Genomic DNA, 57,310 nt, shown 5'->3' on the forward strand with positions numbered 1-57,310 from the left:
GCCGGTGCGGTCGTCGCGGGGCACGTCATCGAGTGCGGCACCCAGGCGACGGGCGGCAACTTCAGCGGCTTCCTCGACCTGCCCCACCGCGACCGGCCGCTGGGCTTCCCCGTCGCGGAGGTCGCCGCCGACGGCTCCAGCGTGATCACCAAGCACGCCGGCACCGGCGGCGCGGTCACCGTCGACACCGTCACCGCGCAGCTGGTCTACGAGATCCAGTCCACGCGCTACCTCGGGCCCGACGTCACCGTGCACCTCGACTCGGTCCGGCTGGAGCAGGAGGCCGAGGACCGCGTCGCGATCAGCGGGGTCGTCGGCGAGGCGCCGCCCGAGCGGCTCAAGGTCTGCGTCAACGAGCTCGGCGGATGGCGCAACAGCCTCGAGCTCGTGCTGACCGGGCTCGACGTCGAGGCCAAGGCCGCTTGGGTGCGCGAGCAGCTCGGACCGCGGCTGACCGCGGCCGAGGTGACCTGGTCCGACGTGCGGGTCCCGCCCGCCGACGCCGACACCGAGGAGGCCGCCTCCGCGCTGCTGCGCTGCACGGTCAAGGACCCCTCGCCCGACCCCGTCGGCCGCGCGTTCACCTCGGCTGCCGTGGAGCTCGCGCTCGGCTCCTACCCCGGGTTCACGATGACGGCGCCGCCCGCGCCCGCGACCCCCTACGGCGTCTACCGCGCGGCGTACGTCGACCGCGCCGACGTCACACACGCCGTCGTCCACGCCGACGGCCGGCGTGAGGTCGTCTCCGACCCCGGCACGTACGGCTCCGACCGCGAGGCGCCGGGCGCGCGCCCGTCGCCCTACCCGGGGCGCCACGACACGCTCACCCGCCGCCTGCCGCTGGGCACCTTCGTCCACGCCCGCTCCGGCGACAAGGGCGGCGACGCCAACATCGGCCTCTGGGTCGCCCACGACGGCAGCGACCGGGAGACGTACGACGCCCGGGTGCAGTGGCTGTTCAAGCTGATGTCGCCGCGCGGGATCCCCACGCTGCTGCCCGAGGCCGCCGACCTCGACGTCGAGGTCTGGCTGCTGCCGCACCTCGGTGCGGTCAACCTCGTCGTCCACGGCCTGCTCGGCGAGGGCGTCGCAGCGTCGACGCGCTTCGACCCGCAGGCCAAGGGGCTCGCCGAGTTCGTGCGGTCGCGGCTGGTGTCGATCGAGGTGAGCCTCACATGAGCGACATGCGCGACGCGCTGCGGGCCACCGGGGCGGAGTTCGTCCGCCGCGAGGTCGCGCCGCACCTGCAGGGGTGGGAGGACGCAGGGGAGATCCCGCGCGAGCTGCACCGCACCGCCGGCGACCTCGGGCTGATCGGCGTCGCCTTCCCCGAGGAGGTCGGCGGCGGGGGCGGTGACCTCCTCGACTCGCTCGCCCTCCAGGAGGCGATGTTCGACGCGGGTGCGTCGAGCGGGCTGATGGCCGGCCTGTTCACCGCGGGCATCGCGCTGCCGCACATCGCGGCGAGCGGCGACACCGACCTGGTCGACCGCTTCGTACGCCCCACGCTCGCCGGTGAGCTCATCGGCTCGCTCGCGATCACCGAGCCGGGCGGCGGGTCCGACGTCGCGCGCCTGCGCACGACCGCGGTCCGCGACGGCGACCACTACGTCGTCAACGGTTCCAAGACGTTCATCACCTCCGGCGTCCGCGCCGACTTCGTCACCACGGCGGTCCGCACCGGAGGCCCCGGCCACGGCGGGATCTCGCTGCTCGTCGTCGAGAAGGGCACGCCCGGCTTCACCGTCGACCGCGGACTGCGCAAGATGGGCTGGCACTGCTCCGACACCGCGGAGCTGTCCTACGTCGACTGCCGCGTCCCGGCGGCCAACCTCGTCGGCGAGGAGGGTTCGGGCTTCGGGCAGATCGCCGACCAGTTCGTCGTCGAGCGCATCGCGCTCGCGGCCCACGGCTACGGCATCGCGGCGCGGTCGCTCGACCTCGCCGCGGCGTACGCCCGCGAGCGGGAGACCTTCGGCCGGCCGCTCGTCGCCAACCAGACGGTCCAGCACACGCTGGTCGAGATGCGTCGCCAGGTCGAGGTGGCGCGGACCTACACGCGCACCGTCGCCGCCCGGCACGTCGCGGGTGAGTTCGTCGTGGCCGAGGCGTGCCTGGCCAAGCAGACGGCGGTGGACTGCGCGGCGTACGTCTGCGACCGGGCCGTCCAGATCTTCGGCGGCTCCGGATACATGCACGGGACCGAGGTGGAGCGGCACTACCGCGACGCCCGGATCCTGCCGATCGGGGGCGGCGCCGACGAGGTGCTGCGCGACCTGACGGCGAAGTTGATGGGTTATGCGTGATGAGAGGAAAGCGATGATCAAGCTGCCGTCCCTGGGCGATGAGGTGTCGGTCTGGATGGACGCCCCGCCCGCCGAGGTCTGGGACCTCGTGAGCGACGTCACCCGGATCGGGGAGTTCAGCCCCGAGACGTTCGAGGCGAAGTGGACCCGCGGCTCGACCGGACCGGAGGTCGGCGCCTACTTCGCCGGCCACGTGAAGCGCAACGGCGTCGGCCCGACGTACTGGTCGCCGTGCCGGGTGACCGCCTGCGAGCCCGAGAAGGTCTTCGAGTTCTCCGTCGGCACCGACGCGGTGACCGTCAACAACTGGGGCTACCGGCTCGAGCCGAAGGACGGCGGGACCCTCGTCACCGAGTACTTCCGCATGGAGCCGTCGTTGTTCACGCGCGTCTACTGGACCCTCCTCGGCGCGCTGCGCGGACGCACCAACCGCAAGGGGATGCGCACCACGCTGGAGCGGATGAAGGCGGTGGTCGAGAAGTGATCGATCTCGGTACGCCACCTCCTTCGTCGGCGGCTACTCGATCACCGAATGCTGTCGCGATGCTCGAGAAGCTCGCGGACCTCGACGCGCAGCACGCGGTCGCGGTGGCCGGCGGTGGGGAGAAGTACGTCGACCGCCACCACGCGCGCGGCAAGCTGACCGCGCGCGAGCGGATCGAGCTGCTCGTCGACCCGGGGTCGGCCTTCCTCGAGCTCTCGCCGCTGGCGGGCTGGGGCTCCGACTTCACCGTCGGCGCCTCCGTCGTCACGGGCATCGGCGTGGTCGAGGGCGTCGAGTGCATGATCAGCGCCAACGACCCGACGGTGAAGGGCGGCGCCTCGAACCCATGGACGGTGCGGAAGATCTTCCGCGCCTCGCAGATCGCCGAGGAGAACAACCTCCCCACGATCTCGCTGGTCGAGTCGGGCGGCGCGGACCTGCCGACCCAGAAGGAGATCTTCATCCCCGGCGGCAAGCTGTTCCGTGACCTCACGCGGGCCTCGGCGCGACGCCAGCCGACCATCGCGCTCGTCTTCGGCAACTCGACCGCCGGTGGGGCGTACGTCCCCGGCATGAGCGACTACACCGTCTTCGTGCGCGGCGGGGCCAAGGTGTTCCTCGGCGGGCCGCCCCTGGTGAAGATGGCCACCGGCGAGGAGTCCGACGACGAGTCGCTGGGCGGCGCCGAGATGCATGCTCGCGTGTCGGGGCTCGCCGACTACCTCGCCGAGGACGAGCACGACGCGATCCGGATCGGGCGGCGGATCGTGGCCCGGCTGAACGGGCGGAAGCCGGTGCTTCGCACCCGAGTTCCGGGGTTTGCGCCCGGGATCTCTACCTCGAAGCAAGGCGGTCACCGGATATCCGGGGACTCCAGCCCGGTCACCTTCGCCGAGCCCGACGCCGACCCCGAGGGCCTCCTCGACCTGATCCCCACCGACCTCAAGGAGCCGTTCGACCCGCGCGAGGTGATCGTGCGGATCGTCGACGGGGTGAGCGAGCGCAACGGCCGGGCCGTCGACGAGTTCAAGCCGCTCTACGGCACGTCGCTCGTCACCGGCTGGGCCGAGATCCACGGCCGTCCGATCGGCATCCTGGCCAACGCGCAGGGCGTGCTGTTCTCCGAGGAGGCACAGAAGGCGACGCAGTTCATCCAGCTCGCCAACGCCGCAGACACCCCGCTCCTCTTCCTGCACAACACGACCGGCTACATGGTCGGCAAGGACTACGAGCAGGGCGGGATCATCAAGCACGGCGCGATGATGATCAACGCCGTCTCCAACTCCACCGTGCCGCACCTCAGCGTGATCATGGGCGCGTCCTACGGCGCCGGCAACTACGGCATGAACGGCCGTGCCTTCGACCCGCGCTTCCTCTTCACCTGGCCGAGCGCCAAGTCCGCGGTGATGGGCCCGGCGCAGCTCGCCGGCGTGCTGTCGATCGTCGCCCGCGCCGCCGCCGAGGCGAAGGGTCAGGCGTACGACGAGGAGGGCGACGCCGGCATGCGCGCGATGGTCGAGCAGATGGTCGAGGAGCAGTCGCTGCCCTACGCGCTGTCCGGGATGCTCTACGACGACGGCGTCATCGACCCCCGCGACACCCGCACCGTGCTCGCCATCTGCCTCAGCGTGATCGAGAACGCGCCGATCAAGGGCGCCGAGGGATTCGGGGTGTTCCGACCGTGATCAACAGACTCCTGGTCGCCAACCGCGGCGAGATCGCCCGCCGGGTCTTCGCCACCTGTCGACGCCTCGGCATCGAGACCGTGGCCGTGCACTCCGACGTGGACGCCGGCCTGCCGTTCGTGTCCGAGGCCGACCACGCCGTACGCCTGCCGGGCAACGCGCCCGCCGACACCTACCTCCGCATCGACCTGATCGTCGAGGCCGCGCGGAGGTCCGGCGCGGATGCGATCCACCCCGGCTACGGCTTCCTGTCCGAGAACGCCGACTTCGCGCGCGCCGTCGAGGCGGCCGGCCTGACCTGGGTCGGGCCACCGCCGGAGGCCATCGAGGCGATGGGCGACAAGGTCCGCGCCAAGGAGATCGCCGAGAAGGCCGGCGTCCCCGTGCTCTCCGCGCCGTCCGATCCGACCGAGGCCGACCTGCCCCTTCTGGTGAAGGCGTCCGCAGGCGGTGGTGGCCGCGGCATGCGGGTCGTACGCTCCCTCGACCGGCTCGAGACCGAGATCGAGGCCGCGCGCGCCGAGGCCGAGTCGGCCTTCGGTGACGGCACCGTCTTCGTGGAGCCGTACGTCGAGGCCGGGCGGCACGTCGAGGTGCAGGTCATCGCGACCGCGGACCGCGCCGTCGCCCTCGGCACCCGTGACTGCTCGGTCCAGCGGCGCCACCAGAAGGTGGTCGAGGAGGCCCCGGCCCCGGGGCTTCCCGCTGCCACCGAGGCAGCCATGTGCGAGGCGGCCGAGCGGCTCGCCGGCGACATCGGCTACCGCGGGGCGGGCACGGTCGAGTTCCTCTACGACCCCGCCGCCGACCGCTGGTTCTTCCTCGAGATGAACACCCGTCTCCAGGTCGAGCACCCGGTCACCGAGCTCGTCCGGGGCGCGGACCTGGTCGAGCTCCAGATCGCGGTCGCCGAGGGCCGGGGTCTCGATACGCCTGCCCTCGTTCCTCGGGCGGGCTACTCGACCACCGAAGGTGCTGGTCATGCCGTCGAGGTACGCCTCTACGCCGAGGACGCGACGTACACACCGCAGAGCGGTGGGCTGGTCACATTCGACCTGCCCTCGGACGTCGAGTTCGGCCCGCTCTCCGGGGCCGGCGTACGGGCCGACAGCGGCTTCGCGTCCGGGGACGAGGTCTCGACCTTCTACGACGCGATGCTCGCCAAAGTGATGGCATGGGCACCGACCCGCGAGCAGGCGATCCGGATGCTCATCGCGGCACTGCGACGGGCACGCATCCACGGCATCACGACCAACCGCGACCAGCTCGTCGAGATCCTCACCGACCCGGTCTTCGTGTCCGGCGAGATGACGACGACCTGGCTCGAGTCGCGCTCCGTCCCCGAGCCGCAGGAGGTCGACCGGACGACGCTCGTGGCCGGCGCCCTGATGCTCGCCGCCGACGACGCAGCCCGGCGTACGGTCCAGCAGGGCGTGCCCGCCGCGTGGCGCAACGTCGTCAGCCAGCCGCAGCGCACGACGTTCGAGGGCCACGAGCCGGTCGAGTGGTGGGGGACGCGCGACGGGTTCGACGCCGACGGGGTGACCGTCCTCGACGTGTCGCCGACCCAAGCGCGGCTCGAGGTCGACGGCGTCACCACGGAGACACGCGGACACATCTCGGCCGGTCGGCCGGGCGCCCCACGTGAGGTCTGGGTCGACGGACCACTTCTGTCCGCGCGTCTACGCGAGGTGCCGCGCTTCACCGACCCCGCCGACGCGGTGGCGAGCGGCTCGCTGCTCGCACCGATGCCCGGGACCGTCGTGGCCGTCAAGGTCGAGCGGGGCGCCGAGGTGGCGGCGGGCGAGGCCGTCCTGGTCCTCGAGGCCATGAAGATGCAGCACACCGTGGCCGCGCCGCACGACGGCACGGTCACCGAGATCAACGTCGAGCCCGGTGCGCAGGTCGCGTCCGGGGAAGTCCTGGCAGTCGTGGCCACCGAACAACCCGAGGAGCACGCATGACCAACTTCACCGAGACCGACGAGCGCCTGGAGCTCAGGCGCCAGGTCGCCAAGCTCGCGAAGGGCTACGGCCGCGACTGGTTCGTCGAGCGCGCCCGTTCGGGCGAGAAGACCACCGAGCTGTGGATGGAGATCGCCAAGGCGGGCTACCTCGGGGTCAACATCCCGGAGGAGTACGGCGGCGGTGGCGGCGGCATCGGAGACGTCGCAGCGGTCTGCGAGGAGCTCGCCGCGCAGGGCTGCCCGCTGCTGATGATGGTGGTCAGCCCGGCCATCTGCGGCACGGTGATCGCCCGCTACGGCACCGAGGAGCAGAAGCAGAAGTGGCTGCCCGGCATCTGCGACGGCACCGCCACGATGGCCTTCGCGATCACCGAGCCCGACGCGGGCACCAACTCCCACAACATCACCACCACGGCGCGCCGCGACGGTGACGAGTGGGTGCTGAAGGGCCAGAAGATCTACATCTCCGGCGTCGACGAGGCCGAGAACGTCCTGGTCGTCGCCCGCACCGAGGACGCGAGGACCGGCAAGCTCAAGCCCTGCCTCTTCGTGGTGCCGACGGACTCCGCAGGCTTCGAGTTCACGGCGATCCCGATGGAGATCGTCAGCCCGGAGAAGCAGTTCCAGGTCTTCATCGACGACGTACGCCTCCCCGCCGACGCGCTCGTCGGTGACGAGGACGGTGGGCTCGTCCAGCTGTTCGCCGGGCTCAACCCCGAGCGGATCATGGCGGCCTCGTTCTCGACCGGGCTGGCGCGCCACGCCCTCGAGAAGGCGTCGGCGTACGCCAGGGAGCGCACCGTCTTCAAGGCCCCGATCGGCTCCCACCAGGCGATCGCCCACCCGCTCGCGACGGCGCACATCGAGAACGAGCTCGCCCGGCTGATGACGCAGAAGGCCTCCGCGCTGGTGGACGCCGGCGACGACATGGCGGCCGGCGAGGCGGCCAACATGGCGAAGTACGCCGCCGCCGAGGCGGCCGTCCACGCCGTCGACGCCGCGGTGCAGACGCACGGCGGCAACGGCATCACGCAGGAGTACGGCATGGCCGGGCTGCTCGTCGCGGCGCGGGCAGGCCGGATCGCGCCGGTGAGCCGGGAGATGATCCTGAACTTCGTCGCGATGCACTCGTTGGGGTTGCCGAAGTCCTACTGACCCACCCGCGTCATACCGATCCGAACCCATCGGTGCGGTTCGGCATGACGCCCGGTGGCAGGGTGAGCAGCTGGGTCAGTCGCAGGTGGTGGTCCGGCCGGCGAACCAGCCCTTCGGCACCCGGTGCTCGGCCTCGACGACCACAAGGGGTCGGTCGTCGGCGTCGTAGGTCGTGAAGGTGACGACGTCGACGTAGGTGCGCGACGCATCCGACGTCCAGTGGTCGGCCCTCTCGAGGAAGCCGGCCACGGCGGCGTCCGCGGTCGCAGCGCCGGGGTCTCTCTCGTCGACGAGACCGCCAGGGGTGAAGGCGCCCGAGCAGTCGTCGAAGCGGCGGTCCGGGGAGAACGCCCGGTCGGCAGCGAAGCCGAGGCCCGCGACCACCACGAGGAGCAGCGCCACCCACTTCATGGCGTGACCCTAGCCCCGCTCTGCGTCGTACGGATCGGAACTCCTGCGTGCGGGTTCGGATGACGCAGCACCGGGTCACCCGGCGACCTGCGTGCACCATGCAGGCAGTTCGGGACGCCGCGGCCTCGGTTGAGCGTGGGCGTGCGCCCGCGAGCCGCGAACTGCCTTCATGGTGTCGGCGCGTGCCCGACAGCCCTCACCCCAGCGGCGGGATGTTGGCGTTCCCACGGAAGACGTTGTCCGGGTCCCACGCGGTCTTCAGCGTCCGCAGCCGTGACCACTGCAAGGGGCTGTACGCCTCCTGCACCCGGGTCTGCGCGTCGTCGCTGGTGAAGTTCACGTAGACGCCGCGGCTGTGCGGCGCCAGCGCGTCGAAGAAGCCGCGGACCCACGCGCGGTGCCGGTCGGCGTCGCCGGCCTGCTCCGGCAGCCACGAGGCGACGATGTTGATGTCGTGGCTGGCGTCGCGGTGGGGGAACGCGGTGGCGTCGTCGGGCACGCGGCTCATCGCGCCGCCGAAGCTGAAGATCGGCACCGTCGAGAGCGGGCTGCTGATGGTCGCGAGGTGCTCGCAGATCGTGTCGATCACCGCGTCCGTGAGCGGCCCGAGGCGGTGGGACTTCCAGTAGTAGTGCCGCCCGTGCGGCACCGCCGGGTCGAGGAACTTCTGGTGCGCCACGTAGGGCTTGGGCGCGATCGTGTCGAGCACCGGGGTGCCCAGGGCGCGGACCGGTGCGAGCACCCGCTCGCCGTCGTCGACCGGTCCGGCGTACGTCGCCACGAGGCCGATGATCGGCCTGCCGTGGAGGTGCTCGGGGAAGAGCGGCAGCGCCGGGGCGAGCCGGAGGTTGGCCATCAGGCCGACCTCGTCGGGTGCGTCGGCGATGAAGTCGCGGAGGAAGGCGAGGACCGCCGGCGCCTGCTCGGCCGGCCACGCGACGAGCCCGGCGAGGATCGTCGGCCCGAGGGGCTGGAGCTCGAAGGTGAAGTCGGTGACGACGCCGAAGTTGCCCCCGCCACCGCGCAGGCCCCAGAACAGGTCGGGGTTCTCGACCGCGGAGGCGCGCACGATGTCCCCGTCGGCCGTGACGACCTGGCAGGAGCGCAGGGCGTCGATCGCGAGGCCCGTCTTGCGCATCAGGTGGCCGATGCCGCCGCCGAGCGTCAGCCCGCCGATGCCGGTGTGGCTGATGTAGCCGCTCGTCATCGCCAGCCCGAAGGCCTGGCTCTCCCGGTCGACGTGGGCGTTGAGCGCGCCGCCCTGGGCCGACACGGTGCGGGCCACCGGGTCCACCACGGTGCCGCGCATCCCGGACAGGTCGACGACGACACCGTCGTCGACCAGCGAGTGCCCCGCGATCCCGTGGCCGCCCCCACGTACGGCCACGGGCAGGTCGTGGGCGCGCGCCCAGCTCAGGGCCGCGGCCACGTCGCTGGCCCCCTCGCAGCGGGCGAGCAGGGCCGGACGGCGGTCGATCTCGCCGTTCCAGATGCGGCGCCGGTCGTCGTACGCGGGGTGGTCGGGGGTGATGAGGTCGCCGGCGAAGTCGCCGGCGAGGACCTCGGTGGTGGGCATCTCGAGCGTGGTCATGGGTCTCTCCTCCGTCAGTGGGTGCTGCCCGACCAGCGTCGGGCGGCCGAGGAGGGGCGCGCGAGTATCGATCCTGTACTGGTACAGAACCCATAGCGGTCCTACCGTCAGGAGATGGCAACCACCTACGGTCAGTTCTGCCCAGTGGCGATGGCCTCGGAGGTGCTCACCGAGAGGTGGACACCGCTCGTGGTCCGCGAGCTCCTGTGCGGCAGCACGCGTTTCAACGACCTCCGTCGCGGGGTCCCGCTCATGTCACCGGCGCTGCTGTCCAAGCGGCTCAAGACCCTCGAGCGCGTCGGTGTCGTCGACCACGTCGGCGGCGAGTACCACCTCACGGCCGCGGGCGAGGAGCTCCGGCCGGTGATCGAGTCGTTGGGCATGTGGGGGCAGCGGTGGGCGCGGGGGGACGTGATCGCGAAGCACTACGACGCCTCGCTGCTGATGTGGGACATCCACCGCAACGTCGACACCGACGCCCTGCCCGAGCATCGGGTCGTCGTGCACTTCCACCTGAAGGGCTCGAGCGACAGGAAGAGCCACTTCTGGCTGGTGCTGGAGTCGCCGACCGTCGACCTGTGCCTCACCGACCCGGGCCACGACGTCGACGTGGAGGTCGCGGGGCACATCGAGACGATGGTCGACTACTGGATGGGCCGGCGCGACCTGCTGGGCGCGGTGAGGGCCGGTGACCTCGCCGTCGCCGGACCGCGTCCCCTGGTCCGGGCGCTGCCGACGTGGTTCAGCCGCAGCACGTTCGCGTCGGTGCCACTGCCCGAGGGGGCGTGACTGTCGGACGACTTTGGCAGGATCTCGCCGTGGCCCTCGCTGACCGTCCGCTCGTGCCCGAGGAGTGGGTGCTGCGCATCGACGCGGTGCTGGGCCGGTTGCCGCGCTGCACGCAGGAAGCGGCGTGGACCGGTACGCGGTGGCGCGTGGGCGGCGCGACGGTCGCGCACGTCTTCGGTGGGGAGGACCAGGTCTTCCGCATCACGTTCCGCGGGGAGCCCGACGAGGTGGCCGCCTTCGAGCACATGGGCGACCCCTACTTCCGCTCCGGCTGGGGCGGCAACGTCATCGGGATGCTGCTCGACGAGGCCGCCGGCATCGACTGGGACGAGCTGGCCGAGCTGCTCACCGACTCCTACTGCCTCCAGGCGCCCGCCCACCTCGCCGAGCAGGTCGAGCGCCCCAGCGACTGAGGGCGGCTGGCCGCGGCTGGCGGGGCGGTTCCCCACGCCCCCGGCAGGATGGACCGCATGACTGCGACGCGCCAGGGCCGCCTCGTCGGGCTGGACGTCGCCCGATGCCTCGCGCTGCTCGGCATGGTCGCCACCCACGTGCTCGACGCCCGCACCCCGGAGGGCGAGGTCGCCACCGCCCAGTGGCTGGCCGGCGGCCGGGCCTCGGCCCTCTTCGCCGTGCTCGCCGGGGTGAGCCTGGCGCTGATGACCCGCGAGCCGCTGCGCGGGCGCCCGCTCGCCCTGCGCTCCCTGGGCATCGTCGGCCGGGCGGTGCTCATCGCGCTGCTGGGGCTGCTGCTCGGAGGCCTCGACAGCGGCGTCGCCGTGATCCTCACCTACTACGGCGTGCTGTTCGTCCTCGGCCTGCCGTTCACGTTCCTCCGCGTGCGGACGCTGCTGCCGCTCGCCGTCGGGTGGGTGGTCGTCGCGCCCGTGGTCTCCCACCTGGTCCGGCCGCACCTGCCCGAGCGCGGCTTCGAGAGCCCGTCCTTCGCGCAGCTCGCCGACCCGGGGCAGCTGGCGGGTGAGCTGCTCCTCACCGGCTACTACCCGGTCGTGCCCTGGCTGGCCTACCTCCTCGCCGGCATCGCGCTGGGCCGGCTCGACCTGCGCGACACCTCCCTGCTCGGTGCGCTCGCCCTGGGCGGCCTCGGCACCGCCGTGCTCGCCACCCGCGTCTCGGGCACGCTCGTCGACCCGGCCGTGGCGTCGGAGAACGCGACCGGCATGTTCGGCACGACGCCCGCGGACGGCGACTGGGACTGGCTCCTGGTCGTCGCACCTCACTCGGCGACACCGTTCGACCTGGCCCAGACCATCGGCAGCGCGGTGCTGGTGATCTGCGCCTGCCTGCTCCTCGAACGGCTCCTGCCCCGCGCCGCGACGGCTGCGCTCGGCGTCGTGCTCGGCGCCGGGGCCGCGACGCTCACCCTCTACTCCCTGCACGTCGTGATGCTGACGCCGCAGGTGTGGCCGGCGGAGGAGCCGTCGGCGTACGGCTCCCACGTCGTCGTGCTGCTCACCCTCGGCGCGGTGCTCCGGCTGCTGCGGCGGCGCGGGCCGTTGGAGGCAGTCGCCGGGCTGCCGGTCCACCTGGCCCGCTCCGCGGCCGGCGCCGACACGTCACGTACGCCTCAGCGCAGCGGCACGAACCGGTAGCGCCCGTGCTCCGTCACCACCGCACCCGGGTTGGTGACCCGCAGCATCGTGCCGGCCACCGGCACCACCAGGACGCCGTCGTCGGCGAGCTGGTCGACGAGCTCGGTGGGCAGCGACTGCGCCATCGCCGAGACCAGGATCCGGTCCCAGGGTGCGCCGTCGGGGTCGCCGAGGACCCCCGGGGCGGCTGCGCGGATCGTCGCCCAGCCACGACCGGTGCGGGCGAGGTTCGCGCCGCCGAACGACACCAGCTCCGGCTCGAGCTCGAGCCCCAGCACGACGCCGGCCGGACCGACGAGGTGCGCGAGCAGGGCCGTCGTCCACCCCGACCCGGCGCCGACGTCGAGCACCCGCTGCCCGGGGCGTACGTCGAGCAGCCGCAGCATGTCGTCGACGGTGCGCGGCTGGGAGTTGGTCTGTCCGGCCGCGATCGTCAGCGGCCCGTCGTACGACGCGCGCCGACGCACCCCGCGGGGGAGGAAGTCCCGCCGCGGGGTGGCGTCGAAGGCTGCATCGACGGAGTCCATCACAGGGAGTGCACCACGCCCGCCCCGTCAGAGCCAGTGGTTGTCGTGCTCGCGCATGAAGCGGTCGTAGGCGTCCTCGTCGAAGTCGCCGATGCCGGTGGCCAGCCCCTCGAAGTAGGCCTCCCGTGGGGCGCCCGGCGCGAAGTGGAGCAGCATCTCGGCCGCGCCGTCCTCGTTGCGGAAGCCGTGGATGCCGCCGGCCGGGACGTGGGCGAAGTCGCCCGCGTGGCACTTCACCCAGGCCGTGCCGTCGTAGATCGTGACGCTCCCCGCGAGGACGTAGAACGACTCGGTGATGGTCCGGTGGAAGTGCGCCCCCGGCCCGCTCGGGGGTCCGGCGAACTCCCACCGGTAGAGACCGAACGTGCCGGCCGTCTCGGTGCCCTGGGCGAGGTAGAAGACCTTGTTGCCGTTGGGGTAGACGACCGCCGGCTCGACCCCCGCCCGGACGACGTGGGCCGAGACGTCGCCGGAGTCGCCGTGGTAGAGCGGCGGCGGGTAGCTCACCTCGCCGTCGCGGCGTCGTAGGCGTCCTGCACCTGCTCGGTCGTGGCGGCGTTGGGCTGGCTGACCCGGATGTGGTTGCCGAACGGGTCGCGGATCCCGAAGTCGGTGCCGTAGGGCTGCTCGACCGGCTCCTGGGTGACCTCGACGCCGGCGTCGCGGAGGGCGGCGTACGTCGCGTGCACGTCGTCGCTGGTGAGGAAGACCCCGCCGAGGGCGCCCTTGGCGACCAGCTCGCGCACCTGGGCGGCGGTGGCCTCGTCGTGCTGCGGCCCGCCGACGAGCTCGAGCAGCAGGGAGGTGTTCTGGCCGGGGACCCCGACGGTGAGCCAGCGCATGAAGCCGAGGTCGACGTCGTCACGCACCTCGAAGCCGAGGTGGGTCGTGTAGAAGTCGAGCGCCTCGTCCTGGTCGAGGACGGGGACGCTGCGGATGTGGAGGGCGGTGATGTGGTTGGTGGTCATGTCGACGACGCTAGCCAGCGTCGACCTCTCCCCGCTTCTCCGAAACGACTGTCTGCCGCTCCCGCGGCCGGGTCCACGCCGCGATGAAGCACGACGGCACCGCGACCGGCGCGTGCTCGGTCCGGAACTCGCTCGGCGAGCGCCCGACGACGTCGCTGAAGGTGCGGCTGAAGGTGCCGAGGCTCGCGAAGCCGACGTCCCACGCGATGTCGGTGACCGGGCGGTCGGTCTGCCGCAGCAGCGTCATCGCCCGCTCGACCCGGCGGCGATGGAGGTAGCGGTGCGGGGTCTCGCCGAAGACGTCCTTGAAGACGCGACCGAACTGCGAGGGCGACAGGTGCGCGACCGCGGCGAGGGTGGGGATGTCGAGCGGCTCGGCGAAGCGCCGGTCCATCTCGTCGCGGGCGCGCAGCATCCGGCGGTTGGTGTCCTCCTGCGGGGAGCGTGGCCGCTGCTCGGGCATGGCCCCGAACCTAGTCGCCCCCACCGACACGCGACAGCGGCACGACCCCGGGGGTGGGCCGTGCCGCTGCCTGTGCGTTTGTGGGACGTGGATCTCGCGTTCTGGGGGGATCCTCGTACGCCGGCGGGAGGTCGGAGCACGAGGGTGCGAGAGCCGGTCCTGCGGAACGCGGCCGCCGCCGGTGTGAACCGGACGTCTAGGTGGTGCCTCCCTTGTCTCCGTTGCCGTTGCCGTTGCCGGAGCCCGAACCGCCGGAGCCCGAACCGCCGGAGCCCGAACCGCCGTTGCCGGAGCTGCCCGGGTCCTCGGTCGGGGCGTCGGTCGGGGTCGGCTTGTCGGTGGGGGTCGGCTTGACCGTCGGCGTCGCCTTGGTGGTCGGCGTCGGCTTGTCGGTGGGCTTGCCCGGGGTCGGCTTGTCGGTCGGCGTCGGCTTGTCCGTGGGCCGCCCGGTCTCCTTCGGCGGACCGATGAGGTCGACGCAGTAGGTCGCGATCCGGTCGGCGCCGCCCGCCTGGGCGGCGAGCGCCTGGAAGGCAGCGCTGCCGAGCGAGGACCCCGCCTCGCCGCGGTCGGCTGCCTGGAAGGCCCGGCAGAGGCCCTTGAAGTCGGGCGTCGGGGTGGCCGTCTGGCCCGGGGTCTCGCTCGAGCCGGCGGACCCGGTGGGGGAGCCGGAACCGGTGGCCGAGGAGCTCGGACCGTCGGCGGACGTCGACGTCGCTCCGGGGGTCGTCGAGACGCCGTCGCCCGGCGTCTTGGAGACCGACTCGGTCGCCCGGTCGGACGCCCGGTCCGGGAGGAGCGGCAGGTGCGCGGAGTTGGCGAGCGCGAAGCCGCCTGACGTCAGGGCCACGACCGCACCCGTGGCGACGACCGCGCGGGCCGCGGCACGACTGCCGAGCCGGGTGGGGGAGACGAAGCCGCTGCGGGACGCGGGAGGCGGCGCGAGCCGGGCCGCGTGGAACGCCGCGACGGCCGCGTCCTCGCGCCGGAGCTCGTCGGGGAAGGCGGGCGCGCTGGCGGCGGTGAGGGCCCACCCGAGGGCGCTGTCGTGCTCCGTCGGCGTGTCGAGCAGTCGCTCGGCGTCTCGGCGGGACAGGTGCGGGTCGGGGGCGGTCATCTCACTCCTTTCAGCGTCTCGGCAGGTGCGGGTGTTACGGCTCGTCGACGATTTTCTTCGCCAGCTGCTTGAGCCCTCGATGGGCGGCGGCACGTACGGCTCCGGGTCTCTTGCCCAGGATCCGGGCCGCGGTGGGGGCGTCGAACCCGAGCACCGTCCGCAGCATGATCGCCTCGGCCTGGTCGCGGGGGAGCGCGCTGATCAGCCGGACGACGGCCTCGGAGTTGACCCGGCCCAGCGTGTCGGCCTCGACGTCGGCGTCGTCGGGGAGGTCGACCAGCTCGTCGATCGGCTCCTCCGACACCGGGCGCCGTCGGTGGTGGCGCAGGTGGTCGAGCGCCCGGTTGCGTCCGATCGTGGTGATCCAGCCGCGGAACCCGTCGGCGTCGCCGCTGAAGCGGTCGAGGTCGCGGAAGGCCTGGGTCCACGCCTCGCTGGCGACGTCCTCGGCGTCGGTCGGGCCGACGAGGACGGTCAGGTAGCGCAGCAGGGGCGGCTGGACGTGGCGGTAGACGAGACGGAACGCCGCCTCGTCGCCTGCCTGCATGGCTTCGACCGCATGGTCGAGCCCCTCCTCCGCCGCCACCGGCGCATTGTCACCCGAAGGCACCCGCGGCCGGGACAGAACCCCCCGTCGAAGGCCCTGGAACCACCGGCCGGGTCAGGATCGGGGCGGGCGGGGGAAGAACAGCGGCACCCGGGCGGCGTACTCGGCCCATCCCTCACGCTGGGACATGGTCTTCTCCAGGAGCTTGGCGCCGGTGACGTTGCGGATGAAGAAGGTCATCGCGACCGGGGCGAACACGGTGGCCAGGCCCGGCACCCAGCCGAGCGAGAGCGCTCCGGCCACCCACAGCCCCCACCACACGCAGGCGTCGCCGAAGTAGTTGGGGTGGCGGGTCCAGCCCCACAGACCGGTGTCGAGGATCGTGGGGCGCGAGTCGCGCGGGCGGGCCTTGTAGGCCTCGAGCTGGGCGTCGCCGACGACCTCGAAGTAGACACCGATGGCCCAGATCGCCACGCCGACCCAGACGACCGGCCACCACCGGACGTCGTACGCCGCCGCGACCTGCAGCGGGAAGGAGATGATCCACGCCACGAGGGCCTGGGTCGCGAAGACCCGCAGCAGGACCGTGGCGGCGCCGGCGTGCCAGCCGGGACCGCCGAGCATCTTCTCGTAGCGCGGGTCCTCGCCGTGCCCGCGGGAGCGGCGGGCGATGTGGACGGCGAGACGTCCGCCCCACAGCGCGACGAGCAGCGCGAGGAGCCACGAGTGGGTGTCGGGCCAGACGACGGCCAGCGCGAGCGCGACGGCCACGAACGACAGCCCCCACGCGACGTCGACGTCGGCCACCCGGTCCCGGCGCCGGCTCACCGCCGCCGTCGCCCCCATGACGACGACGGCGGCGAGGATCGCGACGGCAGCCTGCGTCAGCACGTCACCATGCCCTGACAGCCGGGAGGGTGTGGGCCGCGCCGGGGCGCACCGCCAGGATCTGGTCGACGCCCATGCGGCCGTCGCGGAAAGCGAGCGCGCCACCGACGAGGTAGAGCCGCCACACGCGCACGACCTCCTCGCCGACCAGCTCGCGCAGCCGCGGCAGGTGGGCCTCGAAGTTCTCGATCCAGCCGTTGACCGTGAGGACGTAGTGCTCGCGCATGGCGTGCACGTCGCGGACCTCGAGGCCGCCCGACTCGATGAGGTCGACGGTCTCGCCGACCGGCCGCATGGTCATGTCGGGCGCGATGAAGGACTCGATGAACGGCCCGCCGCCGGGGTGCTTGCCACCACCCGCGCCCTGGCGCGACATCTGCTGGACGAGCACACGACCGCCGGGCTTGACCGCGCGGCGGAGCACCTCGACGTAGGTCGCGTAGTTGGCGGCGCCGACGTGCTCGCCCATCTCGAGCGAGCCGACGGCGTCGAAGTGGTCGCGCTCCGGGACCTCGCGGTAGTCCTGGAGCCGGATCTCGACCCGGTCGCCGAGCCCGCGCTCGGCGATGCGGGCGTCGATGAACTTCTTCTGCTCGGCCGCGATCGTCACGCCGGTGACCTGCGCGCCGAAGTGCTCGGCGGCGTGCAACGACAGCGAGCCCCAGCCGCACCCGACGTCGAGCATCCGCATGCCCGGCTCGAGGCCGAGCTTGGTGCAGACGAGGTCGAGCTTGGCGCGCTGCGCCTCCTCGAGCGGCACGTCGGGAGCGGCGTGGTAGCCGCAGCTGTAGGCCATCTGCGGCTCGAGGATGAGGGAGTAGAACTCGTTGGAGAGGTCGTAGTGGTGGCTGATCGACGACCGGTCGCGGGCCAGGCTGTGCAGCCTGCCCTTGATCCGCGCCTGCGACGCCGGCGGTGCCGGCGGCCGGCCGAGCGCGCCGAGGCCGGCGGCCGTACGGATCGCGTCGACCATCGCGCGCGGCGAGAGGCGTACGCCGGACAGGCCGCGCTCGGCCCCCACCGCGAAGGCGTGGGTGAGCGCGGAGTCGAGGTCCCAGCCGTCCTGCTCGGGGACGTCGAGCTCGCCGGTGACGTACGCCTGGGCGGCGCCGAGCTCCCCGGGGTGCCACAGCAGCCGCCGCAGCGCGTCGGGGGAACGGAGCACGACCAGTGGGGCCCCCTCCGGACCGGCGACCGAGCCGTCATAGGCCTCCAGGCGCACCGGGAGGTCGCCGCCGATGAAGGGCCGCACGGCCTCGGCGAGGCGCGCGGCGACGCCGCCGGTGGGAGCGTCCGCCCGATGGCCGGCGGTGGACGGAGCGGTCTGGGTCACGGGGTCCGTCACCGGTCCTCTCGGGTGAAGGTGAGCTGCGAGACGTTGATGTAGCCGCTGGCGAACCCGGCCTGGGAGTAGGCCAGATAGAAGTGCCACACCCGCATGAACATGTCGTCGAACCCGAGGGCCAGGACGGCCTCGCGCTGGCCGATGAACCGTCGGTCCCAGCGGCGCAGCGTCTCGGCGTAGTGGCTGCCCATCTCGAGCTGGTCGACGAGGCGGAGCGTGGTCTCGTCGCGCGTGATCTCGTCGATCACCTCGACGCTCGGCAGGAAGCCGCCGGGGAAGATGTACTTGTTGATCCACGTGTGGCTGTCGCGGGTGGCGAGCATCCGGTCGTGGGGCATCGTGATGGCCTGGATCGAGACCTTGCCGCCGGGGGCGAGCACCTGGTCGATCGTCTGGAAGTAGGTGCCCCAGAACTCGTGGCCGACGGCCTCGATCATCTCGACCGACAGCACCGCGTCGTAGGTCCGTCCGGTGGTGCCGAGCGCGCGGTAGTCCATCAGCTCGACCTCGACCCGGTCGGCGAAGCCGGCGGCCGCGATCCGCTCCTCGGCCAGCTCGAGCTGCTCGACGGAGAGGGTGATGGTGTGCACGTGGGCACCGCGGCGGGCCGCCCGGATGGCCAGCTCGCCCCACCCGGTGCCGATCTCCAGCACGCGCGTGCCCTCGGTGACGCCGGCCCGGTCGAGCATCCGCTCGATCTTGCGGCCCTGCGCCGCGGCCAGGTCGGGACCGTGGCGACGCGGGTCGTCGTGGTCGACCGGCTCCGGCGTCGTCGCGACCAGGTGCTCGGCCACCGAGCCCGGTCCGACGGGGACCGTCTGCTGCGAAGTCTCGAAGAGCGCGGAGGAGTAGCTCAGCGTCTCGTCGAGGAACAGCCCGAAGAGGTCGTTGGAGAGGTCGTAGTGGTGGGAGATGTTGGCCTGGCTGTTGTCCTCGGTGCTGCGGTGGTGGCTGGGCAGTCGCGGCGTCACCAGGGCGCGCAGCCGCTGGAGCGGTTGCGGGACCAGCGTGGCCATCCGGGCTGCAGGCACGGTGAGGAAGCCCGCGAGGTCCTCGGCGTCCCATGCCCCGGTGAGGTAGGCCTCGCCGAAGCCGATCAGTCCGGCGCGCCCGAGGCGGGCGTAGAACTCGTCGGGGCGGTGCAGGCGCATGACCGGTCCGCCCTGGCCCAGGCGCCGACCGGTGGGCTCCTCGACCACGGTGATGGCCAGTCGCGACACCGCGGCGTGGAACAGGCGCTTCGCGACGGCCGCCGAGACCACGGTGCGCGGGCCGCCCGTGATCGGCTCCAGCGGAGGCATGCCCTGGGTGCGGGCGGTGGCGGGTCTGTTCTTCTCGATGGTCATCGCACGCCCTCCTGGCGGTGGCGGGGTCGCGGTCGGATCGGCAGCCGACGGGCCCACAGCCAGATGCCGTGCGCCCGGATCAGCGCGCTGCCGCGCAGCGCGGCGCCGAGGGTCCTGCGGACGGGGACGTCGGTGCGGGTGCCGGTGAGGCTCGCGCTGAACGGCGCGGACCCGCCCACGGCGCCGTCGTGCCCACGCAGCGTGACCGCCACGTGCAGGCGGTCGGTCGGGAGCGGCACCGCCACGTCGTACGTGCCGTCGACGCCGTGGAACGGCGAGACATACATCGCCTTGGCGGTCTGCGCACGACCCTGCTCGTCGGGGTGGACGAGGTAGGCGTGGCGGTCGCCGTAGGTGTTGTGCACCTCGACGACCACGCCGGCCTGGCGGCCCGCGTCGTCGAAGCACCAGAAGATGCTGATCGGGTTGAAGCAGTGGCCGAGCGAGCGCGGGTGCGCGGCCATCATGATCGTGCCGGGTCGCTCGCCGGCGCCCAGCGAGACGCCGTTGTCGGCGAGGAAGGACTCGACGTTGCCGCGCAGGCTGCGCTCGGGCGAGCCGAGGTGGTCGCGGGCCTCGAAGCGCGCGAGCAGGCCGTGGTCGGGCAGGTCGTCGAGGTCGACGAGCCAGAAGGTCGAGCGGTGCTCGAAGCTGCGCCTGAACGGCGTGCGGCGGGTGTGGCGGATCGTCGTCTCGAAGCGGCCGGGCCGCGGCAGCGCCGGGGTGGTGCGGGCCCACGGCAGCCCGAGGTGGGTGGCGGCGGCGAGGCCGGAGCGCGCGCCGTCCTCGTGGAAGCCCCAGCCGTGGTAGGCCCCGGCGAAGGCGATCCGCTCGCTGTTGATCTCGGGCAGGCGCCGCTGGGCGGCTACCGACTCCGGGGTGTAGAGCGGGTGCTCGTACTCCATCCGGTCGATGACCGTCGCCGGGTCGACGAGGTCCTCGCCGCCGAGGGTGACCAGGTAGTGGGTGGCGGTGGGCAGGCGCTGGAGCCGGGTGAGGTCGTAGGTGACCGTGACCCCGCCGCTCTCGTCCTCGGGGCGGAAGAAGTTCCACGAGGCCCTCGCGCCCTCGGCGGAGGGCAGCAGCGAGACGTCGGTGTGCAGCAGCGCCGGGTTGCTGCTGTAGGGCAGCGCGGAGAGGACCTCGCGCTGGAGGTCGGTCGGTGCCTCGAGCATGGCGAGCGCGTGGGACGGGTGCGTGGCCACGACGAGTGCGTCGAAGCGGGTGGTCGCGCCGCTGCCGTCGGTGACCTCGACGCCGTCGGCGAGCTCGCGCACCGACGTCACCTTGGTCTCGAGGCGTACGTCCTGGAGGCCGGCGGCCACCCGGGCGACGTACGTGCCGGACCCGCCGGTCACCGTGCGCCACTGCGGGGAGCCGAAGACGCCGAGCATGCCGTGGTGCTCGAGGAAGGTGAAGAGGTAGCGCGCGGGGTAGTCGAGCGAGGTCGCGGGTTCGCACGACCACACGGCGGCGACGAGCGGCTCCATGAAGTGGCGCACGAAGCCCGGCGAGAAGCCGCCCGCGGCGAGGAAGTCGCGCAGCGTCTGGTCGTCGGTCGTCGCGGGCGTGCTCAGGAGCGCCCGCGCACGGCGGTGGAACCGCGGGATCTCCAGCAGCATCCGCCAGTGCTCGCGCGAGCGGAGCGAGGACCGCTGGGCGAACAGCCCGCGCGGCCCCAGCGCGCCGGCGTACTCGACACCGGTGCCGGCGTCGCTCACCGACAGCGACATCTCCGAGGGCTGCGTCTCGACGCCCAGCTCGGCGAAGAGGCGCAGGAGCGTGGGGTACGTGCGCCGGTTGTGGACGATGAAGCCGGTGTCGACGGCGAGCTCGCCGTCGGGGGTCGCGACGCGGTGGGTGTCGGCGTGGCCGCCGAGGCGGTCGTCTGCCTCGTAGAGCGTCACGTGCGCGGTGCGCGAGGCGATCCAGGCAGCGGTCAGGCCGGCAACGCCGGAGCCGACGACGGCGATCCGGCGCTGCGGACTGGTGTTCACGTCGCCTCGGTGAGGTCGAACAGGGCGATCGGTTCGCTGCTCGGCTGCTTCGAGCCGCCGTCGGGCTCCACGGTGATGCCCACCGCGATCGCCTCGGCCGCGGAGCCGTCGAGCACGACGGTCTGGTCGGCGGCGTCGGGCATGAGGCCCGCGGCGATGAACTCCTCGTCGGGGGACATGAACCACAGCTCGTAGTCCTTGCCCTCCGGGGCGGAGACCATGTCCTCGGTGGTGATGACGGCCTTGTCCTGCGACTTCGAGCGCGTCACGGTCGCGCGCCCGGCCTCGCCGAGGTCGAGGAAGACCTCCTCGGCGTCGGGGGCCTGGAGCACCTGCTCGGCAGCCGTCAGGCGCGGGACCTCGTCGTCGTCCGCCCACGGCGCGACGATCATCGCGCCGAGACCGACGAAGAGCGCGAGCGCTGCCGCGACCAGAAAGGGCGCCCAGCCCCGCCGCCCGGTCGGCTGCTCGGAGCGCGCCGGGGCAGCCTGGGGAGTGGCGATGGTGGTGACCTCGGGTGCGAGGGGTCGCACCTGGGAGATGCCCGCGAGCACGGAGTCGCGCAGGGACGCGGGCGGCGGCACCGCGACGGTCTCGGAGAGCAGCGCCGCGGTCTCGCGGAGCTCGGCCACCTCGGCGCGGCAGTCGTCGCACTGCGCGAGGTGCTGCTCGAAACGGGCACGCTCGAGCTCGTCGAGCGCATCCATCGCGTAGGCGCCGGTGAGCTTGTGCAGATCGCTCATGACGCAACTCCCATCAGGTCTCGCAGGCGGATCAGTCCGTCGCGTATTCGTGTCTTGGCAGTGCCCAACGGGACGTCGAGCAGGGTGGCGACCTCGGTGTGGGTGTAGCCGCCGAAGTAGGTGAGCTCCACGGCCCGGCGCTGGACGTCGGTCAGGGTGGCGACCGCGCTGCGGACGCGGGCGGCGTCGAGCGAGGCGTGTGCGGCCTCGGAGGTCAGGTCGTGCTCGGTCGGTGCCGTCTCCCGGTTCCAGGTCTCGTCGCGGGCCGAGGCGGCCTCGACCGAGCGGACCCGGTCGACGGCCTTGCGGTGGACGATCGTGAGCAGCCAGCCGGCGGCACTGCCCCGTGCGGGGTCGAACCTGGTGCTGGAGCGCCACGCGTCGAGGTAGGCCTCCTGGGTGACCTCCTCGGCGTGCGCCGGGTTGCGGACCACGCGGAGCGCGAGGCCGTACGCCCGCGCCGAGGTCGCGTCGTAGAACTGCGCGAAGGCGCGCTCGTCGCCGAGGGCCGACCGGTGCAGCAGGTCGGCGAGCGGGGGGGAATCGCCCCCGGACGGGGCGCCCTGGGGCGCCCCGCCCGGTACGGGCCTCACGTGGTCCACGTCAGTCATCCTTGCAGTGTGCGTCCGGGAGGACGATCACATCTGCGGCATCAGGACCTGGTCGACGACGTAGACGGTGGCGTTGGCGGTCTGCACGTTGCCGCACACGACGCTGGCCTCGCCGATGGTGAAGTTCTCACCCTCGCCCTCGACCGTCAGCATGTCGCCGGCCAGGGTCTCGTGCTCGGCCGCGACGTCCTCGGGGCTGAGGCGCTCGCCGACCACGTGATAGGTGAGGACCTGGGTGAGGGCCTCCTTGTCGGCGAGGAGGGCGTTGAGGTCCTTCTTCGGGATCGCGGCGAACGCGTCGTCGGTCGGGGCGAACACGGTGAGCGCCTCGGCCGAGTTGAGCGTGTCGACCAGACCGGCCTCGCCCACGGCGGCGACCAGCGTCTTGAGGAGCGGGTTGTTGGAGGCGGCGGTGGCGACCGGGTCGTCGGCCATGCCCTCGACGGAACCCTCACCGGACGTGGGGACGCCGGCGCAGCCGGGGCCGAACGGAGCGTCGGCAGCCATCGGCTCCTCGGACTCGGCGGGCTCCTCGGTGGGCTCCTCGGTGGGCTCGGAGGTCTCCGAGGTGGTGGACTCGGCGGCGCTGTCGGTGTCACTCTCGCTGCCACAGGCAGCCAGGCCCATGGACGCGGTCAGCGCGAGGGCGGCCAGGCCCATGGTGCGGGTGCGGAGCAGGGTGTTCATGGCGTTTGCCTTTCGGTTGGAACCAAGGGGGGCCCTGAGGCCCGCTGTCAGGAGGTGTTCGGGGCGGTCCCCGGGGCGGATGGGTGCTTTCTGAAAACTTTGGACAATCCTTGGACAGCAACGGGTACGCCGCCGGCGGGCGGTGAGTGACGCAGGTTCCGGAGGCGCGGAACCTGCGTCACTCACCGCCCCGCGGCGGGAGCCGTACGGGAGCTGGTGCAGGACTCAGGTGATCGAGACCGAGATCTCCTGCAGGCCGCTCGAGCCCTCGGGGAAGGGCGTCATCCGGACGTCGGTCTGCACGTCGCCGTCCTTGTTGGTGGCGCGGCAGGCGATGAAGTGCTGACCGGGCTCGGCCTCCCACTCGAAGTACCACTGGCGCCAGTAGTCGTCGGTCACCTGCGGGCCGAGCTGCGCGGGCCGCCAGGCCTCGCCGTCGATGCGGACCTCGACCTTCTCGATGCCCGAGCCCTGGGCCCAGGCGATCCCGCCGACGACGACCGTGCCGGCCGGCGTCTGCGAGAGCCCCTTGGGCGTGTCCACGCGGCTGGAGATCTTGATCGGGGCGTCGACCGCCCAGTCACGCTCGGTCCAGTAGGCCTGCTCGGCGTCGTACGTCGTGAGGGTCATCCGGGTGATCCACTTGCACGCGCTGACGAACCCGTACAGGCCGGGCACGACCATCCGCGCCGGGAAGCCGTGCTCGCGCGGCAGGGGGCCGCCGTTCATGCCGATGGCGATCATCGCGTCGCGTCCGTCGAGCGCCACGTCGAGGGGCGTCGAGATGGTCATGCCGTCGACGTCGGTGGAGAGGATCTGGTCGGCCTTCGTGGAGTCGATGCCGGCGCGGGCGAGCACGTCGGCGAGCGGTACGCCGAGCCAGCGGGCGCCACCGACGTAGGGGCCGCCGACCTCGTTGGACACGCAGGTGAGGGTGATGTCGCGCTCGATGGTGTCCATCGCCGCGAGGTCGTCGAAGGTCAGCGTGACCTCCTCGTCGACGTCGCCGTCGATGGTCAGCGTCCACGAGTCCACGTCGACGGTCGGCAGCGTGAGCCGGGTGTCGACGCGGTAGAACTCCCCGGCCGGGGTGCGCAGCGGCGTGATGCCGTCGTACGTCTCCTCCAGGCCGGTCGGGAAGGACGACGCGGGGTCGGTGGCGACCGGCAGTGCGACGTCGGTCCCGCCGAGGCGGTAGGACGTCACCCAGCGGCCGAGCGCCCCCATGGCGACTGCGGTCGCGGCGAGACCGCCGGTGGCCAGCACGACCCCGCGTCGGGTCGGGCCGTCGACCCCCGGCGACGGCTCCGTGGGAGCCCGGTCGTCGACGCGGTGCAGCCACCACAGCGAGGTGGCGCCCACAGCGGCGGCGACCAGGGCGGGCAGGAGGTCCAGCGGCCCGGCACCCGGGCGCAGGACGGCGAGCAGGCCGGCGATGCCGGCGAGGCCCACCACGACGAGCAGGCCGGGGGTCTCCCGACGTGCGGTGATGATGCCCGCGACCGCCGACAGCAGGAGCACGACGACCGTCACCGAGCCGACCAGGACCAGCTTGTCGGCGCTGCCGAACTGCCGGATCGCCCACTCCTTGAGCGGGGTCGGGGTGAGGTCGATGACCGTCGACCCGACAGCCAGCACGGGGGACGCGGCGGGGACGGTCAGCGCCGCGACCAGGTGCGCGGCCGCGAGGCCGACGAGGGTGGCCAGCACGCCGTACGCCGCGTGGCGCAGGGTGCGCGGCCGGGACCGCTGGTCGGGAGTCTGCATGGGAGGGGTTCGGAGCGGCGGGCCGCACGGATGGCACTGCCCCGCGCGGGGTAGTCCAGTGGGAACTGGCTGTGCTGGTGGCGGACGCGGGGTAGTCCAGTGGGAACTGGCTGTGCTGGTGGCGGACGCGGGGTAGTCCAGTGGGAACTGGCTGTGCTGGTGGCGGACGCGGGGTAGTCCAGTGGGAACTGGCTGGATATCCGCCCAACGCACGACCGTTCCTCACTGGACTACCCCACCGTGGAGCCGCTGCCCACTGGACTACCCCACGAGGTGCGGCAGGATGGCCGCCATGCCCGACGCCATGCCCGATGCCACCCCCGATGCCACCCTCGACGCCGCCCCCGAGCTGGTCCACCTCTCCGTCGCCGACGCGGTCGCCACGATCACCCTCGACAGCCCCGCCAACCGCAACGCGCTGAGCCGCCAGCTGGTCACCGAGCTGTTCGGGCACCTCGAGCGCGCCGGCGCGGACGACGCCGTACGCGTGGTGCTGATCGAGAGCTCCGGCAAGGTCTTCTGCTCCGGGGCCGACCTCGCCGAGGCGACGACCGAGGGCATGGAGGTCGGGGCCCGTCGCATCGTCGACCTGCAGCGGCTGATCGCCACGCTGGACAAGCCCGTGGTGACCAAGAACCTCGGCGCCGTCCGCGCCGGCGGCATCGGGATCATCGCCGCGGCCGACGTCGCGATCTGCGCCGAGGGCGCCACGTTCGCGCTGACCGAGGTCAAGCTCGGGCTCGCCGCGGCCATCATCAGCCTCACGGTGCACCACCGGATGAGCCCGCGTGCCGCGGCGCTGACCACGCTCGGCGGCGAGGTGTTCACCGGCGCGGAAGCGGCGGCGTACGGCCTCGTCACCAGGGCCGTGCCCGCCGAGCAGCTGGACGACGAGGTGGCCGCGACCTGCGCGAGCCTGGCCACGGGTGCGGCCCAGGGGCTGCGCGAGTCCAAGCGGATCCTCAACCGCGAGCTCGTGGCCCGCATCGACGCCCTGGGCGAGGAGATGGCCACCACCAGCGCCCGGTTGTTCGCCTCCGACGAGGCGCGCGAGGCGATGACGGCGTTCCTCTCACGCGGCAAGTAGCGCGGGAAGTAGCGGTCGGCTGCATCCGCGGGAGGCCTCGCCGGGGAGAAGGGGGTGTGACCCCTGGTGCGAGGAGAACCCGATGACCAGCCCCGACCCTGCCGGACGCACGCTCGAGGGCTCCCGGATCGCGGTCGTCGGCGCCGCCGGCGCGCTGGGCTCGCTCGTGGCGGCCGAGCTGGCCGCGCGCGGCGCCCGGCTGCTCCTCGTGGGTCGTGATCCCGACCGCCTCGCCGCGCTCACCGCCGAGGCCCGGGTCGTGGCCGACCTCGGCGACGCGCGGGCCGGTGACGACCTCGCGAGTGCGGCGCGGGAGCACCTGGGCGGGCTCGACGGGCTGGTCAACGCCGTCGGGGTGGTCGCCTTCGGCCCGCTCGTCGACACGCCCGACGAGGTCGTCGAGGAGCTGTTCCTCGCCAACGTGGTCGGCCCCCTGCTCCTGCTGCGCCGGGTGCTCCCGCTGCTGGAGGAGACGCACGGGTTCGTCGCCCAGCTCAGCGCCGTCGTCGCCGAGCAGCCACTGCCGCGGATGGCGGCGTACTCCGCGAGCAAGGCCGCCCTCAGCGCCGCCGCGGTGGCCCTGCGGACCGAGCTGCGGCGCAGCCGCGTCGACGTGCTCGACGTGCGCCCGCCGCACACCGAGACCGGCTTGGCCACGCGACCCCTGTCGGGCCAGGCTCCGCGGCTGCCGGCCGGGAAGGACCCGGCGGCGGTGGCACGGCGCATCGTCGACGCGATCGCCTCCGGGGAGCAGGACCTCGGCCCGGAGGCCTTCGGGTGAACCCGACCGAGCCCGCCCCGTGGCTGCTGGTCGTCGCCGCGGCCCACCTGGGCTTCCAGCTGACGGTCGACCTCGTGGTCTACCCGGCCCTCCGTGAGACCCCGGACGACCGGTGGGACGAGGCGCACGCGCGCCACTCGCGGCGCATCGCCCCGCTGGTCGCCCTGCTCTACGTGCCGCTGGTGCTGCTCCTGGGGTGGACGCTCGCGGTGGAGCCGCGAGCGGAGGGCACCTGGCTGGCGGTGGCCGGCGCGGCGCTCGCCGTCGTCACCACGGCCGCGCGGGCGGCGCCGATGCACGGACGACTGGCGTCCGCACCGGCCGCGGACCGGCCCGACCTGCTGCGCGCGCTCGGCCGCGCGGACCGGATCCGTACGGTCGGTGCCGCCGTGTGCCTGGTCGGAGCGGTGCTCGTCGCCGTCTGACCGCGGGGCCGCAGCGGTCCACGGATGTCCGGTAAGTCGGCGGTGCGGCGGGTGCGCCGGTACGCTTGCCGGTCTGCCCGGGACGGTTGGGCAGCCTTCATCGAGGGATGTCATCGGGGGATGAGGAGCGGGAGTTGAGCGAGGAGCTCGAGGCGCGGGAGATCGCGGCGGAGCAGGCGTACGTCGACGAGGTGTACGTCCAGCTGGAGGCGTCGACCCGCAACGCGCGGGCGCTGGCGGCCGAGGGTCACAGCCGGGGCAAGCTGGAGCACGAGGGCGGCCTCGTCGAGCGCGACGCGATGGTCTTCCAGGCCGCCAAGCGGATCGCGCAGCTCGACGCCGCCCACGAGGGGCTCGTCTTCGGTCGTCTCGACCTCGACCCGTCGATCGACACCCTGCCGCGCTACATCGGCCGGATCGGCGTGCGCAACGCCGACCGTGACGTGCTGCTGATCGACTGGCGCGCGCCGGCGGCCGGCGTGTTCTACCAGGCCACGGCGGCGACCCCGCAGGGCGTCGTACGCCGCCGCGTGCTGCGCTCGCTGCACCGCACCGTCGTCGGCGTCGAGGACGAGCTGCTCGACGACCAGGCCGAGACCGACCTGCCGATCATCGGCGAGGGCGCCCTGATGGCGCAGCTCTCCCGCGCCCGGGACCGGTCGATGCACTCCATCGTCGCGACCATCCAGGCCGAGCAGGACCAGGCCATCCGGGCGCCCGGCAAGGGCGTCGTGTCCATCTCCGGCGGTCCCGGCACCGGCAAGACCGTCGTCGCCCTGCACCGCGCGGCGTTCCTCCTCTACTCCGACCGGCGCCGCTACGAGGGCGGCGGCGTCCTCGTCGTCGGCCCGAGCGGCGTCTTCATGCGCTACATCGAGCGGGTGCTCCCCAGCCTCGGCGAGACCGCCGTCGCGCTGCGCTCGCTGGGCGAGGTCGTGGGCGGCGTCCGGGCGACGCGCCACGACGAGCCCGCGGTGGCCGACGTCAAGGGTGCGACGCGGATGGCCGAGCTGCTGCGCCGCACCGCGCGCCAGCACGCGCCCGGCGCCCCGACCAGCTTCCGGATCTACTGGCGCGACGAGACCATCGTGCTCGATCCCGGTGTGCTCGGCCGGCTGCGTCGCCAGCTCATGTCGCAAGGCCGGCGCAACCGCCAGCTGCCCCGCGTGGCCAGGACGCTGCTCGACGCGATGTGGCGCCAGGTGACCGGCGAGCGCGGCAAGGAGCGCGGGCGTGAGGCCTTCGACGACGACATGCTCGGCCACGAGGGGTTCGTCGAGTTCGCGTCGGCCTGGTGGCCGCCGCTCGACGCCCAGACCGTCTTCGGCTGGCTGCGCGACCCCGAGTTCCTCGCGCGCGTCGGCGAGGGCGTGGTGTCCCGCGAGGACCAGGCGCTGCTCCTCAAGTCGTGGGCCGTCGGCGGCCTGTCGATCGAGGACGTCCCGCTGATCGACGAGCTGCGCTACGCGCTCGGCGACGTGCCACAGCGCACCGACGACGAGCGCGACCTCGACGAGACGGGCCTGCTCGAGGGCGGCGTCGACCTGCAGGAGCTGACCACGATCTCCGAGCGCGAGTACGCCCCCGGCGGCCTCGCCTGGTCCGCGCCGACGCACCGCATCGAGGACGACGGCTATGCCCACGTCCTCATCGACGAGGCGCAGGACCTCACGCCCATGCAGTGGCGGATGGTCGGGCGCCGCGGGCGCACCGCCAGCTGGACGATCGTCGGCGACCCGGCCCAGTCGTCGTGGCCCGACGCCCCCGAGGCGGCCGCGGCCCGTGCGGAGGCGCTGGAGGGCAAGGACCTCCACGAGTTCCACCTCTCCACCAACTACCGCAACTCCGCCGAGATCTACGCCTTCGCCGCCGACTACGCCCGCCGGGTCGGCCTCGACGCCGACCTGCCGGACGCGGTGCGCCGTACGGGCGAGGAGCCGCGGGTGGTCGGTCCGGTCGACGACCTCGAGGCCGCGGTGCGCGAGGCGGTCGCCTCGGTCGCCGGCCGGGTCGAGGGCACCGTCGGCATCGTCGTGCCTGTCGCCCGGCGCTCCGAGGTCAACGCCTGGCTGGCGTCCTGGCCCGAGCTCGCCGTGCACGCGCCCAACGCCCGCGCGGCCGTCGACTCCAGCGTCACGCCGAGCGGCGAGGACCGCATCGTCGTCCTCACGGGCCTCGACACCAAGGGCCTGGAGTTCGACGGCATCGTCGTGGTCTCCCCGCAGGAGATCGAGGACGAGTCGGCCACCGGCCGGGCCACGCTGTACGTCGTGCTGACCCGCGCGACGCAGCTGCTGACGACTGTCGGCTGAGGTCCGCCCCAGGATGCGGCCGTCGGTGGCAGCCCGTACCCTTCTGGGCTCAGGTCCTCGGTCCCACGACTCCGCCAGCCCACGTCCCGGGAGGGTCATCTCCTTGCTCGCGCGCGCCCACGTCATCGCCGTCTCGATGCTCGTGCCGCTGGTCCTGTGCCTGCTCACCACGAGCGGCGCACCGGCCTCGGCAGGCATCGCCGGTGGCGACACCGTCGACTCCGACCCGGCCCCGACGTGGGGGTGGGAGAGCGTCTTCCGCGACGACTTCGAGGGTCCCGCCGGCGCGTGGCCCGAGCAGTGGCACTACCTCCCGGGCTGGAACGCCGCCGTCCAGAACGGCGTCGGCCAGCTCGACGTCGGACGGCTCTCCCAGATCCGCACCAACGCGGGGTGGACGCTGCCGGCGGGCACCCAGGTCCGGGTCAGCGCCAGCATCCTGATGCCCGACACCGGCAGCAACTACGCCGCGCTGTGGATGCAGCACCCCAGCGCGACCGACCCCCGCGAGATCGACGTCATCGAGAGCTACGGCCCGCAGAAGCCGACGGGGGCGCAGCTCGGCTCGCACATCTGCTACGACCAGGTCGACGACAGCGTCGACGGCGCGTGCGCGGCCGCGGGGATGCCGTCGGACCTCGTGCCGGTCGGCCACCTGTTCGCCGACGGGCTCAAGCCGTGGCAGGCCTACTGGCACTACCAGGCCGAGTTCACCGTCGGCGGCGACACCGTGACCTACGCCGCGGTCGACGCTTTCGGCAACCAGGTCTACTCCGTCACCTCGACCCCCGACCTCCGGCGGGTGCCGGGCAACGTCGCCCCGCTCCACCTGCGGCTGTCCAACAAGGACGTGCTGCCCGAGCACGTCGTCGCCGGCGGCGAACGGCAGGGCATGCTCGTCGACTGGGTGAGCGTCGACGTCAAGTACCCCTAGGTGCCGGCTGCGGCGCTGGTCGCTCGGCGGACACGCCGCAGGCGGGCGCGCGGGCGCCCGTAGGGTTCCGCCATGACCGAGACCACGCCCGGCTCACCTCCCGTGGCTGACCTCCTGGAGCAGGTCCAGGGGTACGGCGCGTGGGCGGTCATCCGGCGCAAGGCCTCCCCGACGGCCGGCCTGATCGGCGGCACCCCGCACGAGGTGGCGTCGCTGCTCGACATCCCGCTCGAGACCGGCGCCCCCGAGCCGGGCCGCAGCGCCGACCGGCTGGTCGCGGTCCCGTTCCGCCAGGTGCGTGAGCGTGGGTTCGCGGCCATCGACGACGGCGCCCCGCTGACGGTCGTCGACATCGAGGCCGAGCACGAGGTCTCGGTCGACGAGCTCCTCGCCGCGCTCCCGGACGTACCCGTCGAGCTCGCCGACCGAGGCGGCTTCGCCACCAGCGACGAGGACTACGGCGCTGTCGTCGAGGCGATCATCCGTGACGAGATCGGTCAGGGCGAGGGCGCCAACCTCGTCATCGGGCGGCACTACCGCGCGGTCCTCGCCGACTGGGACGCCTCCCGCGCCCTGACCGTCCTGCGCCGCCTGATGGAGCGCGAGCGCGGGGCGTACTGGACGTTCTGCTTCTTCACCGGCGAGCGGTTCCTCATCGGCGCCAGCCCCGAGCGGCACGTGTCGGTGCGGCAGGGCGACGTCCGGATGAACCCGATCTCGGGGACGTTCCGCGTCGCAGGCCACGGAGACGCCCTGAAGGACCGGCTGCTGGAGTTCCTCGCCGACGAGAAGGAGGTCTTCGAGCTCTTCATGGTCGTCGACGAGGAGCTCAAGATGATGTGCGACATCTGCCACGAGGGCGGCCAGGTGCTCGGGCCGTTCCTCAAGCCGATGACCCACCTGATCCACACCGAGTACCTCCTCGCCGGCCGCTCCGACCGCGACCACCGCGAGATCCTGCGCGACACGATGTACGCCGCGACCGTGACCGGCGCGCCGGTCGAGAACGCCTGCCGGCTGATCGCCGAATACGAGCCCGAGGGCCGCGGCTACTACGGCGCCGCGCTCGCGCTGTTCGGCCGCTCGCCCGACGGCACGCCGACGATGGACAGCCCCATCCTCATCCGCACTGCCGACGTCTCGCCGTCCGGTGAGCTCAAGGTCACCGCCGGCGCGACGCTGGTCCGCGACTCCGACGCGGCGTACGAGGTGGCCGAGACCCGTGCCAAGGCGGGCGGCATCCTCAGCGCCTTCGGCCTCGCCCCGGCGGCGACCTCCGACGGCACCGACATCGCCGAGCTCGCGCGCGACGAGGACGTCGTGCTCGCGCTGGGCACCCGCAACCAGCGGCTGTCCCGGTTCTGGCTGACCGACCAGGCCGGTGAGCCCGCCGACCCCGGGCTGGCCGGCAAGCAGGCGGTGATCCTGCACGGCGAGGACGACTTCGTCAACATGCTCGTCCACGTCCTCGGGGTCTTCGGCATGACCTCGCGGGTGGTGCGCCACGAGGACTACGCCACCGGCGCCTTCGACGGAGCCGACCTCGTCATCGTCGGTCCCGGGCCGGGAGACCCGCGCGAGGGCGACCACCCCAAGATCGCGGCGTTCCGCCGGGCGGTCGACGACCTGCTCGCCTCGGGGCAGCCGTTCCTCGCGGTGTGCCTGGGCCACCAGACGCTGTGCCAGCGCCTCGGGCTCGACCTCGGCTACAAGGACGTGGTGTTCCAGGGCACGCAGTCGCCGGTGCGCCTCGACGGCCGTACCGAGCGGGTCGGCTTCTACAACACCTTCGTCGGGCGCGTGCCTGCCGGCGCGACGCTGCCCGACGGCGTACGCGTCGAGGCCGACGAGGCGACCGGCGACATCCACGCGGTCGTGGGCCCGCACTTCCGCGGCATCCAGTTCCACGCCGAGTCGATCCTCACCGAGAACGGCTACGACCTGCTGCACGCGGCGGTGCGCGACCTCCTCGCGTGACCGGCGTCGATCTCGTCGGCGTGGGAGGCAACCATCGGGCGGCGTGGGGCGTCACCCTAGTAGCCGACTGGGGGACATGACGGGGGAGCAGTGCGCAGATTCAAGGGAGCCGTGGCAGGCGTGTGCCTGCTGGTGCTGACGGCATGCGGTGCGACGAGCGGGTCGAGGGGGCCGGACGACGTCGTGCCACCGCGTACGACGAGCTCGGCGTCGGCGGTGGCAGAGCTCGAGCCCGCGGCGGCCCGGGCGAAGCGGCCCAACATCGTCGTGGTGATGCTCGACGACTTCTCGATGGACCTCGTGCAGACCATGCGCTCGGCGCAGCGGATGCGCAAGGCGGGGGCCAGCTATCCGCACTCGTTCGTCACCGACTCGCTGTGCTGCGTGTCGCGCTCGAGCTTCTTCACCGGGCAGTACCCCCACCAGACGGGGGTGCGCACCAACACCTCCAACAGCGGCAGGTCGGGGCTCGGCGGGTGGCCGGCCTACGACACCAACGGCAACCCGGAGCGGGCGTTCAACGTCCGACTGCAGGAGGCGGGCTACCACACCGGCTTCGTCGGCAAGTTCCTCAACGAGTACGAGTGGGCGGCCGGTCGCGCGCTGCCTCCTGTGGTGCCGGGCTGGACGACCTTCAACACGGTCTTCGGCTCCGCCTACGACGGCTGGGACTTCGCCAGCACCACCCTCGCCGGACAGCGCCTGCAGCTCGTGCAACACCCGGCACCGCCGGCGAGCGCGAGCAACGCGGCCAAGGACAAGGCGTACGCCGGGAACGTCATCGGCGACCTCGCGATGGACTTCGTCACGGCCCAGGAGGCCTCCGACGCGCCCTACTTCCTCGAGGTCTCGCTCTACGCGCCGCACAACCGGGTCAACCCCGAGCCGCACTACGCCGGCGACCCGCTCTTCCCGCCGATGTTCCGCGACCGCACCGGCCCGCGCAGCTGCGGTCGCGTGGCCTGCCGCAAGCTGACGGTCGACGACCTGCCCGGCTTCGCCGACCCGCGCCGGGACAACCGCCCGCGCCTGGCCAACGGCAAGCCGGCCCGCGCGTGGAACACCGTGCGTACGCTCCCCGCGGCCGCCGCCGTGCGCGACCTGCGCGACCGGGCGCGGATGGCGCAGTCGGCCGACCGGCTCGTCTCGCGGATCCTGCGCACGGTCGGACCCAACACCTACGTCGTCCTCACCTCCGACAACGGCTTCCACCTCGGCCAGAACGGCCTGGGTCGCGGCAAGGGGACGCCCTACGACACCGACGTCCGCGTGCCGCTGCTGGTCACCGGCCCGGGTGTGGTGCCCGGCGCGCGCCGCGAGGTCACCAGCAACATCGACCTCGCGCCGACCTTCGAGGAGCTCGCCGGGCTGCCGCCGGCGCCGTTCCGCAGCGGGCTGTCGCTGGTGCCGACGCTGTCCCAGCCGGCGCTGGTGCGCCAGTCGTACGCCTTCCTCGAGCACACCCAGCAGACACTCACCGGCAACGACCCCGATGCCGCGTTCACCGGCTCCGAGCTCGACCGGATCCCGTCGTTCACGGCCGTGCGCAGCCGGACCGCGCTGCTGGCGCGCTTCGACCTCGACCCCAGGCGCGGCAAGGTGCAGTGGGGCTACGAGTACTACTCCTACCGGAAGAACCGGTTCGAGAAGCGCAACAGCTTCGCGTCCAAGGCGCGCCGCGACGAGGTGGCCGCACTGCGGGCCAGGCTCACCGCCTTCGACGGATGCCGGGAGACCGGCGACCAGCCGGTGTCCGCGGCGTGCCGGTCGCTGCGCCAGTAGCACTAGTGTCGGCGCGTGACGCCGGACGTGATCGTGGTCGACCACCACGACTCCTACACGTGGAACCTGGTGCACCTCGTCGCCGCGGTGACAGGCGTCCTGCCCCGCGTCGTGCAGCACGACGAGGTCTCGCCGGAGGAGGTGCTGGGGCACTCCCACGTGGTGCTGTCACCGGGTCCGGGGCACCCGGCCTCGCCGGCCGACTTCTCCGTCGGCACTGCAGTGCTGCTGGCCGGGACGCGCCCCGTGCTCGGCGTCTGCCTGGGGATGCAGGGCCTCGTGACGGCGTACGGCGGGACGGTCTCGCGCCTGCGCCCTGCCCACGGCGAGGTCGCCGCGATCAGCCACGACGGCGCCGGGGTCTTCGCCGGCCTGCCGCAGGGGTTCGCGGCGGTCCGCTACCACTCCCTCGGCGCGGTCGAGCTGCCCGCCGGGCTCGTGGCGACCGCGTGGAGCGAGGACGGCGTGGTGATGGGGGTGCGGCACGTCGACCTGCCGCTCGAGGGCGTGCAGTTCCACCCCGAGTCGATCCTGTCCGAGCACGGCGAGGCGCTCGTGAGGACCTTCCTGAACACCCCACGACGTTCTTCTCCCCCGCTCCGCTCCTCCGGACAACGCCGCGGGGACCCCGAATGAGCGAGCGGGATCCGGTCTCCTTCTTCCGCGACGTCGCCTCGCGGCACCCGCGCTGCTTCTGGCTCGACGGCGGCGGTGCCCGCGAGTGGTCGGGCCGCCGCTCGATCATCGGCTGGCTCGACGAGGACGACCCGTCTCTGTCGTGGTCGGCCGCCCGGCGCGAGGTGACCCTGCACACGGGCGGGACCTCGCGCGTCGTCGGCGACGACGTCTTCGCCGTCCTCGAGGAGCGGATCTCCGCGGGCGAGCAGTGGTTCGGCTACCTCGGGTACGCCTCGCGCACCGACCTGCCCGCCGCTCCCGACCCGTTCCTGCCCGACGCGGTCTGGATGCGGCCCCGGGAGGTGCGGGTGTTCGAGCACGCGGTCTCGCCCTCCGGGGACTCCCCGCTCGAGCGGGGAGTCCGCCACCTGGAGGGGGGTACAACCGCCTCGGAGTGTCAGACTTCCCCACCAGGTGCGTACGCCGACGCCTTCGCCCGCGTCCAGGAGCACCTCCACGCCGGCAACTCCTACGAGGTCAACCTCACCCACCGGCTCACCCGCACCGCCGACCTCGACCCCGTCGCGGCGTACCTCCGGCTCCGCGAGCTCAACCCGGCGCCGTACAGCGGGTTCCTCCAGCACGACGTCGCCGGTGCGCGGGCGTGGCTGCTGTCGAGCTCGCCGGAGCGCTACGCGCTGGTCACCGCCGACCGGCACCTCGAGACCAAGCCGATCAAGGGCACCACGCCGCGCGGTCGTACGCCCGAGGAGGACGAGGCACACCGCGAGCGGTTGGCGCGCGAGCCCAAGACCCGGGCGGAGAACCTGATGATCGTCGACCTGCTCCGCAACGACCTGTCGCTGGTGTGCGACGTCGGGTCGGTGGAGGTGCCCGCGCTGATGCAGGTGGAGTCCTACGAGTCGGTGCACCAGCTCGTCTCCACCGTCCGCGGCCGCCTGCGCCACGACGTCTCGACCATCGCGGCCCTCCGCGCGCTCTTCCCGGCCGGTTCGATGACGGGCGCGCCGAAGCTGCGCACGATGGAGGTCATCGAGGAGGTCGAGGCGACCCCGCGCGGGGCGTACGCCGGCGCGTTCGGGTGGATCAGCGGCGACGGGCCGGCCGACCTCGGGGTCGTCATCCGGTCGCTGATGACCGACGGCAGCGGGACCTGGGTCCTCGGCACCGGCGGCGGGATCACCGTGAAGTCCGACGTCGCCGACGAGTGGGCCGAGTCGGAGTGGAAGGCCGAGCGGCTGCAGCGCGTCTTCGACTAGACCGACGTCGCGTCGGCCCGCACCCCCGGCACCCACATCTGGAACCGCGCCCCGCCGCCCGGCGCCTCGGCGACCTGGACCTGGCCGCCGTGCCGGTCGATGACCTGCCGCACGATGGCAAGGCCGAGACCCGAGCCGGGCATCGCGCGCGACTCCTCGGCCCGGTAGAACCGCTCGAAGACGTGCGGGCGGTCGGCCTCGGCGACGCCACTGCCCTGATCATCGACGGTGAGCACCCCGCCGGTCAGCCGCACGGTGACGGTGCCCCCGGAGGGGCTCCACTTGGCGGCGTTGTCGAGCAGGTTGGTCACCGCGCGCTCGAGGCTGTTGGCGTCGCCCACCACCGGCCACGTGTCGAGCGCGACGTCGAAGGCGACCCCGTGGGCGCGGCGGCGTACGCGCGTGACCGCGCGCTCGACCACCTCGGCGAGATCGACCTGCGCGACCACGTGGGAGGTCGGCTCGTCCCGCGCGAGCTCGACCAGGTCGCCGACGAGGGCGCTGAGCTCCTCGATCTGGCCGCGCACGTCGTCGAGGAGCTCGAGGCGCGCCTCCTTCGGAAGAGCCGTGTTGCCCTCGGCCTGGCGGAGCAGGTCGAGGTTGGTGCGCAGCGAAGTGAGGGGCGTACGCAGCTCGTGGCTGGCGTCGGCGACCAGGCGTCGCTGCCGGTCGCGGGAGGCGCCGAGGGCCAGCAGCATCTGGTTGAAGGCGGTGGCGAGCCGCGCGACCTCGTCGTCCCCCTCCACGCGCAGCGGCGTGAGGTCCTCGGTCACCGCGATGCGCTCGACGGCGGAGGTGAGGCGGCGTACGGGTCTGAGGCCGTTCTTGGCGACCAGCCAGCCGGCCAGCAGGGCGGCGAGCACCCCGAGCGCGCCGAAGACGAAGAGCACGCCGCCGAGCTTCTCCAGCGTCCGGTCGTTGGGGGCGAGGGGCTGGGCCAGGATCAGCGCCTCACCGCGCCCGGCCTGGACGGTCGCGACCCGGAAGCGCTCGCCCTCCCGCGTGACCAGGGTCCGCACGGCGGACTCGCGCCGGCCGGTGACGACGTCGTACTCCGGCTGGCCGAGGGTGAAGTGCGGGATGTCGGACCCCGACATCCCGCGGCCGTCGGCGGTGATGAAGATGATCCGCACATCGGCCGCGCCCAGCATCCACGACGGGACGCCGCCCGCGGTGACGCGCGACAGCGTGGTGTTGGCCGTCGCCTTGTGCGCGCGGTTGAGCAGCGACTGGTCCAGCGAGCTCATCATCTGCTGGCGCATGACCACGAACGCGGTGAACGCCAGCACCGCGATGGACAGTCCGAGCACGATGGTGGTGAGGACGGCGACCCGCGACGCCAACGACCTGCGGTAGTGCCAGCGCCCGTCCGGCCAGGTGGTGGCCGGCCCCGTGACCGGCGTCATGATTCCTTCAGGACGTAGCCGACGCCGCGCACGGTCTGGATGAGCCGCGGCTCGCCGGCGGCCTCGGTCTTGCGGCGGAGGTAGCCGACGTAGACCTCGAGCGAGTTGGCGCTCGTCGGGAAGTCGTAGCCCCAGACCTCCTCGAGGATGAAGGAGCGGTCGAGCACGCGGCGCGGGCGGCGCAGGAACATCTCGAGCAGGGTGAACTCGGTGCGGGTCAGCTCGATCGCGCGACCGCCGCGCGAGACGTCGCGGCTCGCGACGTCCATCGTGAGGTCGGCGAACGACAGCACCTCGCTCTCGCCGCCCTCGTCGGGCACGACGCGGCGCAGCAGCGCCCGCAGCCGGGCCAGCAGCTCCTCCAGCGCGAACGGCTTGGTGAGGTAGTCGTCGGCGCCGGCGTCCAAGCCCTCGACCCGGTCACCCACCGCGTCGCGCGCGGTGAGGACCAGCACGGGTACGTCGTTGCCGGCCGCGCGCAGCGCACGGGTGGTCTCGATCCCGTCGAGGCGCGGCATCATCACGTCGATCACCACGACGTCGGGGTGCTGCGAGCCGACCGCGACCAGGCCCTCGGCCCCGTCGGCGGCGAGGACGACTTCGTAGCCGTTGAACTCCAGGGACCGGCGCAGCGAGTCGCGCACCGCACGGTCGTCGTCGACGACCAGCACGCGGGGCCGGGACTCAGTCACGGGCCAAGGATGCCACCGGCGCCTGAGGCGATCCTGAGATCAGGCGTACGGCGCAGCGAGGCGAAGGTCCTCGACCAGCGCACCGAAGGCCTCGTCGTAGCCGTCCCGACCGCGCAGCCGCAGCACCGCCGACGGGTGGGTGGTGACGACCACGGGACGGGCTGGTTCCTCGAGGAGGCGGCCGCGCACCTCGCCGATCTTGACGGTCCGGTCCAGCACGGCCCGCGCCGCTGTCGCTCCCATGGCGACCACGACCCCCGGCGCGACCGCCTCCAGCTCGGCCTCCAGCCAGGGACGACAGGCCGACAGGTGGCGTACGTCGGGCTTCTGGTGGATGCGCCGCCTGCCGCGCTGCTCGAAGCGGAAGTGCTTGACGGCGTTGGTGAGGTAGGCCGCGGACCGGTCGATGCCGGCCTCGGTGAGCGCCTCGTCGAGGACCTTGCCGGCCGGCCCGACGAAGGGCTCTCCCTGCTCGTCCTCGCGATCGCCGGGCTGCTCGCCGACCAGCATGATCCGGGCGGAGCGGTTGCCGCTCGAGAAGACCACCTGCGTAGCCGGCTGCCACAGCTCGCACCCGCGGCAGTCGTGCGCGGCCGACTCGAGGTCGGCCAGCTCGCGCGACTGAGGCACCCACGGGGCGGCGTCGGTCTGCTCGGCCATGCGCCCACGATGCTCCGCAACCGGGACGCCCGGAACAGCCGGACGGGTGGGTCAGGCGTAGCGCGCCGCGATCGTCCCGGCGCGGGCACCGTAGCCGCCGCCGAACATGCAGGCATGCACCAGCAGCGGGAAGAGCTGGTGGATCCCGAGCCGGTCCTCCCAGCCCTCGGCAAGGGGGTAGGCCTCGTCGTAGGCCGCCATCACTCGCGGCAGGTGCGTGAGCCCGAACAGGTGGAGCATGGCCAGGTCGACCTCGCGGTGGCCGCCGTGGGCCGCCGGGTCGATGACGTGGATCGCGAGGTCCTGGCCCCAGAGGCAGTTGCCGTTCCAGAGGTCGCCGTGCAGGCGTGCCGGCGGCTCGTCGGGGATGAGCGCACTCAGCCGGCCGATGACCGCCTCCACCGCCGCCGCGTCGGGCTCGGTGATCGCGCCGCGGTCGCGTGCGAGCTTGAGGTAGGGGAGCACCCGGCGCACGGCGTAGAACTCGGGCCACGAGTCGGCGGTCTTGTTGGGCAGCGGCAGTCGCCCGATGAACCCGTCGTGGTCGAGGCCCCAGCCGTCGGCCCCGGCGGCGTGGGTGGTGGCGAGCTGCTGGCCGAAGGCGACGGCCGCCTCGACAGGCGTCTTCGAGCTCTGCTCGACCCACGCGAGGATCACGCAGTCGCTGGCCGCGGCGAGGACCTCGGGCACCGGCACGCCGCCCTCGACCTCGGTGAGCCAGCGCAGTCCCGCGACCTCGGCCTCGAAGAACCCCTCGGGTGGGTGCGGCAGCGTCTTCATCAGCGCGGTCTGGCCGCTGGACAGGCGCAGCCGGGTCGCGGTCGAGATGTCGCCGCCGGCCACCGGCGAGGTCGCGACGACCGCGGAGCCGAGGAGCTGCTCGGCACGCCGGGCGACCAGTGGCTGACGAGCCATCAGGCGGGACCCTCGAGCGCGCGGGGGAGGGCAGCCACGATCGCATCGCTCGTGCGCTCGACCATCGCCAGCACCTCCTCGAAACCGTCGTCCCCACCGTAGTACGGGTCCGGGACCTCTCCACCCGGATCGACGGGATCGAGGTCGCGGAACATCCCGAGCCGGGGCGTCCGGCCGCCGACGTCGGCGAGGTTGGCCTCGTCCATCACGAGGACGAGGTCGTACGCCTCGGGCCAGGTCGCGTCGTACTGCCGGGCGCGGTGTCGGCTCGGGTCGTAGCCGGCGGTGGCCAGCGTGGCCGCGGCGCGCGGGTCCATCGGGTTGCCGACGTGCCAGCCGCCGGTGCCGGAGGACGCGACCTCGACCCGGTCGTCGAGACCGGCGTCGGCCAGGCGGCGCTCCAGGACGACGTGCGCGGTGGGCGAGCGGCAGATGTTGCCGAGGCAGACCAGCGCGATCCGGTAGCGGCCGGGCTCGCGGGCAGGGGGGAGGTCGGTGGGGAGGTCCGGCACCCGCATCAGTCCCGCGAGGGGAGGGCGATCCGGACGCCCCAGCCCACGACGGTGATGATGAGCGAGCCGACGAGCGCGTTCCAGAAGCCGTCGACGTGGAAGCCGAGGTCGAAGGCGTCGGCCAGCCACGCGGTGAGCAGCAGCATCAGGGCATTGATCACCAGGAGCAGGAAGCCCAGCGTCAGGATGATGAACGGCAGCGACAGCAGCTTGATGACGGGCTCGATGAAGGTCGAGACGAGTCCGAGGATGAGGGCGACGAGCAGCAGCGGCAGGATCTTCTCCTGCAGCTCGGCCTGCCCGTTGTCGGGGCCGTCGAAGTAGATCCCGGCCAGGAGCTGGGCCGCCACGGCCAGCCCGACGGCGTACGTCAGCAACCACGTCACGAAGCGCATGCGGCGAGACTAGCCAACGCCGCCCTCCGGCTACCCTCCCCGGATGGTCACGATCGGCGGCACGGGCGTGATGGTGCTCGGCGCCCTCGCGGCAGGAGTGGTGGCCGTGCTGCTCGCGCTCGCCACGCGTCGCCTGCTCGGCACCGTCTCAGCAGTGTCGGTCGCCGGCCTCCTGTGGTCGCTGGTCGCGATCGGGCTGGTGACGCTCGTGCCCACCCGGGCCGACGTCGGGGTCGTGCCCGCCGAGACCCGGAGCGAGTCGTGCTCGTGGGACTACGGCGGCCCGTCGGGAGCTGCCTTCGAGGTGCTCGGGTTCGACCAGCGCACCCTCAACGTCCTGCTCTTCGTGCCGGCGGGGATGTTCCTCGTGCTCGCGGTCGGCCGCTGGTGGTCCGGCGTCGCGCTCGCCCCGCTCGGGCTCGCGGCGCTGGCGGCGTACAGCCTCGGCATCGAGCTCGTCCAGCTCCAGCTCGCCCGACTCGACCGCGCCTGCGACGTGACCGACCTGGTCGACAACGTCCTCGGTGCGGGGCTCGGCTTCGCGATCGGCCTGTTGCTGCTGCCGGTGGTGCGGCCGTGGCGGGGACGACGAGCCCCTGAATAGGGTCCCCCTATGACCACGCCCCAACCTCGGCCCAACGTGCTCGCCATCCCTGCGTACGTCGCCGGCAAGCCGCCCGTCGCCCGACCCGGGCTGACGTCCTACAAGCTGTCGTCCAACGAGAACCCCTACCCGCCGCTCCCGGGCGTCCTGGAGGCCGCGACCGAGGCGGCGGCGCAGATGAACCGCTACCCCGACATGGGCAGCACGGCCCTGTACGCCGCGCTCGGCGAGGCGATGGGCGTGCCGGTCGAGGACCTGGCGGCGGCGACCGGCTCGGTCGGCCTGATCTACCAGCTCGTCAACGCCTTCTGCGAGCCCGGCGACGAGGTCGTCTATGCCTGGCGCTCCTTCGAGGCCTACCCCATCGCCGTCACCGCCGGTGGCGCGACGAGCGTGCAGGTGCCGGTGACCGCCGACGGTCGCCACGACCTCGACGCGATGGCGGCCGCGATCACCGACCGCACCAAGGTCGTCATCGTCTGCACGCCCAACAACCCGACCGGACCGGCCGTCACCCAGTCCGAGCTCGACGCGTTCATCGCGAGGATCCCCACCCAAGTGGTCGTCGTGGTCGACGAGGCCTACCTCGAGTTCGTCCGGATGGACGACGCCATCGACGGCATCGCGACCTACCGGCGCCACGACAACGTCGTGCTCACCCGCACGTTCTCCAAGGCGTACGGGCTCGCCGGCTTCCGCGTCGGGTACGCCGTGGCTCCCGCGCCGCTGGCCGCCGCGCTCCGTGCCGTCTCGCTGCCCTTCGGCGTCAGCCACGTCGCGCAGGCCGCGGCGATCGCCTCGCTGGCCGCGCAGGACGAGCTGCTCGCGCGGGTCGACGACCTCGTCGCGCGCCGCGCCGACCTCGTCGCCCGGCTGCGCGAGGTGGGCTGGGAGCTCCCCGACGCGCAGGGCAACTTCGTCTGGTTCCCGCTCGGCGACCGGGCCCTCGACTTCGCCGCCGCCTGCGGCGAGGTGGGGATCTCGGTGCGCCCCTTCGCCGGCGACGGCGTCCGCGTCAGCATCGGCGAGGCCGAGGCGTTCGACCGGGTCGTCGAGGTGGCTGCCCGCTTCGCCCCCTGAGCCGCCTCGGCACGGTCGGTATGGTTGAACTGTGAACGACACGGCGACGTACACCACCAAGGGCAAGCCCTTCGAGCGCGACATGTCCTACCTGCCCGACCGGGTCCTGGCGGGGGAGCGGTCGGCGGACCCGCTCGACGACCAGTTCCCCAGTGGCTCCAAGGACAGCCCGCGCGACGTCCCGGTGTGGCAGGCAGAGCCCGGCCGCTACCGCCTGGTCGCGGCCCGCGCCTGCCCGTGGGCGCACCGATCCATCATCGTGCGCACGCTCCTCGGCCTCGAGGACGTCATCTCGTGGGGGGCACCCGGGCCGGTGCACGACGACCGCAGCTGGACCTTCGACCTCGACGAGGGCGGCCGCGACCCGGTGCTCGGCATCGAGCGCCTCCAGGAGGCCTACTTCGCCCGCGAGGCCGACTACCCGCGCGGCATCACGGTCCCGGCGATCGTCGAGGTGGAGTCGGGCAAGGTCGTGACCAACGACTTCCCGCAGATCACCCACGACCTGTCCTTCGAGTGGCGCGAGCACCAGCGCCCCGACGCCCCGGACCTGTGGCCCGCCGACGTCCGCGAGGAGATGGAGGCGGTGATGAAGCGGGTCTTCACCGAGGTCAACAACGGTGTCTACCGCTGCGGCTTCGCCGGCTCGCAGGAGGCGTACGCCGACGCCTACGAGCGGCTGTTCTCGACGCTCGACTGGCTCGAGGACCGCCTCGCCGACCGTCGCTACCTGATGGGTGACGCGATCACCGAGGCCGACGTACGCCTCTTCACCACGCTGGTGCGCTTCGACGCGGTCTACCACGGGCACTTCAAGTGCAACCGCAACAAGATCACCGAGATGCCGAACCTCTGGGGCTACGCCCGCGACCTGTTCCAGACGCCCGGGTTCGCCGACGAGGTCGACTTCGAGCAGATCAAGCAGCACTACTACGTCGTGCACACCGACATCAACCCCACCCAGATCGTGCCCGTCGGGCCCGACGAGTCCGGCTGGCTGACGCCGCACGGCCGCGGCTGACCCCCGTCCGCGGGTAGGCCCCGGGGGACCGGTCTGGACCCCCAGCCCCTGACAGGCCGCCAACTCCGGCGTCTTCCCCGAGACTTCCCCCAGACCTCCATCAGGTACGCCGCCGCTCGGCCGTACCCGTCGCGTCCGCGCGTCCGGCGGCGCATCGTGGTCGCCGCACCACCACGGACCTCGCAGGACCGGCGCTCCCACCGGCCTGCGCCCTCCACCCAGGAGGAGAGCCGGGGCAGACGGACACCCACAAGTCCGCCGGCCCCGGCTCGTGGTGTTCGGAGCGGGCGCCCTTACGGATCGGGCGACTCCGGAGCGGCCGGAGCGGCGCCGGAGCGGCGCCGTCGCGGCGGGCGGGCCAGCGCCGGTGACCAATCCTGGGGAAATCATGCGTCGCCGATCCCGGCAAGTGGAGGGAGGTTGCCCCCACGCCTCCGAGAGGTACGCCACGCATTCGGCTCGGGCCGTTCCGAGCGCCATTCCATACCCCAGAGTTGGCAACTGGCGCAGTCGCTCGGTGAGGGAGGCCGCACCGAGGGCAACCTGCAGATGGCCCCTCGTCAGGGACCAGCGGGATCTACGCAAGGGGATGGAAGATGAACGCACGACACAAGGCCGCACCGACGACCGGGCGGCACGGGGTGAGGCGGGTCTTCGCTCTCCTCCTGCTGCTGCCGGCCCTTGCAGTGCTCGGAGCACAGGCGACCCCCGCGGCCGCCAGCGAGGTCTGCCCCGGCACGCACCTCTCGCCTCCGGACAACACCACCGAGTCGTTCACCTACACCGCCCCCGACGGCTACCTGATCGCCGGCTGGTGCGTGAAGGCCGGGCCGACCGCCGAGTACCACGACCTCTCCGGCGCGCCCGTCGCGTCGGTCACGATCGCGCACTCCAGCGGCAAGGAGATCAGCCACTACTCGGTGGTGCTCGTCAAGGCGCCCACGCCGGTGGCTCCGGCTGCTCCGACGGCGGTGGACGTGTGCGAACCCGCCACAGGTCCGACGAACGACCGGGTCACGATCCCGACTGACGCGAACTTCACCTACACGTTGGACGGCGCGGCTGTCGCGGCTGGTTCGGTCGTCGCGACGGGCACGACCCACACCGTGATGGCTGTCGCCAAGGACGGGGTGGTCGTCAAGGAGGGTGCCACGACGACGTGGACGTTCACGTTCACCAAGGTGCTGTGTGCCACCCCTCCGCCGCCGCCCACGCCGGTGGCTCCGGCTGCTGCGACGGCGGTGGACGTGTGCGAGCCCGCCACGGGTCCGACGAACGACCGGGTCACGATCCCGACTGACGCGAGCTTCACCTACACGTTGGACGGCGCGGCTGTCGCGGCTGGTTCGGTCGTCGCGACGGGCACGACCCACACCGTGATGGCTGTCGCCAAGGACGGGGTGGTCGTCAAGGAGGGTGCCACGACGACGTGGACGTTCACGTTCACCAAGGTGCTGTGTGCCACGCCTCCGCCGGTGGTCCCGCCCGTGGTCACGCCCCCGGTCGTGACACCCCCGGTGGTGACTCCTCCTGAGGTCCTGCCCGAGCAAGCCTTCGGCAAGGCCGTCGGCTCGGTGAAGGCCACCTGCCAGGGCACGGTCCGGGCCAAGCTGGTCAACCGGTCCGGCGAGAAGGTGGTCTACAAGCTCCGGGTCGGCAAGGTGGTCCACAAGATCGCGGTGAAGTCCCAGTCGAAGAAGAAGTTCGTGACGAAGGGCAAGCCGCGGGCACAGGTCACGTTGAAGGTCGGCTCCACCAGGCTCGACAAGCTCCGCATCCCGGCGTTGTGCGCGGCCCCCGAGGTCCTGCCCGACACCGGCATGCGAGGCACGGCCTGGTGACGGCCGCCTTCATCGCCGGGTAGCAGCAGCTGCTGCCCGAGCCTCCCCCCCCAGTGGAGGAGAGCCGGGGCAGACGGACACCCACGAGTCCGTCGGCCCCGGCTCGTGGTGTTCGGAGCCGAGGTGCGTACGGGTTGGGGCCTCCCGCTTCTCCCACGTTGGGTACGTGGTCTGGTCCGATCGGGCCCTATCCGGCTTGATACGCCAAGTTTCGGTCAAGCGCAGCCGGAAGTAGTCCCCGACCTCTGCTCAGCCGACGTGCCGTCCCCGTTCGGGGAGAGAACCTTCTGTCGGGACATGTGAGCCGTACGTCTTGGGGGCGTGCGGCGGCCACGGTCGACAGAACTGGGGTGTCGGTCACCGATCGACTTGGCAGTGGGGACTACTCGCACAGGGGGCGGGACAATGCATCGCGTACGCACGAACACCGGGACTGCAGGGCAGAAGCGGGGGACTCGAGGGGCACACGCCGCCGAAAGGCGACGGGGCCCAGGGGGGTTGAGGCGACTGCTCGCCCTCCTCCTGCTCGTCCCGGTCGTCGCCGTCCAGGCCACGACCTCGGCCGCGAGCGCGGCCGTCGTGGCGGGCTTCGAGATCGACGGCAACACGCCCGTCGACGGCGGCGGCACGGACTGGGCGGGGCTCGACGACGCCACCACCCACCAGACCGACCCGGTGGGCAACGCCGACACGAGCACGTTCAAGGGCAGCAAGGAGTTCGAGCACCCCTCCACCTGGGAGATCGGCACCGGACTCGCGCCCAACCAGGACGACATCTCCGACGTCTACGTCCACGACGCGGTCGTGGACGACGACATCTGGGGCTTCGTCGGTTTCCGCCGCTACACCACCAGCGGCGTGACGAACTTCGACGTCGAGTTCAACCGGCTGGAGAACGCCGGCGGCAGCACCTACCTGCCGCTGCGTTCGGGCGGGGACGTGATGGTCCGCTTCGAGCAGGACGGCAACAAGGGCTTCAGGCTCACGAACGCGTACTTCTGGCGGCTGCAGACCGGTCCCGACTGGACGGCCGGCTGCCTCGAGGTCAGCGGCTACTCGCCGGGCGCCGGCTGGTGCCCCGTCGACATCGCCCAGGTCCCCTTCACCGGCACCACGGGCGAGGGCGGGCTCTTCGGCGAGGGTGCGTTCAACTTCACCGCGCTCCTCGAGCTCGGCGGCGGCGACATCACCTGCCTGGGCGGCAACTTCGGCACGATGAACATCCGGACCTTCACCGGCAACGCCAACGAGTCCGCGCTCAAGGACTACGTCGACGCGGTCAGCATCGACGTCGGTGACACCTGCGGGGCCATGGAGATCCACAAGGTCGACCAGTTCGGCAACTCCGTCCCGGGTGCCACGTTCTCCATCTCGCCCAACCCGATCCCGGGTGAGAGCGCGAGCCCGCTCGTGATCACCGAGGGCGGGGCCGGCGACCCCGACGGCACCGCGAACGGCGCCATCGCCATCGACCCGGCCAGCCCGGGCACGTACACGGTGGTCGAGACCGCGGCCCCGGCCGGGTACGAGCTGCCGCAGCCGCTGTCCGCGCGTACGTGGACCGTCACGGTCGGCGAGAACGGTGAGGGCAGCGTCAACACCCCGTTGACCGTGACCGACCGCAGGTACTTCGCGGCCCCGGCGATCGTCAACGCCCCGCGCTACGACATCGACTACAACTGGCGTGTCACCAAGTCGGTGGCCGACCCGAAGAAGGTCGACGTCGCGGAGGGCACGTCCGCCGTCTTCGACTACGAGGTGCGGCTCGAGGCGCTCGACCCGACCAGGTCCGGCTTCGGCGGGACCGTCACGGTCACCAACCCGAACACCCTGCCCATGGTGGGGACCCTCTCGGCCGGGATCACCGGCGGCGCAGCGTGCACCATCAGCGCCACGGACGTCTCCGGCGCGGCCGGGCTCCAGGTCGACCTGGCGAGCGGGGCCAACCCGTTCACCTACACCTGTCCGACCGCGGCCCTGCCCGGTGGCACCACCGCCACCGTGACCTGGGCGGAGGCGACCTACCCGAGCTCCGAGGCGGGCGAGACCTACACGCGCTCCGACGCGAAGGCCTTCGCCATCGACCAGAAGACCGACGAGACCACGACCGTCACCGACACCTTCGACGGCGGCGCTGCGGAGGACCTCGGCACGTACGACTGGAACACCGTCCGGGCCTCGAACGACCCGGCGGCGCACACGGTGGTCGTCGCGACCTACTCGCGTGACATCGACGGGGTTCCCGGCGAGTGCACCGACTACCCCAACGTCGCACGCGAGTCGGCGGACGAGACCAGCGACCGTGAGACGGTCACGGTCTGCGTCGGCCGCAACCTCGACGTCACCAAGGACGCCACGCTGGGCTACCAGCGCGAGCTGCTGTGGGACATCGCCAAGTCCGGCCCCGGCACGGACTGGGTCGGTGAGGACGAGCAGGGCGACCTGAGGAAGACCGTCGACTTCACCATCGACGTCACCGCCGACGGCGTGAGCGACTCCGAGTGGGCGCTCACCGGCACGATCCTCATCGACAACCCCAACTCCTGGCCGGTGACGGTCGACGTGACCGACACGGTCGTGGTCGACACCAAGGTGCTCCAGTGCACCATCGACGGCGGCGCCTCGGTGGCCGTGCCGGCCAACGCGGTCGACCACCCCGTGACGTACGAGTGCCCGGGCGTCGAGCAGGGCGACTACGTCGGCGAGAACACCGTCACCATCGACTGGAGCGCGGACTCCCACGCCTACCCGAGGACCAGCGACAGCGACACCGTCGACGTCGAGGTGACGGGTGACCCGGAGCCGACCAACGCGACGGTCACGCTCACCGACCTGCTCGAGGGCGAGGACGTCACCGCGGACCTGCCGCAGTCGACGTTCGACTGGAGCACCGTCCACGCGATGACCGGCGACGCCGCGGCGAACCCGCCGCTCGCCGACCACACGCAGCGCCTCACCTACTCGGTGGAGCTCGACGGGGCGACCGGCGAGTGCGTGCCATACGAGAACCTCGTCACCATCGACCAGACGAAGCAGTCCGACGCCCACACGGTGACGCTGTGCTCGCCGGGCGTCGCCAAGACGGTCGTGGCCGACTTCGGGCGCAAGCAGCTGTGGAAGCTGACCAAGGACGTCGACAAGACCTTCGTCGAGGTCGGACCCGACGGCCAGGCGCGGTTCACCTACACCGTGACCGCCACCCCGGGCGAGGTCGTGCCGGACGGCACCGCTTCGTGGTCGGGCTCGATCGAGGTCACCAACCCCTCCGACGAGGTGCTGGTCGTCGACGTGGCGGACCTCGCCGACGTGGCCGGCTGGACGTGCGAGCTGGTCGACGACGGCACCGCGGTGGAGATCGCACCCGGAGGCAGCGTCGAGCTGGCGTACGGGTGCGAGGGGTCGGGCCACGCGTCCGGCACCAACACCGCCGAGGTGAGCTTCGGTGGCGAGGTCGTCACCGAGACCGTGGGCGTGGAGTTCGCGCCGCGGCCGGGCATCACCGACACCACCACGACCCTGGTCGACGACATCCCGAACGACGGCGTCCCGGCGCTGCAGTTCGACGTCGACGCGGCCGAGGGACCCAACGTGTTCACCTACTCCCGCGACCTCGGCGCTCCCGCAGGCGCCTGCGAGACGTACACGAACACCGCGGTGCTCGCCCTGACCGGCGACGACCTCAGCGCCGACCGTACGGTCCGCGTCTGCGAGGAGGCGCCGCTCGAGGTCGCCGTGGAGGGAGCCGGCAGCTACGGCATCACCTACCCGTGGACCATCGAGAAGGAGGTCGACCGGACCCGCGTCGAGGTCGACGCCGAGACCGGGCAGGCCGACTTCACCTACGAGGTGACGGTCCGGGCCGGCGAGAAGCAGCCGGCGGGCTGGACGCTGTCCGGCGACGTCACGGTGACCAACCCGAACACCTATGCCGAGGGCGACATCGAGGTCACCGACCTCGACGTCAGCACGGACGTCGGTGGTGGGGCGGTCTGCACCGCGACGCTCCCGGCCGAGCCCGTGGTCGCGCACGGTGACGACCTGGTCGTCGGGTTCTCGTGCGAGTTCAGCGGGGAGCCGGGCACCTCGGGCACGGTCACCGCGGACGTGACCTGGGACCCGGCCGGTGCCGCGACGAGCGACACCGAGTCCGCCTCCGGCGACGTCACCCTCACCGTGGGCGACGAGGTCGACCGGTTCATCGACGTCTGGGACGACCAGACCGACCCGGAGAACCCGGTCCTGCTCGACGAGGACCTGGAATGGTCCGCGGGCCTGGTGGAGTCGTACGGCTACACGCTCACGCACGACGGTGTGCCGGGGACGTGCGTCGACTTCACCAACACCGCGTGGCTCGCGCTCACCGGGGACGACCCCAGCGACAGCACGACGGCCACGGTGTGCACCGAGGCCCCGCTCGAGCTGGCGCCGACCGCGACGGCCGACCTGGCACGCGCGTACGCCTGGTCGATCGCCAAGGTCGCCGACGCCACCCAGCGCACGGCCGACGCCTCCGGCAACGCGACCTTCACCTACACGGTGACGGCCCGCGCCGGGGCGGCGACCGACTCCGGGTGGAAGCTGCAGGGCGCGGTGGAGATCGCCAACCCCAACCAGTACGCCGACGGTGACATCACCGCCGACGTCACGGCGGCGACCGACCTGGGAGGGGGCGCGGTCTGCACCGTCACCGGGGGCGCGGACGCCGTGGTCGCAGCGGACAGCTCGACGACCCTGCCGATCGCCTGCACGTTCGCGTCGAAGCCCGCGGGCTCCGGGACCGTGAGCGTGACGGCGACCTGGGACCCGCCGGGTGAGGCGAGCTCGACGTCTGTCACCGAGACCACGGGGCCGATCTCCTTCGGCGTCCGCTCGGAGACCAACAAGACGGTCCAGGTGGTCGACGACAAGACGGTCGCCGGTCAGCGGGTCGTCCTCGACCCGGCGCTCACGTGGGCAGCGGGCCTGGTCAGGAGCTACACCTACGACCTGACCCTGGCCGGGGGCGCGCCCGGTGCGTGCCAGGGCTGGACCAACACCGCGACGATCGACCTGCCGGTCGGTACGGACCCGACGGCGAGCGCTGCCGTGCTGGTCTGCACCCCGGCCGCCGAGGTCCTGCCCGAGCAGGCCTTCGGCAAGGCGGTCGGATCGGTGAAGGCGAGCTGCCAGGGCACGGTCCGGGCCAAGCTGGCCAACCGCTCCGGCGAGAAGGTGGTCTACAAGCTCCGGGTCGGCAAGAAGATCCACAAGATCGCGGTGAAGTCCCAGTCGAAGAAGAAGTTCGTGACGAAGGGCAAGCCGCGGGCAAAGGTCACGTTGAAGGTCGGCTCCACCAGGCTCGACAAGCTCCGCATCCCGGCGTTGTGCGCGGCCCCCGAGGTCCTGCCCGACACCGGCATGCGAGGCACGAGCTGATGACGGCCGCCTTCATCGCCGGGTAGCAGCAGCTGCCCGAACCTCCACCCCCCAATGGAGGCGAGCCGGCGCCGACGGGTCACCCACGAACCCGTCGGCGTCGGCTCATCCACGTCCCCGGGCCGGCGTACGCCTGATTGGTGCTGTCGGGCTCCGACAGATACCTTGACCCCCATCCTGTGGTCGGGGTCACACACGCCGGCGACCACGCGTGCAAGCCGTCGGCGTCCGGCGATCCCGTGACTGCCGCTGCCTGATTGTGAGGAGAGTGCGTTGTCCGATCCTGTGAGTTTCGGCCCCGACCTGGCGGACGTCTTCGGACCGTCCCAGACCGACGGTGGCCCCGAGCTCGTCCAGCTGCTCACGCCCGAGGGCGAGCGGGTGCACCACCCCGAGTTCGACCACGACTTCTCTGCCGAGGAGCTGCGCGGCCTCTACCGCGACATGGTGCTCACCCGGCGCATCGACGTCGAGGCCACCGCGCTCCAGCGCCACGGCGAGCTCGGCATCTGGGCCCAGCTGCTCGGCCAGGAGGCCGCGCAGATCGGCGCCGGCCGTGCCCTGCGCCCGCAGGACTACGTCTTCCCGACCTACCGCGAGCACGGCGTCGCCTACTGCAAGGGCGTCGACCCGCTCCGCCTGCTCGGCCTGTTCCGCGGCGTCGACCAGGGCGGCTGGGACCCCAACGAGAACAACTTCGGCCTCTACACGATCGTCATCGGCGCCCAGACGCTCCACGCCACCGGCTACGCCATGGGCATGCAGCGCGACGGTGTCGTCGGCACCGGCGACCCCGACCGCGACTCGGCCGTCATCGCCCACTTCGGCGACGGCGCGTCCTCGCAGGGCGACGTCAACGAGGCGTTCATCTTCGCCGCCTCCTACAACGCCCCCGTCGTGTTCTTCTGCCAGAACAACCAGTGGGCCATCTCCGAGCCGATCGAGCGCCAGACCCGCATCCCGCTCTACCAGCGCGCGCTGGGCTTCGGCTTCCCGGGCATCCGCGTCGACGGCAACGACGTGCTGGCGACGTACGCCGTGACGAAGGCCGCGCTCCAGCGGGCGCGCGAGGGCAACGGCCCGTCGTTCGTCGAGGCCTACACCTACCGGATGGGCGCGCACACCACGACCGACGACCCGACCCGCTACCGCCTCAACGACGAGCTCGAGCACTGGAAGCTCAAGGACCCGATCGAGCGGCTCAAGGTCTACCTGCGCCGCAACGGCCTGGTCGACCAGGCGTTCTTCGACGACCTCGACGCCGAGGCCAAGGAGCTGGGCCACCACCTCCGCGAGGGCTGCAAGGCGCTGCCCGACCCCAAGCCGCTCGACCAGTTCGGCTACGTCTTCAGCGAGATGACCGACGAGATCGCCGCGCAGCGCGACGAGTTCGCGGCCTACCTCGCTTCGTTCGAGGGGAGCCACTCGTGAGCAACACCCAGAAGATCACTCTCGCCAAGGGCCTCAACATGGGCCTGCGCAAGGCGATGGAGGACGACGACAAGGTCCTGCTGATGGGTGAGGACGTCGGCAAGCTCGGCGGCGTCTTCCGCATCACCGACGGCCTGCAGAAGGACTTCGGCGAGGACCGCGTCATCGACAGCCCGCTCGCGGAGTCCGGCATTGTCGGCACCGCGGTCGGCATGGCGCTGCGCGGCTACCGCCCCGTCGTGGAGATCCAGTTCGACGGCTTCGTCTACCCCGCCTACGACCAGATCGTGTGCCAGGTCGCCAAGTACACCTACCGCTCGCAGGGCAAGGTGAAGATGCCGATCGTCATCCGCATCCCCTTCGGCGGTGGCATCGGCGCGGTCGAGCACCACTCGGAGTCCCCGGAGGCGCAGTTCGCGCACACGCCCGGCCTCAAGGTGGTGGCGTGCTCCAACCCGGTCGACGGCTACTGGATGATCCAGCAGGCAATCGCCCACGACGACCCGGTGATCTTCCTCGAGCCCAAGCGCCAGTACCACGCCGACAAGGCCGAGCTCGACGACACCGCGACGCCCGACCCGCTGTTCACCTCGCGGGTCGTGCGCGCCGGCTCCGACGCGACGGTGCTCGCCTACGGTCCGACGGTGAAGACCGCGCTGAAGTGCGCCGAGGCCGCCGAGGCCGAGGGCCGCAGCCTCGAGGTCATCGACCTGCGCACGCTGTCCCCGCTCGACATGGCTCCGGTCTACGAGTCCGTACGCCGCACGGGTCGCTGCGTGGTCACCCACGAGGCGCACGTCAACCTCGGCATGGGCGCCGAGCTCGCCGCCCGGGTCACCGAGCAGTGCTTCTACTCCCTCGAGGCCCCCGTCCTGCGCGTCGGCGCCTTCGACACGCCCTACCCGCCGTCGCGGATCGAGGAGGAGTACCTCCCCGACCTCGACCGGGTGCTGGACGCCGTCGACCGCACCTTCGCCTTCTGAGAGGAACTGCCATGTCCGAATTCCTCCTCCCCGACGTCGGCGAGGGCCTCACCGAGGCCGAGATCGTGGCCTGGAAGGTCAAGGTCGGCGACACGATCGAGATCAACGACGTGATCGTCGAGATCGAGACCGCCAAGTCGCTCGTCGAGCTGCCATCGCCGTTCGAGGGCACCGTCCTCGCGCTGCTCGTCCCCGAGGGCGAGACCATCCCGGTCGGCACCCCGATCATCTCGATCGGTGCCGAGGGCGAGGCGCCGCCCGCCCCGTCCGCTCCCGCCGAGCAGACCGAGTCTGACCCCTATCTCGGCATGGCCGAGAAGGCGGGCGCCGCCGATGCGGCCGCGCAGGTCGACCCGGCTGACATCGACCTGTCCAACCCGGCCGCGTCCGGGTCGATGGAGGGTGCCTCCCTCGTGGGCCGGATCAAGGCCGAGCGTGGCCCGATGCGCCGGGCCCGCCGCGGCTCGGCCTCGCCGAGCACGGTCGCGGGCAGCCAGACCCAGATGCAGGTGCAGGGCGCGTTCTCGCCCGGCGGCGCGCAGTCCGACGACGTCATGCCCGCCGACGAGGCACCGGTCCCGGCCGTCGACCAGCGCCCCGCCCCGGCGGCAGCACCCGCGGAGGCCCTCGTACCGGCCGCGGCCCAGGCCGAGCCCAGCGACGTACGTGCCCTCGCCAAGCCCCCCGTCCGCAAGCTCGCCAAGGACCTCGGCGTCGACCTGTCGACGCTCGCCGGCTCCGGCCCGTCCGGGTCGATCACCCGCGACGACGTCCAGGGTGCGGCCAACGGCTCGGGCCCTGCCCGCACGCCGTCGGCCGCCGCAGCGTCATCCGGATCCGCACCCATGGCTGCGGCTTCGTATGACGCACCGCGCGAGCGCGAGACCCGCGAGCCCATCAAGGGCGTGCGCAAGATGATGGCGACGGCGATGAGCCGGTCGGCATTCACCAGCCCGCACGTCACCGAGTGGGTCACCGTCGACGTGACCGCGGCGATGCAGCTCGTGGCCCGCCTCAAGAAGCGTCCCGAGCTCCGCGACACCCGGGTCAGCCCGCTGCTGGTCCTCGCGCGCGCCGTCATCCTCGCGATGAAGCGCACCCCGGAGATCAACTCCTACTGGGACGAGGACGCGCAGGAGGTCGTCTACAAGCACTACGTCAACCTCGGCATCGCGGCCGCGACGCCGCGCGGCCTGGTGGTGCCCAACGTCAAGGACGCCGACTCGCTGTCGATGACCGAGCTGGCGCAGGCGCTGGGCGAGCTCACCGCCACCGCGCGCGACGGGAAGACGCAGCCGGCCGAGATGGCCGGCGGCACCTTCACGATCACCAACGTCGGCGTCTTCGGCGTCGACGCCGGCACCCCGATCATCAACCCGGGCGAGTCCGCGATCCTGTGCTTCGGCGCGATCAACAAGCGGCCGTGGGTGGACGAGGAGACCGGCGAGATCGTGGTGCGCGACGTGACGACGCTGGCGCTGTCCTTCGACCACCGCCACATCGACGGCGAGAAGGGCTCGCGCTTCCTCGCCGACGTCGCCGGGATGCTGTCCGACCCGGGGACCGCGCTCCTCTTCTGACTGACCGGGCACTTCGTGCCCGTCACGCGCACCGACCGGGCACTTCGTTCCGCTACACGGGGAGGAAGTGCCCGGTCGGCGTCCCGGACGGGGAGGAAGTGCCCGGTCGGCGTCCCGGTCAGCGGGCGTGCCAGGCCGCGAGCACCTCGGCCTCGCGCTCGGGCGAGAGGGCGGTGACCGGGGAGTCCAGGCAGCCGGGAGCGGTCTCGGCCAGCGGCCTCAGGCGCAGGCCGGCTGCGATGGCCGGGCTGGGATCATGCGCCAGCATGCCGTCGTACTCCGGGCGTGGCAGCCACAACGGCAGCGAGCCCTCGCCCATCCAGGGCACCACGCCCTGCGCCTCGAGGAACGCCGATTCGACCCACGTGAGCCGCGGGTAGGCCGCCCCGACGCCGGCAGCGGTGTGGGCCAGCAGCTCGCTGAGCGGCACGGGGACGCCCACGGCGTCGTACGTCCCGGTCGTACGGGTCTCCGCGAGGTCGAGCAGCCAGGCGGCGAGGTCGCGTACGTCGATCACCTGCACCACGTCGTCGGGACGCCCGGGGGCCAGCACCTCGCCGCCCCGGGCGAGGCGCTGCGGCCAGTACGCGAAGCGCCCCGTCGGGTCGCCGGGCCCGACGATCAGGCCCGGTCGGGCGACCACCGACGACGCCGCCGTCGAGCGGACGGCCTGCTCGCAGGCGACCTTCATCCCGCCGTACGCCTCGGGGTCGACGGTGAGGTCGACGTCCTCCTCGATCGGGTCGAGCAGCGGCTCCGTCGCCGGCGAGCTGTTGTCGGCGTACACGCTGACGGTGGACACGAAGACCCAGTGCGCCCGCGCCGTGGCCGCCACCGCCCTGCGGACCTGGGAGGGGAGCCGGGCGACGTCCACCACCGCGTCCCAGGCCCCGGACCCGACCTCCGCGGGCACGTCGTCGGCGCGGTCCCACGGCAGGTGCGTCGCGCCGTCGGGGACGGTGCCGGAGGTGCCGCGGCAGGCGCAGGTGACGTCCCACCCGCGGGCGACGGCCTGCTCTGCCACCTCGCGGGAGAGGAACCGGGTCCCACCGAGGACGAGGAGTCTCATGGCCCCACCCCAGCGGGTGGGATACTCGCGGGGCAAGGGTTTTCGCTGAGGGCGCAACCGATGGCTCGGGACCTTTGTCAGGCGCGGTCCCGCGCTGCGACAATGAGGTCCTCGGATCGTGTGGAAGGAGCGGGCGGATGGCCCAGGACGCCGCCGCGGCAACTTCGGGCGAGCCCACCACCTCGGCCCTGCTGGCCCGCGCCCAGCAGGTCGCCGACCAGCTGGTGAGCGAGGCCCGGCAGGAAGCCGATGCCCTGACCGTCGAGGTGGGCGCCCTCCGCGAGGAGCTGCGCACCCTCAAGGCCGAGGCCGAGGCGGACCGCGCCGAGGCCGGCCGCGCCCGGCGGCAGGCCGAGGAGGTGCTGGCCGGGGCGTCGGAGGAGGCCGCGACCATCGTCGTCGACGCCAACGAGCAGGCCGCCCTGCTGATGTCGTCGGCCTCGGCGGCACGCGACGAGCAGGTCGAGGCCGCGCGCGTCGAGGGCGACCGGCTCCGCGCCCAGGCGCAGGAGGACGCCGTCGCGCTCCGCGCCGAGTCACAGGAGCTGCGCGACACCGCGGCCACCGAGACGTCCGCGCTCCTCGACGGCGCACGCGCCGAGGCCGAGGCCACCGTCGCCGCAGCGCAGGAGACGGCCGCGCGCCTCGTCGAGGAGGGCCGGGCCGGGGGCCAGCGCCACCTCGACTCGGCCATGACGGAGGCCGAGTCGCTGCGGGCCACCGCCTCGACCGAGTCGGCCCGGATGCGTGACGAGGCCGCCCTCCACGTCGAGGAGATGCGCCGCACCACGGGCGCCGAGGTCGACCGGATGCGCCGCTCCGCGGAGGAGACCCTCGCCGCGGCTCGCGCGGAGAGCGAGGAGAAGCTCCGCCAGGCCGCCGAGCAGACCGAGTGGGCCACCTCGACCGTACGCTCCGTGCTGGCCGGCGCCGCGACGGAGGCCGACGCCATCCGCAAGGCCGGCCACGCCGACGTCGCTGCCCACACCCGGCTCGTACGCCGTCGTCTCCAGGCCGTGATCGCCGCCGTCGCCGGGCGGATGGCCCTCCAGCTCGCCGACGCCCAGCAGCGCGCCGACGACATCGCCCGCGCCGCGGGCCTCGCGACCGCGGAGATGGAGAGCGACGCCAAGGCCGCTCTCGCGCGTGCCGAGGCCGAGGCGGCCCGCATCGTCGCCGATGCCACCGACGAGTCGGAGCGGGCCGTCGAACGGCTCGAGCGCCGCCGGGCCGAGGCGGAGTCCGGTGCTGCGAGCCTGCGCTCGCTCGTCGCCGAGGAGGTCACCCGCAGCCGGGCCGAGGCCGCCGAGGACCGCCGCCGGGCCCGCGAGGAGTCCGTCGCGCTCGTCGCCGAAGGCCGCGCCGAGGCCGACCAGCTCCGGGAGAGCGCCCGCCGGGCCGTCGAGCGCGCCCGTGCCGAGATCACCGACCTCCAGGCGCAGCGCGACGGCATCGCCGCCGAGCTCGGCCAGCTGTCCGGCGTGATCGAGGCCCTCGCCGTGCC

50 protein-coding genes (2 of these 50 running past the window's edge) are annotated in these 57,310 nt (G+C 72.5%); 27 read left to right on the forward strand and 23 right to left on the reverse strand.

Annotated features, from left to right (window positions below):
• The 6 genes in view from AC57BS_RS24495 to AC57BS_RS24520 are tightly spaced (at most 59 nt apart) and all read left to right on the forward strand, a layout consistent with a single transcriptional unit that may run on beyond the window.
• Window positions 1-1,179, forward strand: the 3' portion of a protein-coding gene (locus AC57BS_RS24495) for an acyclic terpene utilization AtuA family protein (RefSeq protein ID WP_496414052.1). 531 nt of this gene lie to the left of the window's left edge; the window shows 1,179 of its 1,710 coding nt (coding positions 532-1,710); the start codon falls outside the window, past its left edge; the stop codon is at window positions 1,177-1,179.
• Window positions 1,176-2,306, forward strand: coding sequence for an acyl-CoA dehydrogenase family protein (locus AC57BS_RS24500; protein WP_496414053.1), 1,131 nt, complete (start codon window positions 1,176-1,178; stop codon window positions 2,304-2,306). Before AC57BS_RS24495 ends, AC57BS_RS24500 begins: the two co-directional genes overlap by 4 nt.
• Window positions 2,307-2,319: 13 nt before the next feature.
• A complete protein-coding gene (locus AC57BS_RS24505; RefSeq protein ID WP_495889238.1) occupies window positions 2,320-2,790 on the forward strand; it encodes an SRPBCC family protein in 471 nt (156 codons plus the stop codon).
• Between the two features lie 59 nt (window positions 2,791-2,849).
• Window positions 2,850-4,475 carry an acyl-CoA carboxylase subunit beta gene (locus AC57BS_RS24510; RefSeq protein ID WP_496414054.1) on the forward strand — a complete coding sequence of 542 codons (1,626 nt, stop codon included), beginning with the start codon at window positions 2,850-2,852 and terminating at the stop codon, window positions 4,473-4,475.
• The gene (locus tag AC57BS_RS24515) at window positions 4,472-6,439 is read left to right on the forward strand and encodes an ATP-binding protein (protein ID WP_496414055.1); all 1,968 of its coding nucleotides are present in this window, start codon (window positions 4,472-4,474) and stop codon (window positions 6,437-6,439) included. The genes AC57BS_RS24510 and AC57BS_RS24515 overlap by 4 nt, the downstream gene beginning before the upstream one ends.
• Complete coding sequence (locus AC57BS_RS24520; protein ID WP_496414056.1) at window positions 6,436-7,596, forward strand: acyl-CoA dehydrogenase family protein; 1,161 nt, start codon at window positions 6,436-6,438, stop codon at window positions 7,594-7,596. Before AC57BS_RS24515 ends, AC57BS_RS24520 begins: the two co-directional genes overlap by 4 nt.
• 75 nt (window positions 7,597-7,671) lie before the next feature.
• On the opposite strand, the gene AC57BS_RS24525 is transcribed toward AC57BS_RS24520, so the two are convergent.
• Window positions 7,672-8,007 carry a hypothetical protein gene (locus AC57BS_RS24525; protein ID WP_496414057.1) on the reverse strand — a complete coding sequence of 112 codons (336 nt, stop codon included), beginning with the start codon at window positions 8,005-8,007 and terminating at the stop codon, window positions 7,672-7,674.
• A 196-nt stretch (window positions 8,008-8,203) separates the two neighbouring features.
• The gene (locus tag AC57BS_RS24530) at window positions 8,204-9,598 is read right to left on the reverse strand and encodes an FAD-binding oxidoreductase (protein ID WP_496414058.1); all 1,395 of its coding nucleotides are present in this window, start codon (window positions 9,596-9,598) and stop codon (window positions 8,204-8,206) included.
• 114 nt (window positions 9,599-9,712) lie between these two features.
• On the opposite strand from AC57BS_RS24530, the gene AC57BS_RS24535 reads away from it, so the two are divergent.
• From AC57BS_RS24535 to AC57BS_RS24545, 3 genes are read left to right on the forward strand one after another with little or no spacing between them, the layout of a single operon-like run.
• Complete coding sequence (locus AC57BS_RS24535; RefSeq protein ID WP_496414059.1) at window positions 9,713-10,387, forward strand: winged helix-turn-helix transcriptional regulator; 675 nt, start codon at window positions 9,713-9,715, stop codon at window positions 10,385-10,387.
• Window positions 10,388-10,416: 29 nt separating this feature from the next.
• Entirely contained in the window at window positions 10,417-10,800 is a 384-nt protein-coding gene (locus tag AC57BS_RS24540) for an MmcQ/YjbR family DNA-binding protein (RefSeq protein ID WP_496414060.1), read from the forward strand.
• A 57-nt stretch (window positions 10,801-10,857) separates the two neighbouring features.
• A complete protein-coding gene (locus AC57BS_RS24545; protein ID WP_496414061.1) occupies window positions 10,858-12,000 on the forward strand; it encodes a heparan-alpha-glucosaminide N-acetyltransferase domain-containing protein in 1,143 nt (380 codons plus the stop codon).
• Here AC57BS_RS24545 and AC57BS_RS24550 read toward each other — a convergent pair.
• The 14 genes from AC57BS_RS24550 to AC57BS_RS24615 form a co-directional block, all read right to left on the reverse strand.
• On the reverse strand, window positions 11,976-12,527 hold the full coding sequence (locus AC57BS_RS24550; RefSeq protein WP_496414062.1) for a protein-L-isoaspartate O-methyltransferase family protein: 552 nt from the start codon (window positions 12,525-12,527) through the stop codon (window positions 11,976-11,978). The genes AC57BS_RS24545 and AC57BS_RS24550 overlap by 25 nt on opposite strands.
• A gap of 27 nt (window positions 12,528-12,554) precedes the next feature.
• Window positions 12,555-13,034, reverse strand: a complete 480-nt coding sequence (locus tag AC57BS_RS24555) for a cupin domain-containing protein (protein ID WP_496414063.1) — start codon at window positions 13,032-13,034, stop codon at window positions 12,555-12,557.
• Window positions 13,031-13,495, reverse strand: a complete 465-nt coding sequence (locus AC57BS_RS24560; RefSeq protein ID WP_496414064.1) for a VOC family protein — start codon at window positions 13,493-13,495, stop codon at window positions 13,031-13,033. Before AC57BS_RS24560 ends, AC57BS_RS24555 begins: the two co-directional genes overlap by 4 nt.
• 10 nt (window positions 13,496-13,505) lie before the next feature.
• On the reverse strand, window positions 13,506-13,958 hold the full coding sequence (locus AC57BS_RS24565) for a helix-turn-helix domain-containing protein (RefSeq protein ID WP_496414065.1): 453 nt from the start codon (window positions 13,956-13,958) through the stop codon (window positions 13,506-13,508).
• A gap of 196 nt (window positions 13,959-14,154) precedes the next feature.
• Window positions 14,155-15,075 carry a hypothetical protein gene (locus tag AC57BS_RS24570; RefSeq protein WP_496414066.1) on the reverse strand — a complete coding sequence of 307 codons (921 nt, stop codon included), beginning with the start codon at window positions 15,073-15,075 and terminating at the stop codon, window positions 14,155-14,157.
• Between the two features lie 34 nt (window positions 15,076-15,109).
• Window positions 15,110-15,661 carry an RNA polymerase sigma factor gene (locus tag AC57BS_RS24575; RefSeq protein ID WP_496414067.1) on the reverse strand — a complete coding sequence of 184 codons (552 nt, stop codon included), beginning with the start codon at window positions 15,659-15,661 and terminating at the stop codon, window positions 15,110-15,112.
• A gap of 75 nt (window positions 15,662-15,736) precedes the next feature.
• A complete protein-coding gene (locus AC57BS_RS24580; RefSeq protein ID WP_496414068.1) occupies window positions 15,737-16,513 on the reverse strand; it encodes a DUF1295 domain-containing protein in 777 nt (258 codons plus the stop codon).
• 1 nt (window position 16,514) lies between these two features.
• Window positions 16,515-17,843 carry a class I SAM-dependent methyltransferase gene (locus tag AC57BS_RS24585; RefSeq protein ID WP_496414069.1) on the reverse strand — a complete coding sequence of 443 codons (1,329 nt, stop codon included), beginning with the start codon at window positions 17,841-17,843 and terminating at the stop codon, window positions 16,515-16,517.
• Window positions 17,844-17,851: 8 nt separating this feature from the next.
• Window positions 17,852-19,201, reverse strand: coding sequence for a class I SAM-dependent methyltransferase (locus AC57BS_RS24590; protein WP_496414070.1), 1,350 nt, complete (start codon window positions 19,199-19,201; stop codon window positions 17,852-17,854).
• On the reverse strand, window positions 19,198-21,198 hold the full coding sequence (locus tag AC57BS_RS24595) for an FAD-dependent oxidoreductase (protein WP_496414071.1): 2,001 nt from the start codon (window positions 21,196-21,198) through the stop codon (window positions 19,198-19,200). The genes AC57BS_RS24590 and AC57BS_RS24595 overlap by 4 nt, the downstream gene beginning before the upstream one ends.
• Window positions 21,195-21,941: an anti-sigma factor gene (locus tag AC57BS_RS24600; RefSeq protein WP_496414072.1), complete on the reverse strand. Its 747-nt coding sequence runs from the start codon at window positions 21,939-21,941 to the stop codon at window positions 21,195-21,197. The genes AC57BS_RS24595 and AC57BS_RS24600 overlap by 4 nt, the downstream gene beginning before the upstream one ends.
• Window positions 21,938-22,552, reverse strand: coding sequence for an ECF RNA polymerase sigma factor SigK (sigK, locus tag AC57BS_RS24605; protein WP_496414073.1), 615 nt, complete (start codon window positions 22,550-22,552; stop codon window positions 21,938-21,940). The genes AC57BS_RS24600 and sigK overlap by 4 nt, the downstream gene beginning before the upstream one ends.
• A 27-nt stretch (window positions 22,553-22,579) precedes the next feature.
• On the reverse strand, window positions 22,580-23,239 hold the full coding sequence (locus tag AC57BS_RS24610) for a fasciclin domain-containing protein (protein WP_496414074.1): 660 nt from the start codon (window positions 23,237-23,239) through the stop codon (window positions 22,580-22,582).
• 225 nt (window positions 23,240-23,464) lie between these two features.
• Window positions 23,465-25,006, reverse strand: a complete 1,542-nt coding sequence (locus tag AC57BS_RS24615) for a molybdopterin-dependent oxidoreductase (RefSeq protein ID WP_496414075.1) — start codon at window positions 25,004-25,006, stop codon at window positions 23,465-23,467.
• Between the two features lie 292 nt (window positions 25,007-25,298).
• Here AC57BS_RS24615 and AC57BS_RS24620 point away from each other — a divergent pair, with 292 nt between their 5' ends.
• From AC57BS_RS24620 to AC57BS_RS24660, 9 genes are all read left to right on the forward strand, one after another.
• Window positions 25,299-26,093, forward strand: coding sequence for an enoyl-CoA hydratase-related protein (locus tag AC57BS_RS24620; protein ID WP_496414076.1), 795 nt, complete (start codon window positions 25,299-25,301; stop codon window positions 26,091-26,093).
• 82 nt (window positions 26,094-26,175) lie between these two features.
• Entirely contained in the window at window positions 26,176-26,874 is a 699-nt protein-coding gene (locus tag AC57BS_RS24625) for an SDR family NAD(P)-dependent oxidoreductase (protein ID WP_496414077.1), read from the forward strand.
• Complete coding sequence (locus AC57BS_RS24630) at window positions 26,871-27,299, forward strand: hypothetical protein (protein WP_496414078.1); 429 nt, start codon at window positions 26,871-26,873, stop codon at window positions 27,297-27,299. Before AC57BS_RS24625 ends, AC57BS_RS24630 begins: the two co-directional genes overlap by 4 nt.
• Window positions 27,300-27,433: 134 nt before the next feature.
• The gene (locus AC57BS_RS24635) at window positions 27,434-29,611 is read left to right on the forward strand and encodes a HelD family protein (RefSeq protein ID WP_496414079.1); all 2,178 of its coding nucleotides are present in this window, start codon (window positions 27,434-27,436) and stop codon (window positions 29,609-29,611) included.
• Window positions 29,612-29,714: 103 nt separating this feature from the next.
• A complete protein-coding gene (locus AC57BS_RS24640; RefSeq protein ID WP_496414080.1) occupies window positions 29,715-30,545 on the forward strand; it encodes a hypothetical protein in 831 nt (276 codons plus the stop codon).
• A 72-nt stretch (window positions 30,546-30,617) separates the two neighbouring features.
• The gene (locus AC57BS_RS24645) at window positions 30,618-32,522 is read left to right on the forward strand and encodes an anthranilate synthase family protein (protein WP_496414081.1); all 1,905 of its coding nucleotides are present in this window, start codon (window positions 30,618-30,620) and stop codon (window positions 32,520-32,522) included.
• A 90-nt stretch (window positions 32,523-32,612) separates the two neighbouring features.
• Entirely contained in the window at window positions 32,613-34,304 is a 1,692-nt protein-coding gene (locus AC57BS_RS24650; RefSeq protein ID WP_496414082.1) for a sulfatase-like hydrolase/transferase, read from the forward strand.
• A gap of 15 nt (window positions 34,305-34,319) precedes the next feature.
• Entirely contained in the window at window positions 34,320-34,940 is a 621-nt protein-coding gene (locus tag AC57BS_RS24655) for an anthranilate synthase component II (RefSeq protein ID WP_496414083.1), read from the forward strand.
• Window positions 34,937-36,202, forward strand: a complete 1,266-nt coding sequence (locus AC57BS_RS24660) for an anthranilate synthase component I family protein (protein ID WP_496414084.1) — start codon at window positions 34,937-34,939, stop codon at window positions 36,200-36,202. The genes AC57BS_RS24655 and AC57BS_RS24660 overlap by 4 nt, the downstream gene beginning before the upstream one ends.
• Here the strand turns inward: AC57BS_RS24660 and AC57BS_RS24665 are convergent.
• The 6 genes from AC57BS_RS24665 to AC57BS_RS24690 are packed head-to-tail and all read right to left on the reverse strand — an operon-like array spanning window position 36,199 to window position 40,782.
• On the reverse strand, window positions 36,199-37,608 hold the full coding sequence (locus AC57BS_RS24665) for a HAMP domain-containing sensor histidine kinase (protein WP_496414085.1): 1,410 nt from the start codon (window positions 37,606-37,608) through the stop codon (window positions 36,199-36,201). The two genes, AC57BS_RS24660 and AC57BS_RS24665, sit on opposite strands and share 4 nt — an antisense overlap.
• Window positions 37,605-38,300 carry a response regulator transcription factor gene (locus tag AC57BS_RS24670; protein WP_496414086.1) on the reverse strand — a complete coding sequence of 232 codons (696 nt, stop codon included), beginning with the start codon at window positions 38,298-38,300 and terminating at the stop codon, window positions 37,605-37,607. Before AC57BS_RS24670 ends, AC57BS_RS24665 begins: the two co-directional genes overlap by 4 nt.
• Window positions 38,301-38,339: 39 nt before the next feature.
• A complete protein-coding gene (locus tag AC57BS_RS24675) occupies window positions 38,340-38,960 on the reverse strand; it encodes a UdgX family uracil-DNA binding protein (protein WP_496414087.1) in 621 nt (206 codons plus the stop codon).
• Between the two features lie 51 nt (window positions 38,961-39,011).
• Window positions 39,012-39,875, reverse strand: coding sequence for a fructosamine kinase family protein (locus AC57BS_RS24680; RefSeq protein WP_496414088.1), 864 nt, complete (start codon window positions 39,873-39,875; stop codon window positions 39,012-39,014).
• On the reverse strand, window positions 39,875-40,387 hold the full coding sequence (locus AC57BS_RS24685) for a low molecular weight protein-tyrosine-phosphatase (protein WP_496414089.1): 513 nt from the start codon (window positions 40,385-40,387) through the stop codon (window positions 39,875-39,877). The genes AC57BS_RS24680 and AC57BS_RS24685 overlap by 1 nt, the downstream gene beginning before the upstream one ends.
• A gap of 5 nt (window positions 40,388-40,392) precedes the next feature.
• Window positions 40,393-40,782 carry a phage holin family protein gene (locus AC57BS_RS24690; protein ID WP_496414090.1) on the reverse strand — a complete coding sequence of 130 codons (390 nt, stop codon included), beginning with the start codon at window positions 40,780-40,782 and terminating at the stop codon, window positions 40,393-40,395.
• Between the two features lie 43 nt (window positions 40,783-40,825).
• Between AC57BS_RS24690 and AC57BS_RS24695 the strand changes: the two genes are divergently transcribed.
• The 8 genes from AC57BS_RS24695 to AC57BS_RS24730 all read left to right on the forward strand — a co-directional run bounded on the left by AC57BS_RS24695 (window position 40,826) and on the right by AC57BS_RS24730 (window position 54,737).
• On the forward strand, window positions 40,826-41,386 hold the full coding sequence (locus AC57BS_RS24695; protein ID WP_496414091.1) for a VanZ family protein: 561 nt from the start codon (window positions 40,826-40,828) through the stop codon (window positions 41,384-41,386).
• A gap of 9 nt (window positions 41,387-41,395) precedes the next feature.
• Entirely contained in the window at window positions 41,396-42,466 is a 1,071-nt protein-coding gene (hisC, locus tag AC57BS_RS24700) for a histidinol-phosphate transaminase (RefSeq protein ID WP_496414092.1), read from the forward strand.
• 31 nt (window positions 42,467-42,497) lie between these two features.
• Window positions 42,498-43,487 carry a glutathione S-transferase family protein gene (locus tag AC57BS_RS24705; protein WP_496414093.1) on the forward strand — a complete coding sequence of 330 codons (990 nt, stop codon included), beginning with the start codon at window positions 42,498-42,500 and terminating at the stop codon, window positions 43,485-43,487.
• A 596-nt stretch (window positions 43,488-44,083) separates the two neighbouring features.
• Window positions 44,084-45,328, forward strand: a complete 1,245-nt coding sequence (locus AC57BS_RS24710; RefSeq protein ID WP_496414094.1) for a hypothetical protein — start codon at window positions 44,084-44,086, stop codon at window positions 45,326-45,328.
• A 498-nt stretch (window positions 45,329-45,826) separates the two neighbouring features.
• Complete coding sequence (locus AC57BS_RS24715) at window positions 45,827-50,743, forward strand: SpaA isopeptide-forming pilin-related protein (protein ID WP_496414095.1); 4,917 nt, start codon at window positions 45,827-45,829, stop codon at window positions 50,741-50,743.
• 273 nt (window positions 50,744-51,016) lie between these two features.
• Window positions 51,017-52,174 carry a pyruvate dehydrogenase (acetyl-transferring) E1 component subunit alpha gene (gene pdhA / locus AC57BS_RS24720; RefSeq protein WP_496414096.1) on the forward strand — a complete coding sequence of 386 codons (1,158 nt, stop codon included), beginning with the start codon at window positions 51,017-51,019 and terminating at the stop codon, window positions 52,172-52,174.
• Window positions 52,171-53,157: an alpha-ketoacid dehydrogenase subunit beta gene (locus AC57BS_RS24725; protein WP_496414097.1), complete on the forward strand. Its 987-nt coding sequence runs from the start codon at window positions 52,171-52,173 to the stop codon at window positions 53,155-53,157. Before pdhA ends, AC57BS_RS24725 begins: the two co-directional genes overlap by 4 nt.
• 11 nt (window positions 53,158-53,168) lie before the next feature.
• Window positions 53,169-54,737, forward strand: a complete 1,569-nt coding sequence (locus AC57BS_RS24730) for a dihydrolipoamide acetyltransferase family protein (protein WP_496414098.1) — start codon at window positions 53,169-53,171, stop codon at window positions 54,735-54,737.
• Window positions 54,738-54,855: 118 nt separating this feature from the next.
• Here AC57BS_RS24730 and AC57BS_RS24735 read toward each other — a convergent pair whose 3' ends face one another.
• Window positions 54,856-55,806, reverse strand: coding sequence for an NAD-dependent epimerase/dehydratase family protein (locus AC57BS_RS24735; protein ID WP_496414099.1), 951 nt, complete (start codon window positions 55,804-55,806; stop codon window positions 54,856-54,858).
• A 137-nt stretch (window positions 55,807-55,943) separates the two neighbouring features.
• Here AC57BS_RS24735 and AC57BS_RS24740 point away from each other — a divergent pair, with 137 nt between their 5' ends.
• A protein-coding gene (locus AC57BS_RS24740; RefSeq protein WP_496414100.1) for a coiled-coil domain-containing protein crosses the window boundary here: on the forward strand, window positions 55,944-57,310 show its 5' portion. 112 nt of this gene lie beyond the right edge of the window; 1,367 of the gene's 1,479 nt are visible here — the first part of the coding sequence; it begins with the start codon at window positions 55,944-55,946; its stop codon lies off the right edge, out of view.

It is taken from the genome of Nocardioides sp. BGA-UO-ETr-FS32 (assembly GCF_059567905.1).

Bases quoted from the DNA above. Each gene is read 5' to 3' on its own strand.
- AC57BS_RS24660 (WP_496414084.1), top strand. From the start codon at position 34,937: ATGAGCGAGCGGGATCCGGTCTCCTTCTTCCGCGACGTCGCCTCGCGG.
- AC57BS_RS24570 (WP_496414066.1), bottom strand. From the start codon at position 15,075: ATGACCGCCCCCGACCCGCACCTGTCCCGCCGAGACGCCGAGCGACTG.
- AC57BS_RS24620 (WP_496414076.1), top strand. From the start codon at position 25,299: ATGCCCGACGCCATGCCCGATGCCACCCCCGATGCCACCCTCGACGCC.
- sigK (WP_496414073.1), bottom strand. From the start codon at position 22,552: ATGACTGACGTGGACCACGTGAGGCCCGTACCGGGCGGGGCGCCCCAG.
- AC57BS_RS24665 (WP_496414085.1), bottom strand. From the start codon at position 37,608: ATGACGCCGGTCACGGGGCCGGCCACCACCTGGCCGGACGGGCGCTGG.
- AC57BS_RS24735 (WP_496414099.1), bottom strand. From the start codon at position 55,806: ATGAGACTCCTCGTCCTCGGTGGGACCCGGTTCCTCTCCCGCGAGGTG.
- AC57BS_RS24690 (WP_496414090.1), bottom strand. From the start codon at position 40,782: ATGCGCTTCGTGACGTGGTTGCTGACGTACGCCGTCGGGCTGGCCGTG.
- AC57BS_RS24645 (WP_496414081.1), top strand. From the start codon at position 30,618: ATGACCGAGACCACGCCCGGCTCACCTCCCGTGGCTGACCTCCTGGAG.
- AC57BS_RS24505 (WP_495889238.1), top strand. From the start codon at position 2,320: ATGATCAAGCTGCCGTCCCTGGGCGATGAGGTGTCGGTCTGGATGGAC.
- AC57BS_RS24545 (WP_496414061.1), top strand. From the start codon at position 10,858: ATGACTGCGACGCGCCAGGGCCGCCTCGTCGGGCTGGACGTCGCCCGA.
- AC57BS_RS24530 (WP_496414058.1), bottom strand. From the start codon at position 9,598: ATGACCACGCTCGAGATGCCCACCACCGAGGTCCTCGCCGGCGACTTC.
- AC57BS_RS24510 (WP_496414054.1), top strand. From the start codon at position 2,850: ATGCTCGAGAAGCTCGCGGACCTCGACGCGCAGCACGCGGTCGCGGTG.
- AC57BS_RS24610 (WP_496414074.1), bottom strand. From the start codon at position 23,239: ATGAACACCCTGCTCCGCACCCGCACCATGGGCCTGGCCGCCCTCGCG.
- AC57BS_RS24710 (WP_496414094.1), top strand. From the start codon at position 44,084: ATGAACGCACGACACAAGGCCGCACCGACGACCGGGCGGCACGGGGTG.
- AC57BS_RS24680 (WP_496414088.1), bottom strand. From the start codon at position 39,875: ATGGCTCGTCAGCCACTGGTCGCCCGGCGTGCCGAGCAGCTCCTCGGC.
- AC57BS_RS24730 (WP_496414098.1), top strand. From the start codon at position 53,169: ATGTCCGAATTCCTCCTCCCCGACGTCGGCGAGGGCCTCACCGAGGCC.
- AC57BS_RS24525 (WP_496414057.1), bottom strand. From the start codon at position 8,007: ATGAAGTGGGTGGCGCTGCTCCTCGTGGTGGTCGCGGGCCTCGGCTTC.
- AC57BS_RS24675 (WP_496414087.1), bottom strand. From the start codon at position 38,960: ATGGCCGAGCAGACCGACGCCGCCCCGTGGGTGCCTCAGTCGCGCGAG.
- AC57BS_RS24615 (WP_496414075.1), bottom strand. From the start codon at position 25,006: ATGCAGACTCCCGACCAGCGGTCCCGGCCGCGCACCCTGCGCCACGCG.
- AC57BS_RS24625 (WP_496414077.1), top strand. From the start codon at position 26,176: ATGACCAGCCCCGACCCTGCCGGACGCACGCTCGAGGGCTCCCGGATC.
- AC57BS_RS24535 (WP_496414059.1), top strand. From the start codon at position 9,713: ATGGCAACCACCTACGGTCAGTTCTGCCCAGTGGCGATGGCCTCGGAG.
- AC57BS_RS24500 (WP_496414053.1), top strand. From the start codon at position 1,176: ATGAGCGACATGCGCGACGCGCTGCGGGCCACCGGGGCGGAGTTCGTC.
- AC57BS_RS24590 (WP_496414070.1), bottom strand. From the start codon at position 19,201: ATGACCATCGAGAAGAACAGACCCGCCACCGCCCGCACCCAGGGCATG.
- AC57BS_RS24695 (WP_496414091.1), top strand. From the start codon at position 40,826: ATGGTCACGATCGGCGGCACGGGCGTGATGGTGCTCGGCGCCCTCGCG.
- AC57BS_RS24520 (WP_496414056.1), top strand. From the start codon at position 6,436: ATGACCAACTTCACCGAGACCGACGAGCGCCTGGAGCTCAGGCGCCAG.
- AC57BS_RS24600 (WP_496414072.1), bottom strand. From the start codon at position 21,941: ATGAGCGATCTGCACAAGCTCACCGGCGCCTACGCGATGGATGCGCTC.
- AC57BS_RS24560 (WP_496414064.1), bottom strand. From the start codon at position 13,495: ATGACCACCAACCACATCACCGCCCTCCACATCCGCAGCGTCCCCGTC.
- hisC (WP_496414092.1), top strand. From the start codon at position 41,396: ATGACCACGCCCCAACCTCGGCCCAACGTGCTCGCCATCCCTGCGTAC.
- AC57BS_RS24550 (WP_496414062.1), bottom strand. From the start codon at position 12,527: ATGGACTCCGTCGATGCAGCCTTCGACGCCACCCCGCGGCGGGACTTC.
- AC57BS_RS24565 (WP_496414065.1), bottom strand. From the start codon at position 13,958: ATGCCCGAGCAGCGGCCACGCTCCCCGCAGGAGGACACCAACCGCCGG.